This window comes from Microbacterium sp. ACRRU, assembly GCF_022346945.1.
Taxonomy (GTDB): Bacteria; Actinomycetota; Actinomycetes; order Actinomycetales; family Microbacteriaceae; genus Microbacterium; species Microbacterium mcarthurae.
On record NZ_JAKRNI010000002.1, the window covers coordinates 1 to 53,046 of the forward strand.

General features: G+C 68.3%; 69 protein-coding genes. 49 read left to right on the forward strand and 20 right to left on the reverse strand.

Annotated elements, in window-relative coordinates; genetic code table 11:
• The coding region (locus MHY30_RS01570) for a dTDP-4-dehydrorhamnose 3,5-epimerase family protein (RefSeq protein WP_239274768.1) at positions 1-922 on the reverse strand (922 nt) is incomplete at its 3' end.
• 5 nt (positions 923-927) lie between these two features.
• The gene (rfbB, locus tag MHY30_RS01575) at positions 928-1,923 is read right to left on the reverse strand and encodes a dTDP-glucose 4,6-dehydratase (RefSeq protein WP_239274769.1); all 996 of its coding nucleotides are present in this window, start codon (positions 1,921-1,923) and stop codon (positions 928-930) included.
• A gap of 130 nt (positions 1,924-2,053) precedes the next feature.
• Between rfbB and rfbA the strand changes: the two genes are divergently transcribed.
• From rfbA to MHY30_RS01745, 34 genes are all read left to right on the forward strand, one after another.
• Positions 2,054-2,914, forward strand: coding sequence for a glucose-1-phosphate thymidylyltransferase RfbA (rfbA, locus tag MHY30_RS01580; RefSeq protein ID WP_239274770.1), 861 nt, complete (start codon positions 2,054-2,056; stop codon positions 2,912-2,914).
• A gap of 167 nt (positions 2,915-3,081) precedes the next feature.
• On the forward strand, positions 3,082-3,297 hold the full coding sequence (locus tag MHY30_RS01585; RefSeq protein WP_239274771.1) for a hypothetical protein: 216 nt from the start codon (positions 3,082-3,084) through the stop codon (positions 3,295-3,297).
• Between the two features lie 437 nt (positions 3,298-3,734).
• Positions 3,735-4,043 carry a 30S ribosomal protein S10 gene (gene rpsJ / locus MHY30_RS01590; protein ID WP_013584016.1) on the forward strand — a complete coding sequence of 103 codons (309 nt, stop codon included), beginning with the start codon at positions 3,735-3,737 and terminating at the stop codon, positions 4,041-4,043.
• Between the two features lie 8 nt (positions 4,044-4,051).
• Positions 4,052-4,711, forward strand: a complete 660-nt coding sequence (rplC, locus tag MHY30_RS01595) for a 50S ribosomal protein L3 (protein ID WP_239274772.1) — start codon at positions 4,052-4,054, stop codon at positions 4,709-4,711.
• 4 nt (positions 4,712-4,715) lie between these two features.
• The gene (gene rplD, locus MHY30_RS01600) at positions 4,716-5,378 is read left to right on the forward strand and encodes a 50S ribosomal protein L4 (RefSeq protein ID WP_239274773.1); all 663 of its coding nucleotides are present in this window, start codon (positions 4,716-4,718) and stop codon (positions 5,376-5,378) included.
• Entirely contained in the window at positions 5,375-5,674 is a 300-nt protein-coding gene (gene rplW, locus MHY30_RS01605) for a 50S ribosomal protein L23 (RefSeq protein WP_022878259.1), read from the forward strand. Before rplD ends, rplW begins: the two co-directional genes overlap by 4 nt.
• A gap of 24 nt (positions 5,675-5,698) precedes the next feature.
• Complete coding sequence (gene rplB / locus MHY30_RS01610) at positions 5,699-6,538, forward strand: 50S ribosomal protein L2 (RefSeq protein ID WP_022878258.1); 840 nt, start codon at positions 5,699-5,701, stop codon at positions 6,536-6,538.
• A 12-nt stretch (positions 6,539-6,550) separates the two neighbouring features.
• A complete protein-coding gene (rpsS, locus tag MHY30_RS01615; protein WP_022878257.1) occupies positions 6,551-6,832 on the forward strand; it encodes a 30S ribosomal protein S19 in 282 nt (93 codons plus the stop codon).
• Between the two features lie 25 nt (positions 6,833-6,857).
• Positions 6,858-7,256, forward strand: a complete 399-nt coding sequence (gene rplV, locus MHY30_RS01620; RefSeq protein ID WP_058623970.1) for a 50S ribosomal protein L22 — start codon at positions 6,858-6,860, stop codon at positions 7,254-7,256.
• Positions 7,256-8,014, forward strand: coding sequence for a 30S ribosomal protein S3 (rpsC, locus tag MHY30_RS01625; RefSeq protein ID WP_058230882.1), 759 nt, complete (start codon positions 7,256-7,258; stop codon positions 8,012-8,014). Before rplV ends, rpsC begins: the two co-directional genes overlap by 1 nt.
• On the forward strand, positions 8,014-8,433 hold the full coding sequence (rplP, locus tag MHY30_RS01630) for a 50S ribosomal protein L16 (RefSeq protein ID WP_022877836.1): 420 nt from the start codon (positions 8,014-8,016) through the stop codon (positions 8,431-8,433). Before rpsC ends, rplP begins: the two co-directional genes overlap by 1 nt.
• Positions 8,433-8,744, forward strand: coding sequence for a 50S ribosomal protein L29 (rpmC, locus tag MHY30_RS15050; protein ID WP_013584007.1), 312 nt, complete (start codon positions 8,433-8,435; stop codon positions 8,742-8,744). The genes rplP and rpmC overlap by 1 nt, the downstream gene beginning before the upstream one ends.
• Positions 8,744-9,076 (forward strand): 30S ribosomal protein S17, encoded by a 333-nt coding sequence (rpsQ, locus tag MHY30_RS01640; protein ID WP_022877835.1) that lies wholly within the window; start codon positions 8,744-8,746, stop codon positions 9,074-9,076. Before rpmC ends, rpsQ begins: the two co-directional genes overlap by 1 nt.
• 34 nt (positions 9,077-9,110) lie before the next feature.
• Positions 9,111-9,479 carry a 50S ribosomal protein L14 gene (gene rplN, locus MHY30_RS01645; protein WP_013584005.1) on the forward strand — a complete coding sequence of 123 codons (369 nt, stop codon included), beginning with the start codon at positions 9,111-9,113 and terminating at the stop codon, positions 9,477-9,479.
• Positions 9,480-9,481: 2 nt separating this feature from the next.
• Complete coding sequence (gene rplX, locus MHY30_RS01650) at positions 9,482-9,841, forward strand: 50S ribosomal protein L24 (protein ID WP_063256603.1); 360 nt, start codon at positions 9,482-9,484, stop codon at positions 9,839-9,841.
• A gap of 2 nt (positions 9,842-9,843) precedes the next feature.
• A complete protein-coding gene (rplE, locus tag MHY30_RS01655) occupies positions 9,844-10,434 on the forward strand; it encodes a 50S ribosomal protein L5 (RefSeq protein ID WP_239274774.1) in 591 nt (196 codons plus the stop codon).
• A gap of 92 nt (positions 10,435-10,526) precedes the next feature.
• Positions 10,527-10,925: a 30S ribosomal protein S8 gene (gene rpsH, locus MHY30_RS01660; protein WP_239274775.1), complete on the forward strand. Its 399-nt coding sequence runs from the start codon at positions 10,527-10,529 to the stop codon at positions 10,923-10,925.
• A 6-nt stretch (positions 10,926-10,931) separates the two neighbouring features.
• Positions 10,932-11,468, forward strand: a complete 537-nt coding sequence (rplF, locus tag MHY30_RS01665) for a 50S ribosomal protein L6 (protein ID WP_228162598.1) — start codon at positions 10,932-10,934, stop codon at positions 11,466-11,468.
• Between the two features lie 2 nt (positions 11,469-11,470).
• Entirely contained in the window at positions 11,471-11,830 is a 360-nt protein-coding gene (gene rplR, locus MHY30_RS01670) for a 50S ribosomal protein L18 (protein ID WP_022877830.1), read from the forward strand.
• The gene (gene rpsE / locus MHY30_RS01675; RefSeq protein ID WP_022877829.1) at positions 11,827-12,507 is read left to right on the forward strand and encodes a 30S ribosomal protein S5; all 681 of its coding nucleotides are present in this window, start codon (positions 11,827-11,829) and stop codon (positions 12,505-12,507) included. Before rplR ends, rpsE begins: the two co-directional genes overlap by 4 nt.
• Entirely contained in the window at positions 12,507-12,692 is a 186-nt protein-coding gene (rpmD, locus tag MHY30_RS01680) for a 50S ribosomal protein L30 (RefSeq protein WP_013583998.1), read from the forward strand. The genes rpsE and rpmD overlap by 1 nt, the downstream gene beginning before the upstream one ends.
• Complete coding sequence (rplO, locus tag MHY30_RS01685) at positions 12,692-13,228, forward strand: 50S ribosomal protein L15 (protein WP_239274776.1); 537 nt, start codon at positions 12,692-12,694, stop codon at positions 13,226-13,228. The genes rpmD and rplO overlap by 1 nt, the downstream gene beginning before the upstream one ends.
• A gap of 109 nt (positions 13,229-13,337) precedes the next feature.
• Entirely contained in the window at positions 13,338-14,660 is a 1,323-nt protein-coding gene (gene secY / locus MHY30_RS01690) for a preprotein translocase subunit SecY (RefSeq protein WP_239274777.1), read from the forward strand.
• Positions 14,657-15,247, forward strand: a complete 591-nt coding sequence (locus MHY30_RS01695; RefSeq protein ID WP_239274778.1) for an adenylate kinase — start codon at positions 14,657-14,659, stop codon at positions 15,245-15,247. Before secY ends, MHY30_RS01695 begins: the two co-directional genes overlap by 4 nt.
• Position 15,248: 1 nt before the next feature.
• Entirely contained in the window at positions 15,249-16,094 is an 846-nt protein-coding gene (gene map, locus MHY30_RS01700; protein ID WP_239274779.1) for a type I methionyl aminopeptidase, read from the forward strand.
• The gene (locus tag MHY30_RS01705) at positions 16,091-16,792 is read left to right on the forward strand and encodes a thioredoxin domain-containing protein (protein WP_239274780.1); all 702 of its coding nucleotides are present in this window, start codon (positions 16,091-16,093) and stop codon (positions 16,790-16,792) included. The genes map and MHY30_RS01705 overlap by 4 nt, the downstream gene beginning before the upstream one ends.
• Before the next feature lie 136 nt (positions 16,793-16,928).
• Positions 16,929-17,150 (forward strand): translation initiation factor IF-1, encoded by a 222-nt coding sequence (infA, locus tag MHY30_RS01710; RefSeq protein ID WP_013583992.1) that lies wholly within the window; start codon positions 16,929-16,931, stop codon positions 17,148-17,150.
• 61 nt (positions 17,151-17,211) lie between these two features.
• Positions 17,212-17,328, forward strand: a complete 117-nt coding sequence (gene rpmJ, locus MHY30_RS01715; RefSeq protein WP_005050492.1) for a 50S ribosomal protein L36 — start codon at positions 17,212-17,214, stop codon at positions 17,326-17,328.
• 139 nt (positions 17,329-17,467) lie between these two features.
• On the forward strand, positions 17,468-17,842 hold the full coding sequence (gene rpsM, locus MHY30_RS01720; RefSeq protein WP_063256596.1) for a 30S ribosomal protein S13: 375 nt from the start codon (positions 17,468-17,470) through the stop codon (positions 17,840-17,842).
• A gap of 34 nt (positions 17,843-17,876) precedes the next feature.
• Complete coding sequence (gene rpsK, locus MHY30_RS01725; protein ID WP_013583990.1) at positions 17,877-18,275, forward strand: 30S ribosomal protein S11; 399 nt, start codon at positions 17,877-17,879, stop codon at positions 18,273-18,275.
• Between the two features lie 171 nt (positions 18,276-18,446).
• Entirely contained in the window at positions 18,447-19,436 is a 990-nt protein-coding gene (locus MHY30_RS01730) for a DNA-directed RNA polymerase subunit alpha (RefSeq protein ID WP_022879045.1), read from the forward strand.
• 42 nt (positions 19,437-19,478) lie between these two features.
• Positions 19,479-20,042: a 50S ribosomal protein L17 gene (rplQ, locus tag MHY30_RS01735; RefSeq protein ID WP_239274781.1), complete on the forward strand. Its 564-nt coding sequence runs from the start codon at positions 19,479-19,481 to the stop codon at positions 20,040-20,042.
• Between the two features lie 84 nt (positions 20,043-20,126).
• Complete coding sequence (gene truA / locus MHY30_RS01740) at positions 20,127-20,984, forward strand: tRNA pseudouridine(38-40) synthase TruA (protein WP_239274782.1); 858 nt, start codon at positions 20,127-20,129, stop codon at positions 20,982-20,984.
• A gap of 55 nt (positions 20,985-21,039) precedes the next feature.
• The gene (locus MHY30_RS01745; protein WP_239274783.1) at positions 21,040-21,732 is read left to right on the forward strand and encodes an endonuclease/exonuclease/phosphatase family protein; all 693 of its coding nucleotides are present in this window, start codon (positions 21,040-21,042) and stop codon (positions 21,730-21,732) included.
• A gap of 67 nt (positions 21,733-21,799) precedes the next feature.
• Here the strand turns inward: MHY30_RS01745 and MHY30_RS01750 are convergent, their stop codons facing one another.
• Positions 21,800-22,354, reverse strand: a complete 555-nt coding sequence (locus MHY30_RS01750; protein ID WP_239274784.1) for a hypothetical protein — start codon at positions 22,352-22,354, stop codon at positions 21,800-21,802.
• 204 nt (positions 22,355-22,558) lie between these two features.
• Positions 22,559-24,316, reverse strand: a complete 1,758-nt coding sequence (locus tag MHY30_RS01755; RefSeq protein WP_239274785.1) for a DUF4012 domain-containing protein — start codon at positions 24,314-24,316, stop codon at positions 22,559-22,561.
• A gap of 87 nt (positions 24,317-24,403) precedes the next feature.
• Here MHY30_RS01755 and MHY30_RS01760 point away from each other — a divergent pair, with 87 nt between their 5' ends.
• Positions 24,404-25,036, forward strand: coding sequence for a hypothetical protein (locus MHY30_RS01760; protein ID WP_239274786.1), 633 nt, complete (start codon positions 24,404-24,406; stop codon positions 25,034-25,036).
• On the opposite strand, the gene MHY30_RS01765 is transcribed toward MHY30_RS01760, so the two are convergent.
• Positions 25,037-26,155 carry a hypothetical protein gene (locus MHY30_RS01765; protein ID WP_239274787.1) on the reverse strand — a complete coding sequence of 373 codons (1,119 nt, stop codon included), beginning with the start codon at positions 26,153-26,155 and terminating at the stop codon, positions 25,037-25,039.
• Entirely contained in the window at positions 26,152-27,819 is a 1,668-nt protein-coding gene (locus tag MHY30_RS01770) for a cell wall metabolism sensor histidine kinase WalK (protein ID WP_239274788.1), read from the reverse strand. Before MHY30_RS01770 ends, MHY30_RS01765 begins: the two co-directional genes overlap by 4 nt.
• Positions 27,820-27,995: 176 nt before the next feature.
• Here MHY30_RS01770 and MHY30_RS01775 point away from each other — a divergent pair, with 176 nt between their 5' ends.
• The gene (locus MHY30_RS01775; protein WP_239274789.1) at positions 27,996-28,805 is read left to right on the forward strand and encodes a fructose 1,6-bisphosphatase; all 810 of its coding nucleotides are present in this window, start codon (positions 27,996-27,998) and stop codon (positions 28,803-28,805) included.
• 17 nt (positions 28,806-28,822) lie between these two features.
• Here the strand turns inward: MHY30_RS01775 and MHY30_RS01780 are convergent, their stop codons facing one another.
• Complete coding sequence (locus tag MHY30_RS01780) at positions 28,823-29,899, reverse strand: hypothetical protein (protein ID WP_239274790.1); 1,077 nt, start codon at positions 29,897-29,899, stop codon at positions 28,823-28,825.
• Between the two features lie 147 nt (positions 29,900-30,046).
• Between MHY30_RS01780 and MHY30_RS01785 the strand changes: the two genes are divergently transcribed.
• Positions 30,047-31,525: a glycosyltransferase gene (locus MHY30_RS01785; protein ID WP_239274791.1), complete on the forward strand. Its 1,479-nt coding sequence runs from the start codon at positions 30,047-30,049 to the stop codon at positions 31,523-31,525.
• An 83-nt stretch (positions 31,526-31,608) separates the two neighbouring features.
• Here the strand turns inward: MHY30_RS01785 and MHY30_RS01790 are convergent, their stop codons facing one another.
• Both MHY30_RS01790 and MHY30_RS01795 read right to left on the reverse strand, forming a co-directional pair.
• Complete coding sequence (locus MHY30_RS01790) at positions 31,609-32,589, reverse strand: response regulator transcription factor (protein WP_239274792.1); 981 nt, start codon at positions 32,587-32,589, stop codon at positions 31,609-31,611.
• Between the two features lie 133 nt (positions 32,590-32,722).
• A complete protein-coding gene (locus tag MHY30_RS01795) occupies positions 32,723-33,679 on the reverse strand; it encodes a glycoside hydrolase family 6 protein (protein ID WP_239274793.1) in 957 nt (318 codons plus the stop codon).
• Positions 33,680-33,887: 208 nt separating this feature from the next.
• On the opposite strand from MHY30_RS01795, the gene MHY30_RS01800 reads away from it, so the two are divergent.
• Positions 33,888-34,208, forward strand: coding sequence for an ATP-dependent DNA ligase (locus tag MHY30_RS01800; protein ID WP_239274794.1), 321 nt, complete (start codon positions 33,888-33,890; stop codon positions 34,206-34,208).
• A 6-nt stretch (positions 34,209-34,214) separates the two neighbouring features.
• Here the strand turns inward: MHY30_RS01800 and MHY30_RS01805 are convergent, their stop codons facing one another.
• Entirely contained in the window at positions 34,215-34,670 is a 456-nt protein-coding gene (locus MHY30_RS01805; protein ID WP_239274795.1) for a MarR family transcriptional regulator, read from the reverse strand.
• A gap of 200 nt (positions 34,671-34,870) precedes the next feature.
• Between MHY30_RS01805 and MHY30_RS01810 the strand changes: the two genes are divergently transcribed.
• The gene (locus tag MHY30_RS01810) at positions 34,871-35,209 is read left to right on the forward strand and encodes a hypothetical protein (RefSeq protein WP_239274796.1); all 339 of its coding nucleotides are present in this window, start codon (positions 34,871-34,873) and stop codon (positions 35,207-35,209) included.
• A gap of 37 nt (positions 35,210-35,246) precedes the next feature.
• Here the strand turns inward: MHY30_RS01810 and MHY30_RS01815 are convergent, their stop codons facing one another.
• Positions 35,247-35,540 (reverse strand): hypothetical protein, encoded by a 294-nt coding sequence (locus tag MHY30_RS01815; protein WP_239274797.1) that lies wholly within the window; start codon positions 35,538-35,540, stop codon positions 35,247-35,249.
• A gap of 169 nt (positions 35,541-35,709) precedes the next feature.
• On the opposite strand from MHY30_RS01815, the gene MHY30_RS01820 reads away from it, so the two are divergent.
• The 4 genes from MHY30_RS01820 to MHY30_RS01835 all read left to right on the forward strand — a co-directional run bounded on the left by MHY30_RS01820 (position 35,710) and on the right by MHY30_RS01835 (position 37,759).
• Positions 35,710-36,087 (forward strand): hypothetical protein, encoded by a 378-nt coding sequence (locus tag MHY30_RS01820; RefSeq protein WP_239274798.1) that lies wholly within the window; start codon positions 35,710-35,712, stop codon positions 36,085-36,087.
• 7 nt (positions 36,088-36,094) lie between these two features.
• Positions 36,095-36,637, forward strand: coding sequence for a 2'-5' RNA ligase family protein (locus MHY30_RS01825; RefSeq protein ID WP_239274799.1), 543 nt, complete (start codon positions 36,095-36,097; stop codon positions 36,635-36,637).
• On the forward strand, positions 36,631-37,008 hold the full coding sequence (locus tag MHY30_RS01830; RefSeq protein WP_308192641.1) for a PPOX class F420-dependent oxidoreductase: 378 nt from the start codon (positions 36,631-36,633) through the stop codon (positions 37,006-37,008). The genes MHY30_RS01825 and MHY30_RS01830 overlap by 7 nt, the downstream gene beginning before the upstream one ends.
• Positions 37,009-37,267: 259 nt before the next feature.
• Positions 37,268-37,759 (forward strand): FBP domain-containing protein, encoded by a 492-nt coding sequence (locus tag MHY30_RS01835; protein WP_239274801.1) that lies wholly within the window; start codon positions 37,268-37,270, stop codon positions 37,757-37,759.
• Positions 37,760-37,796: 37 nt separating this feature from the next.
• Here MHY30_RS01835 and MHY30_RS01840 read toward each other — a convergent pair whose 3' ends face one another.
• Positions 37,797-38,612 (reverse strand): endo alpha-1,4 polygalactosaminidase, encoded by an 816-nt coding sequence (locus MHY30_RS01840; RefSeq protein WP_239274802.1) that lies wholly within the window; start codon positions 38,610-38,612, stop codon positions 37,797-37,799.
• Positions 38,613-39,019: 407 nt separating this feature from the next.
• On the opposite strand from MHY30_RS01840, the gene MHY30_RS01845 reads away from it, so the two are divergent.
• Positions 39,020-39,874: a helix-turn-helix domain-containing protein gene (locus tag MHY30_RS01845; RefSeq protein ID WP_239274803.1), complete on the forward strand. Its 855-nt coding sequence runs from the start codon at positions 39,020-39,022 to the stop codon at positions 39,872-39,874.
• Between the two features lie 22 nt (positions 39,875-39,896).
• On the opposite strand, the gene MHY30_RS01850 is transcribed toward MHY30_RS01845, so the two are convergent.
• Together MHY30_RS01850 and MHY30_RS01855 are read right to left on the reverse strand one after the other, a co-directional pair.
• Positions 39,897-40,862 (reverse strand): LLM class F420-dependent oxidoreductase, encoded by a 966-nt coding sequence (locus MHY30_RS01850; protein ID WP_239274804.1) that lies wholly within the window; start codon positions 40,860-40,862, stop codon positions 39,897-39,899.
• 105 nt (positions 40,863-40,967) lie between these two features.
• The gene (locus tag MHY30_RS01855; protein WP_239274805.1) at positions 40,968-41,990 is read right to left on the reverse strand and encodes a TerC family protein; all 1,023 of its coding nucleotides are present in this window, start codon (positions 41,988-41,990) and stop codon (positions 40,968-40,970) included.
• Between the two features lie 285 nt (positions 41,991-42,275).
• Between MHY30_RS01855 and MHY30_RS01860 the strand changes: the two genes are divergently transcribed.
• Complete coding sequence (locus tag MHY30_RS01860; RefSeq protein WP_239274806.1) at positions 42,276-42,461, forward strand: hypothetical protein; 186 nt, start codon at positions 42,276-42,278, stop codon at positions 42,459-42,461.
• 144 nt (positions 42,462-42,605) lie between these two features.
• On the opposite strand, the gene MHY30_RS01865 is transcribed toward MHY30_RS01860, so the two are convergent.
• Entirely contained in the window at positions 42,606-44,042 is a 1,437-nt protein-coding gene (locus tag MHY30_RS01865) for a glycosyltransferase (RefSeq protein ID WP_239274807.1), read from the reverse strand.
• A 167-nt stretch (positions 44,043-44,209) separates the two neighbouring features.
• Here MHY30_RS01865 and MHY30_RS01870 point away from each other — a divergent pair, with 167 nt between their 5' ends.
• Positions 44,210-44,908 (forward strand): triacylglycerol lipase, encoded by a 699-nt coding sequence (locus MHY30_RS01870; protein ID WP_239274808.1) that lies wholly within the window; start codon positions 44,210-44,212, stop codon positions 44,906-44,908.
• A gap of 13 nt (positions 44,909-44,921) precedes the next feature.
• Here MHY30_RS01870 and MHY30_RS01875 read toward each other — a convergent pair whose 3' ends face one another.
• Complete coding sequence (locus tag MHY30_RS01875; protein ID WP_239274809.1) at positions 44,922-46,763, reverse strand: DUF2207 domain-containing protein; 1,842 nt, start codon at positions 46,761-46,763, stop codon at positions 44,922-44,924.
• A 78-nt stretch (positions 46,764-46,841) separates the two neighbouring features.
• Positions 46,842-47,402, reverse strand: a complete 561-nt coding sequence (locus MHY30_RS01880; RefSeq protein ID WP_239274810.1) for a MarR family winged helix-turn-helix transcriptional regulator — start codon at positions 47,400-47,402, stop codon at positions 46,842-46,844.
• A 93-nt stretch (positions 47,403-47,495) separates the two neighbouring features.
• On the opposite strand from MHY30_RS01880, the gene MHY30_RS01885 reads away from it, so the two are divergent.
• Positions 47,496-47,876: a hypothetical protein gene (locus MHY30_RS01885; protein WP_239274811.1), complete on the forward strand. Its 381-nt coding sequence runs from the start codon at positions 47,496-47,498 to the stop codon at positions 47,874-47,876.
• A 99-nt stretch (positions 47,877-47,975) separates the two neighbouring features.
• Here the strand turns inward: MHY30_RS01885 and MHY30_RS01890 are convergent, their stop codons facing one another.
• Together MHY30_RS01890 and MHY30_RS01895 are read right to left on the reverse strand one after the other, a co-directional pair.
• On the reverse strand, positions 47,976-48,203 hold the full coding sequence (locus MHY30_RS01890; RefSeq protein ID WP_239274812.1) for a hypothetical protein: 228 nt from the start codon (positions 48,201-48,203) through the stop codon (positions 47,976-47,978).
• A 27-nt stretch (positions 48,204-48,230) separates the two neighbouring features.
• The gene (locus MHY30_RS01895) at positions 48,231-49,166 is read right to left on the reverse strand and encodes an aldo/keto reductase family oxidoreductase (RefSeq protein ID WP_239274813.1); all 936 of its coding nucleotides are present in this window, start codon (positions 49,164-49,166) and stop codon (positions 48,231-48,233) included.
• A gap of 372 nt (positions 49,167-49,538) precedes the next feature.
• Here MHY30_RS01895 and MHY30_RS01900 point away from each other — a divergent pair, with 372 nt between their 5' ends.
• A complete protein-coding gene (locus tag MHY30_RS01900; RefSeq protein ID WP_239274814.1) occupies positions 49,539-50,201 on the forward strand; it encodes a DUF998 domain-containing protein in 663 nt (220 codons plus the stop codon).
• The gene (locus MHY30_RS01905; RefSeq protein WP_239274815.1) at positions 50,198-50,389 is read left to right on the forward strand and encodes a hypothetical protein; all 192 of its coding nucleotides are present in this window, start codon (positions 50,198-50,200) and stop codon (positions 50,387-50,389) included. The genes MHY30_RS01900 and MHY30_RS01905 overlap by 4 nt, the downstream gene beginning before the upstream one ends.
• A 16-nt stretch (positions 50,390-50,405) precedes the next feature.
• Here the strand turns inward: MHY30_RS01905 and MHY30_RS01910 are convergent, their stop codons facing one another.
• Positions 50,406-52,877: a LuxR C-terminal-related transcriptional regulator gene (locus tag MHY30_RS01910; RefSeq protein WP_239274816.1), complete on the reverse strand. Its 2,472-nt coding sequence runs from the start codon at positions 52,875-52,877 to the stop codon at positions 50,406-50,408.
• Positions 52,878-53,046 lie beyond the last annotated feature (169 nt).

The window sequence follows — 53,046 nt, forward strand, 5'->3', positions numbered from 1 at the left end:
CGGGGTCGGTGGGGGTGTAGGGGCCGTCTTTGGTGCCGTCGAAGACGTAGTCGCTGGAGATGTGGACGAGGGTGATGCCGTTTTCGGTGGCGATGCGGGCGAGGTGGGCGACGGCGGTGACGTTCGCGGCCCAGGCGTCGTGCCGGCCTTGGGGTGTTTCGGCGGTGTCGACTTTGGTGTAGGCGGCGGCGTTGATGATGGTGGCGTAGTCGCGCCAGCGGCGGGCGGTGGACAGGTCGGGGGAGGTCAGGTCGAGGGTGTCGCGGGTGGTGTATTCGATCCCGGGGTGTTCACCGAATTCTGCGCGGAGGGCGCGGCCGAGTTGTCCGTTCGCGCCGGTGACGAGGATCTTTTTCGGCGGCATGGGGACCACTTCGGCCAGGCGGGGGTGGTTCTTGTCCTTCTCGCTGATTTGGACGGTGTCGAGGGGGATGGGCCAGTTGATGGCGGCGGTTTCGTCGGCGAGGTTGAGGAAGGTGTAGGTCGCGGTGGGGGACCAGTGGTCGTTGACGAGGTAGGTGTAGGCGGTGTCGGGTTCGAGGGTTTGGTAGGAGTTGCCGACGCCGCGGGGCACGAAGATCGCGGTGGAGGGGTCGAGTTCGGTGGTGTAGACCGCGCCGAAGGTGTCGCCTTCGCGCAGGTCGACCCAGGCGCCGAAGATGCGGCCGGTGGCGACGGAGACGTATTTGTCCCAGGGTTCGGCGTGGATGCCGCGGGTGGTGCCGACGGCGTCGTTGAAGGAGATGTTGTTTTGCACCGGCCCGAAATCGGGTAGGTCGATCCCGGCCGCGGTCATCTTCTCCCGCTGCCAGTTCTCCTTGAACCAGCCGCGGGAATCCCCGTGCACGGGCAGGTCGAGCACGATCAGCCCCGGGATGGGGGTGGTGCGCACGGACAGGGGTTTACCGAATTCGGTGGACATGCCGGTCACTGTCCTTTGCTGGCGTAGAACGCTTCGACACCGTCTTTGGTGGGGGCCCACCACGCCTCGTTGTCCCGGTACCAGTCGATCGTCGCGGCAAGGCCGGACTCGAAGTCGCCGTAGGTGGGCGCCCACCCCAGTTCGGTGCGGAGCTTGGTGGAATCGATCGCGTAGCGCAGGTCGTGACCGGGACGGTCGGTGACCAGGTCGTACGCGTCGGTGGGCTGCCCGGTGAGCTGGAGGATCAGTTCGACGACGGTCTTGTTGTCTTTCTCGCCGTCCGCGCCGATGAGGTAGGTCTGCCCGATCTCCCCCTTGTCCAGGATGGTCAGCACGGCGGAGGAATGGTCGTCCGCGTGGATCCAGTCGCGGACGTTCTCCCCGGTGCCGTACAGCTTCGGGCGGATCCCGCGCAGGACGTTGGTGATCTGGCGGGGGATGAATTTCTCCACGTGCTGGTACGGGCCGTAGTTGTTCGAGCAGTTGCTGATCGTCGCGCGCACCCCGAACGAGCGCACCCATGCCCGCACCAACAGGTCCGACCCGGCCTTGGTCGACGAATACGGCGACGACGGGTTGTACGGGGTGGACTCGGTGAACCGGGCCGGGTCATCCAACTCCAAATCCCCGTACACCTCGTCGGTGGAGATGTGATGGAACCGCACATCATGCTTCCGCGCCGCTTCCAGCAGCGTGTACGTGCCGATGATGTTGGTGTCCAGGAACGGGCGCGGGTCATGCAACGAGTTGTCGTTGTGCGACTCCGCCGCGTAGTGCACCACCGCGTCCGCCTCGCCCACCAACGCGTCGACCACGCCCGCGTCCGCGATATCACCGACGACCAGACGCACCCGCTCCTCGGGCAGCCCCGCAAGCGATGCCCGGTTCCCCGCATACGTCAACTTGTCCAACACCGTCACCGAGTGATCAGTGTGCTCGACCACATGGTGCACGAAATTCGAACCGATGAACCCGGCACCGCCGGTCACAAGCAGACGCATGCCGCCAGACTATGGGGGGACATTACGGGCGTTCGAACACGAGGTTTCGCCGGGACGAAGTTTCCCGGGGATACTCGACGTTCACGCTTTTCGTTTGGGACTGTGGGTGCATATCGGTCAAGATGACCGCATGCGCGGAATCATCTTGGCGGGCGGCACTGGCTCCCGACTGCATCCCATCACCTTGGGGGTCTCGAAGCAGCTTGTCCCGGTGTACGACAAGCCGATGATCTACTACCCGCTGTCGACGCTGATCCTCGCCGGCATCCGCGACATCCTCATCATCACCACCCCGCAGGACTCCGAGCAGTTCCAACGCCTCCTCGGGGACGGATCCCGCTTCGGCATCTCCCTCACCTACAAGGTCCAACCCTCGCCCGACGGGCTCGCCCAAGCCTTCCTCCTCGGCGAAGAGCACATCGGCACCGACTCCGTCGCCCTCGTTCTCGGAGACAACATCTTCTACGGTCAGGGCATGGGCACCCGCCTGCGCCAGTACACCGACCTCGACGGCGGTGTCGTCTTCGGCTACCAGGTCGCCGACCCCACCGCGTACGGTGTCGTCGAGTTCGACGCCGACGGTCGCGTCATCTCCCTCGAAGAGAAGCCCGAACACCCCAAGAGCTCTTTCGCCGTCCCGGGCCTGTACTTCTACGACAACGACGTGATCGACATCGCCCGCTCCCTGAAACCATCCCCGCGCGGCGAACTGGAGATCACCGACGTCAACCGCACCTACCTCGAACAAGGTCGCCTCCGCGTCGAACTCCTCCCGCGTGGCACCGCGTGGCTGGACACCGGAACCTTCGACTCCCTCAGCGAAGCCACCGAATTCGTCCGCACCGTCGAGAAGCGCCAAGGCCTGTCCATCGGCTGCCCCGAAGAAGTCGCCTGGCGCATGGGCTTCCTCACCGATGATGAGCTCCGCCAACGCGCTGAGCCCCTCGTGAAGAGCGGGTACGGCAGGTACCTCCTCGGCTTGATCAGCTGAGGGCAGCCTCCGAGGAGCCGAAATGGCCGTGCGGGCGTCCGCATCAACGCAGGCGGCCGCACGAGTCCCAGCAAACACACCCCTCCCGCTCTTCCTCCGCCCCGTCGGACCCGGCCACAATGAACCCACGCCCGCCCCGGTCGGGCATGAGACGAAGGAGAACCGTCATGGGAGTCGACGACATCATCAACAAGGGCAAGCAGATGCTCGATCAGAACCGCGACAAGATCGAAGAGGCGCTCAAGAGCGAGAAGGCCGAGGAGGTCAGCGACAAGATCCTCAGCGGCGCGGCCGACGCCATCAAGAAGGTCGTCCCCGCCGAGCACCACGCCAAGGTCGACGAGGTGCGCGACAACGTCGACAAGAACATCGGCAACGCCTGATCCGTACTCGCTTCACGGCGCCGTCCCCGGGAATCGGGGGCGGCGCCGTCGTGTTGTGCGGGGGAGGGCTGAGGATATGCCGCACGCGACACGCCCGGGTTTGCGACACGCCCGAGCGGCCCGTAGACTATCCAGGTTCCACATTCCGGCGTGCGCTGAGCGCGCCAGGATCACTGCCAGGGCAGTGCACAGGCGGCGCGTGAGCGCAGGGTCCTGGGCCGCGGGCAGCAGAACACCACACCGAACCCCCTCATCCTTCACGGGAATCGCACGCGTGCGTGCAAGGGGCGGGCCGGATGCCATGGCATCCGGTTTGACAGCTGAACAGCGGTGCAGCATCTCTCGCGCAAGCGAGGGGAAGTGCCAGGGCGCGAGAGCGCCACCGTGCGTCCGATGCCCTTGGTCGGGTAAGACGCGAGAAAGAGAGTGAGCAGACAATGGCGGGACAGAAGATCCGCATTCGCCTGAAGTCGTACGACCACGCCGGACTGGACTCGTCCGCGCGCAAGATCGTCGACACCGTGACCCGTGCCGGCGCCACCGTGGTGGGCCCGGTTCCCCTCCCGACCGAGAAGAACGTCGTGTGCGTCATCCGGTCGCCCCACAAGTACAAGGACAGCCGCGAGCACTTCGAGATGCGCACCCACAAGCGCCTCATCGACATCATCGACCCGACGCCCAAGGCCGTCGACTCGCTGATGCGTCTCGACCTCCCGGCCGATGTCAACATCGAGATCAAGCTCTGAGGTTCGACATGGCTGACATCAACTCCAAGATCTCCAAGGGCCTCCTCGGCACCAAGCTCGGCATGACCCAGGTGTGGGACGAGAACGGCAAGCTCGTTCCCGTCACCGTCATCGAGGTCGCGCCCAACGTCGTGACCCAGCTCCGCTCGGTCGAGAAAGACGGCTACAACGCCGTTCAGATCGGCTACGGCCAGATCGACCCCCGCAAGGTGAACAAGCCCCTGTCGGCTCACTTCGAGGCCGCGGGCGTCACGCCGCGTCGTCACCTCACCGAGGTTCGCACCGCGGATGCCGCTGACTACTCACTCGGTCAGGAGCTCACCGTGGACGGCCTGTTCGAGGCCGGCCAGCTGGTCGACGTCGTCGGCACCAGCAAGGGCAAGGGCACCGCCGGTGTCATGAAGCGTCACAACTTCAAGGGTGTCTCCGCTTCGCACGGTGCGCACCGCAACCACCGCAAGCCCGGTTCGATCGGCGCCTCGTCGACCCCGAGCCGCGTCTTCAAGGGCATGCGCATGGCCGGCCGTATGGGTGGCGAGCGCGTGACCGTCCTCAACCTCACGGTGCACGCCGTCGACGCCGAGAAGGGTCTGCTGCTCGTCAAGGGCGCCGTCCCCGGCGCGCGCGGTCGCATCGTCTACGTCCGCAACGCAGTGAAGGGTGCCTGATCTCATGGCTGACTCGACTCTCGCGCTCGACGTTCGCAAGTCCGACGGCAAGAAGGCCGGCTCCGTGGAGCTGCCCGCCGCGATCTTCGACGTCAAGACGAACATCCCGCTGATCCACCAGGTCGTCGTCGCCCAGCGCGCCGCCGCCCGCCAGGGCACGCACTCGACCAAGCGTCGTGGCGAGGTCTCCGGTGCCGGCCGCAAGCCCTTCAAGCAGAAGGGCACGGGTAACGCCCGTCAGGGCTCGATCCGCGCGCCGCACATGACCGGCGGTGGCATCGTCCACGGGCCCAAGCCCCGTGACTACGGCCAGCGCACCCCCAAGAAGATGATCGCCGCCGCCCTGCTGGGTGCGCTGAGCGACCGCGTCCGCGGTGAGCGCCTCCACGTCGTGGAGTCGTTCGGCATCGAGGGCACCCCGTCCACCAAGGCCGCCGCCTCGGTGCTGTCGGGTCTGGGCGCCGTCAAGAACGTCCTGGTCGTCATCGACCGCGACGACGAGGTGACCGTCAAGAGCGTGCGCAACCTCGCGTACGTCCACGTGCTGACCTACGGCCAGCTGAACGCCTACGACGTGCTCGTCTCCGACGACATCGTCTTCACCAAGGCCGCCTACGACGCGTTCGTCGCGTCGAAGTCCGGCGCCACCGAGGAGGTCTCGGCATGACCGCCGTCAACAAGGACCCGCGCGACATCATCCTGAAGCCGGTCGTCTCCGAGAAGAGCTACTCGCTCATCGACGAGGGCAAGTACACGTTCCTCGTGGACCCCCGCGCCTCCAAGACCGAGATCAAGCTCGCGATCGAGAAGATCTTCGGCGTCAAGGTGGCCTCGGTCAACACGATCAACCGCGTGGGCAAGGCCCGTCGCACCCGCTTCGGCATCGGCAAGCGCAAGGACACCAAGCGCGCGATCGTCAGCCTCAAGTCGGGCACCATCGACATCTTCACGGCAGTCGGCTGACGGTCGGGATAGAGGACAAGAACAATGGCTATTCGCAAGTACAAGCCCACGACCCCCGGTCGCCGCGGCTCGTCGGTGGCCGACTTCGCCGAGATCACCCGATCGACGCCCGAGAAGTCGCTGCTGCGCCCGCTGTCGAAGACCGGTGGCCGCAACAACCAGGGCCGCATCACCACGCGTCACATCGGTGGCGGTCACAAGCGCCAGTACCGTCTGATCGACTTCCGTCGTAACGACAAGGACGGCATCGACGCCAAGGTCGCTCACATCGAGTACGACCCCAACCGCACCGCGCGCATCGCGCTCCTGCACTACAAGGACGGCGAGAAGCGGTACATCCTCGCCCCCAACAAGCTGCAGCAGGGCGACATCGTCGAGTCCGGTGCCGGCGCCGACATCAAGCCCGGCAACAACCTGCCGCTGCGCAACATCCCCACCGGTACCGTGATCCACGCGATCGAACTGCGTCCCGGCGGCGGAGCGAAGATGGCCCGTTCGGCCGGCGCCTCGGTGCGTCTGGTCGCCAAGGACGGCCCCTACGCGCAGCTGCGTCTGCCCTCGGGCGAGATCCGCAACGTCGACGTCCGCTGCCGCGCGACGATCGGCGAGGTCGGCAACGCCGAGCAGTCGAACATCAACTGGGGCAAGGCCGGCCGCAAGCGCTGGAAGGGCGTCCGCCCGACCGTCCGTGGTGTCGCCATGAACCCGGTCGACCACCCGCACGGTGGTGGTGAGGGCAAGACGTCCGGTGGTCGTCACCCCGTTTCGCCGTGGGGTAAGGCCGAAGGCCGCACCCGCCACGCGAACAAGGAAAGCGACAAGCTGATCGTCCGCCGTCGCACCGCCGGCAAGAAGCGCAAGTAGGAGTAGAGGAAGATGCCTCGCAGCCTTAAGAAGGGCCCCTTCGTCGACGAGCACCTGCTTCGCAAGGTCGTCTCGCAGAACGAAGCCGGCACCAAGAACGTCATCAAGACCTGGTCGCGCCGTTCGATGATCATCCCCGCCATGCTGGGACACACCATCGCCGTGCACGACGGTCGCAAGCACATCCCCGTGTTCGTGACCGAGACCATGGTCGGCCACAAGCTGGGCGAGTTCTCGCCCACCCGCACCTTCCGCGGCCACGTGAAGGACGACAAGAAGGGCCGCCGCCGCTGACGCGGGGGCGCAAGAGGAGAGAGAAATGGTGGAGTCCATCGCACGCGTGCGACACATCCGCGTGACCCCTCAGAAGGCTCGTCGTGTCGTCGCTCTCATCAAGGGCAAGCAGGCCGAAGAGGCCCTCGCGATCCTGAAGTTCGCGCCGCAGGGCGCGAGCGAGCCGATCTACAAGCTCGTCGCCTCGGCGATCGCGAACGCTCGCGTCACCGCCGACAAGACGAACGAGTACCTGGATGACGCCGACCTGTACGTGAAGAACGCGTACGTCGACGAGGGCACGACGCTCAAGCGTTTCCAGCCCCGCGCACAGGGTCGCGCCTTCCAGATCAAGAAGCGCACGAGCCACATCACGGTCGTGCTCGCGACGCCGGAAGACGCTGCTGCGGCCCCGGCTCGCGCCAACAAGAAGGCGAGCAAGTAATGGGACAGAAGGTCAACCCGTACGGCTTCCGCCTCGGCATCACCACCGACCACGTGTCGCGGTGGTTCTCCGACTCGACGAAGCCCGGACAGCGCTACGCCGACTACCTCGCCGAGGACATCAAGATCCGTCGCCTGCTGACCACCTCGCTCGACCGCGCGGGCGTCAGCAACATCGAGATCGAGCGCACGCGTGACCGCGTCCGCGTCGACATCCACACCGCCCGCCCGGGCATCGTGATCGGTCGCCGCGGCGCCGAGGCCGAGCGCATCCGTGCCGACCTCGAGAAGCTCACCGGCAAGCAGATCCAGCTGAACATCCTCGAGGTCAAGAACCCCGAGGCCGACGCTCAGCTGGTCGCCCAGGGTGTCGCCGAGCAGCTCTCCGCCCGTGTGGCCTTCCGCCGCGCGATGCGCAAGGGCCTGCAGGGCGCGCAGCGTGCCGGCGCCAAGGGTGTCCGCATCCAGGTGTCGGGCCGCCTCGGCGGCGCCGAGATGAGCCGCTCCGAGTTCTACCGCGAAGGCCGTGTGCCCCTGCACACCCTGCGCGCGAACATCGACTACGGCTTCTACGAGGCCAAGACGACCTTCGGCCGCATCGGCGTGAAGGTCTGGATCTACAAGGGCGACCTCACGAACAAGGAGCTCGCCCGCGAGCAGGCCAACGCCCCGAAGTCGCGCGGTCGTGACGACCGTGGCGGCGACCGTCGTCGTGGCCCTCGCAATGAGGCCCCCGTGGCAGAAGGAGCGTCGGCGTAATGCTCATCCCCCGCAAGGTCAAGTACCGCAAGCAGCACCACCCCGGCCGCTCGGGCCAGGCCACCGGTGGCACCCAGGTGTCGTTCGGTGAGTTCGGCATCCAGGCCCTCACCCCCGCCTACGTGACCAACCGTCAGATCGAGTCCGCTCGTATCGCCATGACGCGTCACATCAAGCGTGGTGGAAAGGTGTGGATCAACATCTACCCCGACCGTCCCCTCACCAAGAAGCCCGCCGAAACCCGCATGGGTTCCGGTAAGGGTTCCCCCGAGTGGTGGGTCGCAAACGTCAAGCCGGGTCGCGTCCTCTTCGAGGTCGCCGGTGTCAACGAGCAGCTCGCTCGTGAAGCACTGACCCGTGCCATCCACAAGCTGCCGCTCAAGGCACGCATCATCAAGCGCGAGGAGGGCGACGCGTAATGGCGATCGGCACCAAGCAGCTCGCCCCGAGCGAGCTCGACACGTTCGAAGACCAGCGCCTCGTCGAGGAGCTGCGCAAGGCCAAGGAAGAGCTGTTCAACCTGCGCTTCCAGTCGGCCACCGGCCAGCTCGAGAGCCACGGCCGCATCCGCGCCGTCAAGCGTGACATCGCGCGGCTGTACACCGTGATCCGCGAGCGCGAGCTCGGCATCCGCGCCACGCCGGCCCCGGTCGAGGCGACGAAGGCGAAGAAGAGCAAGGCGAAGAAGGCGGATGCCGCTGACGACGCCGCGAAGGAAGAGGCGGAGTAATGGCTACCGCGAAGAAGGCAGAGGCCGAGGCGCAGGTCGCCGGCCACGAGCACGCCGCCAACGACGTGCGCGACGAGAACGCCCGCGGTTACCGCAAGGCGCGTCGCGGCTACGTCGTCAGCGACAAGATGGACAAGACGATCGTCGTCGAGGTCGAAGACCGTGTGAAGCACCCGCTTTACGGCAAGGTCATCCGCCGCACGTCGAAGGTCAAGGCCCACGACGAGACGAACTCGGCCGGCATCGGCGACCTGGTCGTCATCAACGAGACCCGTCCGCTGAGCGCCACCAAGCGCTGGCGCCTGGTCGAGATCCTCGAGAAGGCCAAGTAAGCCTCGCGGCTGCTTGGAACCCAAGGAGTAACAAGTGATTCAGAACGAATCCCGGCTGAAGGTCGCCGACAACACCGGCGCCAAGGAGCTGCTGACCATCCGTGTCCTCGGCGGCTCCAACCGCCGGTACGCGGGCCTGGGCGACGTCATCGTCGCCACGGTCAAGGACGCCATCCCCGGTGGAAACGTCAAGAAGGGCGACGTGGTCAAGGCCGTCGTCGTCCGTGTGGTCAAGCAGACCCGTCGTCCCGACGGCTCGTACATCAAGTTCGACGAGAACGCCGCCGTGATCCTGAAGAACGACGGGGAGCCCCGCGGCACCCGTATCTTCGGGCCGGTCGGTCGTGAGCTTCGCGACAAGAAGTTCATGAAGATCGTCTCGCTCGCCCCGGAGGTCATCTGATCATGGCGAAGATCAAGAAGGGCGACCTGGTTCAGGTCATCTCGGGCGCCAAGCCCGAGCGCGGCGGAGACCGCGGCAAGCAGGGTAAGGTCCTCGAGGTCCTCACCGAGCAGAACCGCGTCATCGTCGAAGGCGTGAACTACGTCACCAAGCACAACCGCGTCGGCCAGTCCCAGCGCGGCACCAAGACCGGTGGCATCGAGACGTTCGAAGCCCCGATCCACATCTCCAACGTCGCGCTCGTCGACCCCTCGACCAAGAAGCCGACCCGCGTCGGCCACCGCGTCGAGGAGCAGGTCAAGGACGGCGTCAAGCGCACCGTCCGCGTGCGCTACGCGAAGAAGTCAGGCAAGGACCTCTGAATATGAGCACCGTGACTGCCGCGGAGGCTGGCAAGATCCAGCCCCGCCTGAAGCAGAAGTACAACACCGAGATCAAGAAGGCTCTGCAGGACGAGTTCGGCTACGCCAACGTCATGCAGATCCCCGGCCTGGTCAAGGTCGTCGTCAACACCGGTGTCGGCGAGGCTGCTCGCGACAGCAAGGTGATCGATGGTGCGGTCGACGACCTCACCAAGATCACCGGTCAGAAGCCCATCGTCACCAAGGCCCGCAAGTCCATCGCGCAGTTCAAGCTGCGTGAGGGCCAGGCCATCGGTGCGCACGTCACCCTCCGCGGCGACCGTGCGTGGGAGTTCATCGACCGCCTCGTCAACCTCGCTCTGCCCCGCATCCGCGACTTCCGCGGTCTGTCGGCCAAGCAGTTCGACGGCCACGGCAACTACACCTTCGGTCTCCAGGAGCAGTCCGTGTTCCACGAGATCGATCAGGACCGCATCGACCGCGTGCGTGGTTTCGACATCACGATCGTCACCACCGCCAAGACCGACGACGAAGGTCGCTCGCTGCTCCGCCAGCTCGGCTTCCCCTTCCAGTCGGGCGACGCTCAGGCCTGAGCCCCCGGGCCCCCGGGATCCCGGGGGCCTTTCATCGAAGGTCGCCTGTCGTGTAACGGCAGTCGAAACCTCATGATCGAAAGAAGCAACACATGACGATGACAGACCCGGTCGCAGACATGCTGACCCGTCTGCGCAACGCGAACTCGGCGCACCACGACTCCGTGTCGCTGCCGAGCTCGAAGCTCAAGACGCACATCGCCGAAATCCTCAAGCAGGAGGGTTACATCGCCGACTGGTCCGTTTCGGACGCCCGCGTCGGCCAGACCCTCACCATGACGCTGAAGTACGGCCCGAACCGCGAGCGGTCGATCGCCGGCATCAAGCGCGTCTCCAAGCCCGGCCTCCGCGTGTACGCGAAGTCCACCGAGGTCCCCACGGTCCTCGGCGGTCTGGGCGTGGCCATCCTGTCCACCTCCTCCGGTCTTCTCACCGACCGTCAGGCCGAGCAGAAGGGCGTCGGCGGGGAAGTCCTCGCCTACGTGTGGTGATCTGACATGTCGCGTATCGGACGTCTTCCCATCGACATCCCCGCCGGTGTCACCGTCACGGTGAACGGCCGGGAGGTCGCCGTCAAGGGCCCCAAGGGCGAGCTCACGCTCACCGTGGCATCCCCCCTCGAGGTGTCGGTCGAAGAGAACCAGGTTCTCGTCACCCGCCCCGACGACGAGCGCGAGTCGCGGTCGCTCCACGGCCTGACCCGCACGCTCATCAACAACAACATCATCGGTGTCACCCAGGGCTACTCCAAGGGCCTCGAGGTCGTCGGCACGGGTTACCGCGTGGCGCAGAAGGGCAGCTCGGTCGAGTTCGCCCTCGGCTTCTCGCACCCCGTCCTGATCGACCCGCCCGCGGGCATCACCCTCACGGTCGAAGGCAACAACAAGCTCACCGTGAGCGGCATCGACAAGCAGGCCGTCGGCGAGGCCGCCGCCAACATCCGCAAGATCCGCAAGCCCGAGCCCTACAAGGGCAAGGGTGTGCGGTACGCGGGTGAGGTTGTGCGCCGCAAGGCCGGAAAGAGTGGTAAGTAGCCATGGCTATCAAGACAAAGTCCGCCGCCCGCGCGCGTCGCCACGCTCGTCTGCGCAAGAAGGTCGTGGGTACGGAGCTCCGTCCCCGTCTCGTCGTGACGCGCTCGGCCCGCCACGTCTTCGTCCAGCTGGTCGACGACAGCAAGGGCCACACCGTGGCCTCGGCCTCGACCCTCGAGGTCGACCTGCGCTCGTTCGACGGTGACAAGACCGCCAAGGCCCGCAAGGTCGGCGAGCTCGTCGCCGAGCGTGCCAAGGCCGCCGGCTTCTCGGACGTCGTGTTCGACCGCGGCGGTAACCGTTACGCCGGTCGTGTCGCCGCGATCGCCGAAGGCGCCCGCGAAGGAGGGCTGAACCTGTGAGTGACAACAAGGAGACCGAAGTGACCGAGCAGACTGCACCGACCGAGGGTGCGGCTGGGTCCCAGGCGCCCGCCGAGCGTGAGCGCGAGCCGCGTCGCGGTGGTCGCGAGCGCAACGCCAACCAGCGCGACCGTGGTTCGCGCGACCGCAACGAGAGCCAGTTCCTCGAGCGCGTCGTGACGATCAACCGCGTCTCGAAGGTGGTCAAGGGTGGTCGTCGCTTCAGCTTCACGGCGCTCGTCGTCGTGGGTGACGGCAACGGTGTCGTGGGCGTCGGTTACGGCAAGGCCCGCGAGGTTCCCCTCGCCATCTCGAAGGGTGTCGAGGAAGCCAAGCGCAACTTCTTCCGCGTCCCCCGTTCCGGCTCGACCATCCCCCACCCCGTCCAGGGTGAGGCTGCCGCCGGTGTGGTGCTCCTGCGCCCCGCCGCCGCCGGTACCGGTGTTATCGCCGGTGGTCCCGTCCGCGCCGTCCTCGAGTGCGCCGGCATCCACGACGTCCTCTCGAAGTCGCTCGGTTCGTCGAACACGATCAACATCGTGCACGCGACCGTCGAGGCTCTGAAGTCGCTCGAGGAGCCCCGTGCCGTGGCCGCCCGCCGCGGTCTGGAGTTCGACCAGGTCGCCCCGGCCCGCCTCGTGCGCGCCGAGGCCGCCGCTCAGAAGGTAGGTGCCTGATGGCCGAGCGTCTGAAGGTCACGCAGATCAAGTCCAAGGTGAGCGAGAAGCAGAACCAGCGTGACACGCTGCGCTCGCTCGGTCTCAAGCGGATCGGCGACTCCGTCGTCCGTCCCGACGACGCGCAGACGCGCGGTTACGTCAAGACCGTCGCCCACCTCGTCAAGGTTGAGGAGATCGACTAATGGCTGACAAGAAGGACGAGACCGCCACGGTCGACGCCCCGAAGAAGGCTCCGGCCCGCAAGACGGCCGCCAAGAAGGATGCCGCTCCCGCGGCGCGCCCCGGCGTGCTGAAGGTGCACCACCTGCGTCCGGTCCCCGGCGCTCACACCGCGAAGACCCGCGTGGGTCGCGGTGAGGGCTCCAAGGGTAAGACCGCCGGTCGCGGTACCAAGGGAACCAAGGCCCGCTACCAGGTCAAGGTCGGCTTCGAGGGTGGGCAGATGCCGCTGCACATGCGCACCCCGAAGCTCCGCGGCTTCAAGAACCCGTTCCGGGTCGAGTACCAGGTCGTGAACCTGGACAAGCTCGCCGAGCTCTACCCGCAGGGCGGCGACGTGACCGTCGTCGACCTCGTGGCCAAGGGCGCCGTGCGCAAGAACGAGAAGGTCAAGGTGCTCGGCACCGGCGACATCTCGGTCGCGCTCAACGTCACGGTCGACAAGGTCTCCGGCTCCGCTGAGCAGAAGATCGTCGCCGCCGGCGGCACCGTCAACTGACATCGCACCCGGGAAGGGGCCGACGGCCGTGTGGCCGTCGGCCCCTTCTGCGTTAGTCTGAATCGGTGTGCGCCTCGTCGCGCGCCGAGATCGTTCTGGAGGACCTCCCTTGTTCAGCGCCATCGCGCGGGTTTTTCGCACGCCTGACCTGAGGCGGAAGATCGCCTTCACGCTGGGCATCATCGCCATTTACCGGCTAGGTGCCCACGTGCCGACGCCCTTCGTCGATTTCCCGAACGTTCAGCGCTGTCTCGCGCAGTCCGGGAGCACCGAGGGCCTGCTGTCGCTCGTCAACCTGTTCTCGGGTGGCGCGCTCCTCCAGCTGTCGATCTTCGCCCTGGGCGTCATGCCCTACATCACCGCGACGATCATCGTGCAGCTGCTGCGCGTGGTCATCCCGCACTTCGAGACGCTGTACAAGGAAGGCCAGGCCGGCCAGGCCAAGCTGACTCAGTACACGCGCTACCTCACGATCGCGCTGGCGCTGCTGCAGTCGACCACCCTCGTCACGGTGGCCCGCTCCGGCCAGCTCTTCGGCACCGGCGGTGCCCCCGAGTGCCAGCAGCTGCTCACCAACGACATCTGGTGGGCCCAGCTCCTCATGATCATCACCATGACCGCCGGCACGGGCCTGGTCATGTGGTTCGCCGAGCTCGTCACCGAGCGTGGCGTCGGCAACGGCATGTCGATCCTCATCTTCACCTCCATCGCCGCGACCTTCCCCGGGGCGATGCTCGCGATCCTGAACTCACGCGGCGTGGAGATCTTCCTCCTCGTTCTCGCCGTCGGCATCCTGGTCGTCGGACTCGTCGTCTTCGTCGAGCAGTCGCAGCGCCGCATCCCCGTGCAGTACGCCAAGCGCATGGTCGGACGCCGCACCTACGGCGGCACCAACACCTACATCCCGATCAAGGTGAACATGGCCGGTGTCGTGCCGGTGATCTTCGCGTCGTCGCTGCTGTACATCCCTGCCCTCATCGCGCAGTTCAACCAGCCGCAGGTGGGTCAGGAGCCGGCGGCGTGGGTGACCTGGATCTCGCAGTACCTCACGCGCGGCGACCACCCGCTGTACATGCTCGTGTACTTCCTGCTGATCGTCGGCTTCACGTACTTCTACGTCGCGATCACCTTCAACCCGGTCGACGTCGCCGACAACATGAAGAAGTACGGCGGCTTCATCCCGGGCATCCGCGCCGGCCGCCCGACCGCCGAGTACCTCGACTACGTGCTGACGCGGATCACGCTGCCCGGATCCATCTACCTCGGCCTGGTCGCGCTGCTTCCGCTCGTGGCGCTCGCGACGGTCGGTGCCAACCAGAACTTCCCGTTCGGCGGCGCGTCGATCCTCATCATCGTCGGCGTGGGACTCGAGACGGTGAAGCAGATCGACGCGCAACTCCAGCAGCGTCACTACGAGGGGCTTCTGCGATGAGCGCGCGTCTTCTGATCGTCGGACCGCAGGGCTCCGGTAAGGGAACGCAGGGCGTCCGCGTCGGCGAAGCGTGGGGGATCCCCGTGGTGTCGACCGGTGACGTCTTCCGCGCCAACGTGGCCGAGGGCACCGAGCTGGGACTGCAGGTCAAGTCGATCATCGACGCCGGCAGCCTCGTGCCCGACGAGCTCACCAGCGCGGTCGTCCGCGACCGCCTCGCCCAGGCGGATGCCGCCGAAGGATTCCTCCTCGACGGCTACCCCCGCAACGTCGCTCAGGTGATGCACCTCGACGAGTTCCTCGAAGGGCGCGACGAACAGCTCGACGCGGTCATCGCCCTCGTCGTCCCGCGTGAGGAATCGCTGTCGCGACTCACCGCCCGCGCTGCGGAGCAGGGCCGCGCCGACGACACCGAAGAAGCGATCGCCACGCGCCTGGAGATCTACGAGCGCGAGACGGCTCCGATCCTCGACGTGTACCGCACTCGCGGCATCGTCGACGAGATCGACGGCGTCGGCGCGCTCGACGACATCACCGCACGCATCTTCGCCGCGCTCGAGGCGCGGGGGCTGCGACCGGCGCACTGACGTGGTGCTGCGCTCCTCGATCTACAAGAAGCCCGCGCACCTGCGCGCGATGGTCGAACCGGGGCTCATCACGGCCGCGGCCCTGGACGCCGTTCGCGCGCTGATCGCTCCCGGAGTCACGACCCTCGAGCTGGATGCCGCGGCCTCCCGTGTCATCACCGCGCGCGGCGCGAAGTCGAACTTCCAGATGGTGCGCGGCTACCGCCACACGATCTGCGCGTCCGTGAACGAGCAGGTGGTGCACGGCATCCCGAACGACCGTCCGCTCGTGGCCGGCGACCTGCTCTCCATCGACGCCGGCGCGGAGTACGCCGGCTGGAACGGGGACTCCGCGTTCACCGTCGTCGTGCCGGGCGACGCACCCGAAGAGCTCGTCGCCCCGCGCCGGCGACTCTCCGAGGTCACCGAGGGCTCGCTGTGGGCCGGCATCGCGGCCCTGAGCCGCGCGTCGCACCTCGGCGAAGTGGGCGCGGCGATCGAGGACTACATCGAGGCCAACGCCCCCGAGGGCGGTTACGGCATCCTGCGCGACTACGTCGGTCACGGGATCGGCCGCAAGATGCACGAATCTCCGAGCATCTTCAACTATCGGGTGCCGGAGCGCGGCGCCGAGGTGCGGCCGGGACTCGCCGTCGCGATCGAACCGATGGTCGTCATCGGCGACCAGGAGACCCTCGTCGAGGACGACGGATGGACCGTCTCGACGGTCGACGGCACAGCCGGCTCTCACTGGGAACATAGCGTCGCGGTGCACGATGGGGGCATCTGGGTCCTCACCGCTCCCGACGGCGGTGCGGAGAAGCTGGCACCCTTCGGCGTGGTGCCGAAGGAGATCGACGGAAGATGATGTCTGCGGTGCGCAAGTCCACGAACTGGTTCGCTCTCGGAGTGACGGCGGCCGCGGTGGTCATCGTCCTGGTCATCGGGGGAGTGGTCTGGTTCGCCAACAGCCAGGCGAACTCGCCGGGCACCGTTCCCGAATCCTCGGCGGTCGACCCCGACACCGGTGCCATCGCCGTCGGATCGGGTGAGCAGACGGTCGATACGTACGTCGACTTCATGTGCCCGGTGTGCAACTCGTTCGAGCAGGCCTACGGTCCGACGCTGCAGCAGCTCGCCGACGACGGCACCATCACCCTCAACATCCACCCGATCGCCATCCTCGACCGGCAGTCGCAGGGCACCGCGTTCTCGACCCGCGCCGCCAACGCCGCGTATTGCGTCGCCGTCGACGACCCCGCCAACGTGACCGCGTTCGTCAAGGCGATGTACGCCCAGCAGCCCAGCGAAGGAACCGCGGGTCTGGACGATGCCGCCATCGCCACGATCGCGAAGAATGCCGGGGCCTCGGATGCCGTCACATCCTGCATCAGCGACGGCACGTACTCCCGGTTCGTCGCTGCGGTCACCGAGAAGACGCCCCTTCAGGCGGATGTGAGCTCGATCTCCACGCCGACGATCGCGATCAACGGCACCGTGCTCGCCAATCGCACGGACCTCACCGGCGACCCGCAGAAAGACATCGTCGAGCGTCTGAACGGCTGACCGAGAGCGGCAAGTTGCCGCATCGCGCTCTACCACGTATGCTTGATCTTTGGTGCGTTGCGCCTTTATTGGCGTGTCGTTGCACCACCCCCATCCACCGCAGACCGGCCGGTCTGCAATGAGCGTGAGCGAGTTTATGGCGAAGAAAGACGGTGTCATCGAGATCGAGGGCACGGTGTCCGAGGCACTGCCCAATGCGATGTTCCGTGTCGAACTGACCAACGGTCACAAGGTGCTCGCCACCATCTCGGGAAAGATGCGACAGAACTACATCCGCATCATCCCCGAGGACCGCGTCGTCGTCGAGCTGAGCCCCTACGACCTCACGCGCGGTCGCATCGTCTACCGCTACCGCTGAGCCGGCCGAGAAGTAACGAACCGCGCGAGCGGATCGAAGACAGCGAACAGGAATCACCCCCATGAAGGTCAACCCCTCCGTCAAGCCCATCTGCGACCACTGCAAGGTGATCCGTCGCCACGGGCGCGTCATGGTGATCTGCAAGAGCAACCCGCGTCACAAGCAGCGCCAGGGCTGAGTCCGTACGGGCTCGACGACCGACTTCCAACTGAATACACAACGGCAGGATCAGAACCCGCACGGCGGGGGACACCTCGGGGCGGAGGCCCGGGCACCGATCCTGCTCCACACCTCCACGACACTCTGAGGAGAGCCGCATGGCACGTCTAGCCGGCGTCGACATCCCGCGCGACAAGCGCGTGGTGATCGCACTTACCTACATCTACGGCGTGGGCCGTACCCGCTCCACCGAGATCCTCACCGCGACCGGCATCAGCCCGGACGTCCGCGTCAAGGACCTCACCGACGACCAGCTGGTCGCGCTCCGCGACCACATCGAGGGCACCTACAAGGTGGAGGGTGACCTCCGTCGCGAGGTGGCCGCCGACATCCGCCGCAAGGTCGAGATCGGTTCCTACGAGGGCCTGCGCCACCGCCGCGGCCTCCCGGTGCGCGGTCAGCGCACGAAGACGAACGCGCGTACCCGCAAGGGACCCAAGCGCACCGTCGCCGGCAAGAAGAAGGCGCGCTAGGCCTCCGCCGGCGCAGGATCCAGGAGAACCGCACATGGCACAGGCCAAGTCCGCCGCGCGCAAGCCGCGCCGCAAGGAGAAGAAGAACATCGCCGTGGGTCAGGCCCACATCAAGTCGACGTTCAACAACACCATCGTTTCGATCACCGACCCGTCCGGGGCCGTCATCAGCTGGGCCTCGTCCGGCGGAGTCGGCTTCAAGGGCTCGCGCAAGTCGACGCCGTACGCCGCCGGCATGGCCGCGGAGTCCGCTGCCCGCCAGGCGCAGGAGCACGGCGTCAAGAAGGTCGACGTCTTCGTGAAGGGTCCGGGTTCGGGCCGCGAGACCGCGATCCGCTCGCTGACGGCTGCCGGCCTCGAGGTCGGCTCGATCCAGGACGTGACGCCGCAGGCGCACAACGGCTGCCGTCCGCCGAAGCGCCGCCGCGTCTGACGCATCGTTCCCGGGGAGTGCTCGTCGCTCCCCGGGAACGCTCGCGCTTTCGCGCACCCAGGCATTGCGGATGCCACGGCCCCCGGGCGCGTGGCATCCGGCGAGTACAACTCAACACCTCACCCCATTACACGTGTCATATAGCGGGCACGTGATCGAAAGGAACACATAGTGCTCATCGCACAGCGTCCCACTCTGACCGAGGAGAAGATCGGGGAGTTCCGCAGCCGTTTCGTCATCGAGCCGCTCGAGCCCGGCTTCGGTTACACGATCGGCAACGCGCTGCGTCGCAGCCTCCTCTCGTCGATCCCCGGCGCGGCCGTCACGAGCATCCGCATCGATGGCGTCCTGCACGAGTTCAGCACCATCCCGGGCGTGAAGGAAGACGTCACCGAGATCATCCTGAACATCAAGCAGCTCGTGGTCTCGAGCGAGCGCGACGAGCCCATCACCGCGTACCTGCGCAAGACGGGTGCCGGCGAGGTCACGGCGGCCGACATCTCCGCTCCCGCGGGCGTCGAGGTGCACAACCCCGAGCTGGTCATCGCCACGCTCAACGACACCGCGAAGTTCGAGCTCGAGCTCACCATCGAGCGTGGCCGTGGCTACGTGTCGGCGACCCAGAACCGCAACGAGTACGCCGAGGCGGGCCAGATCCCGATCGACTCGATCTACTCGCCCGTGCTCAAGGTCAGCTACCGCGTCGACGCGACCCGCGCCGGTGAGCGCACCGACTTCGACAAGCTCGTCCTGGACGTCGAGTCGAAGCCGTCGATCGCTCCCCGCGACGCCGTGGCCTCGGCCGGCCGCACGCTCACCGAGCTGTTCGGTCTCGCCCGCGAGCTGAACGTCGAGGCCGAGGGTATCGAGATCGGCCCCGCCCCGGTCGAGACCGTCCTCTCGAACGAGCTGTCGATGCCGATCGAAGACCTCGACCTCTCGGTCCGCTCGTACAACTGCCTCAAGCGCGAGGGCATCAACACCGTCTCCGAGCTGGTCGCCCTCTCCGAGACGCAGCTGATGAACATCCGCAACTTCGGTCAGAAGTCGGTCGACGAGGTGCGCGACAAGCTCACCTCCCTCGGCCTGTCGCTCAAGGACTCGGTGCCCGGCTTCGACGGCGCTCAGTTCTTCGGCGGCTACGACGACGAGACCGTCTGACCCGTCGGACCCGACCGAACCTTCCCACTGGAGTAACACGACATGCCCAAGCCCACGAAGGGTCCCCGCCTCGGCGGCGGCCCGGCCCACGAGCGCCTGCTTCTCGCGAACCTCGCCGCGGCCCTGTACACCCACAAGTCGATCAAGACGACCGAGACGAAGGCCAAGCGCCTCCGTCCGCTCGCTGAGCGCCTCATCACGTTCGCGAAGCGGGGTGACCTCCACGCCCGCCGCCGCGTCCTCTCGGTGATCGGTGACAAGGAGGTCGTGCACACCCTCTTCACGGAGATCGCTCCGCTGGTCGCGGACCGCGACGGTGGCTACACCCGCATCACCAAGGTCGGAAACCGCAAGGGTGACAACGCCCCCATGGCCGTGATCGAGCTCGTCCTCGAGCCCGTCAGCAAGAAGCCGTCCGCCTCGAAGGCTGCCGCCGCACCCGCTGCCGCGGCTCCCGCCGAGGACGAGGCTCCCGCCGAAGAGACCGCCGCTGAGGAGACCCCGGCCACCGACGAGACCGCCGACGCCGGCGCCGAGTCGCCCGAGGAGGGCGCGGCCGCTGAGGCTGCCGCCGCCGACGCGGTCGAGGACGACGCGAAGGCGTAACTCCTCTCCCTCTCGCACCGAGGCCCTCTCCCAGCCGGGAGGGGGCCTCGGTCGTTGCGGCGCCCGGGCGATTAGGCTGAGTGGGTGCGTATCCGCCTCGACATCGCCTACGACGGCACGCACTTCCGCGGGTGGGCACGTCAACCGGGCTTACGTACCGTGCAGGGCACCCTCGAAGACGCGCTCACGCGAATCCTCGGCGGTGAACCGCGTCTCGTGGTGGCGGGACGAACGGATGCCGGTGTGCACGCCTCGGGGCAAGTGGCGCACGTCGATCTCGACGACGCACAGACGGCACGTCTTCCGCGTCGGCGACGCGACGGCGACGAAGTCGACGCGGTGGCGGCGCTCGCGGGTCGCGTGAGGGGTGTCCTGGGCGCCTACCCCGATGTCACCGTCACCCGTACCGTCGAAGCCCCGGACGGCTTCGACGCCCGCTTCTCGGCCACATGGCGCCGTTACGTCTACCGCATCGCCGATCTGACGACCGGCTACGACCCCCTCGAGCGCGCCCGCACCACGACGGTCAAGGCGCACCTCGACGTGGAGGCGATGGATGCCGCTGCCCGCAGCCTCATCGGCCTCCATGACTTCGCGGCCTACTGCAAGGCCCGGGAAGAGGCGACGACCATCCGGACGCTGCTCGAGTTCGACTGGCATCGGGACGCGGCGGGCGCGGTGATCGCCCACGTCCGCGCCGACGCCTTCTGCCACAGCATGGTGCGTGCGCTGGTCGGGGCGTGTGTGGCCGTGGGGGAGGGGAGGATTCCTCCGCTCGCGGTCGTGGACATCCGCGACGCGGGGCTCCGCACACCGGACACGAAGGTGTTGGCCGCTCGTGGGCTCGTGCTCGCCGAGGTCGGCTACCCCGTCGACGAGCTTCTGGCATCCCGTGCCGAACAGACGCGGAATCGGCGCGACGCGGACGACATCGGTTCCTGAGCGTTTGGCAACCCTCGCGGGGCGGGGGGATCCGTCGCCTTAGGCTGGCGGAGTCATGAAGGTCATCTCGTACAACCTGCGCAAGCATCGCGCGGCGGGGGAGCTCGCCGCCCTCGTCGACGCCCACGCGGCCGACGTCCTCTGTCTTCAGGAGTACGACACCCGCGAGATCCCCGCAGAGATCTCGGGGCTGCGGCTGGCGGAGGCGACCCAGCGCAATCGACTGGGTCTTGCGGTGTACTACCGCGAGAACACCTTCCGCGCGGTCGACGTGCGCTCCATCTCGCTGAAGAAATCGCTGCACGACTACGTGCTCAAGCCCGCCGAGGAACGCATGCTCGGCGTTCGTCTGCGGGACATCGACGACGGCCACGAGATCATCGTGGCGTCGTTCCACGCCGCGCCGCTCACGGCGCTGAACTCGCTCCGGCGACATCAGATCCGCGCTGCTTTGAGCGAGCTGCAGAACCTCGGACCGGGACTGCCCACGCTCATGGTCGGCGACTACAACTACCCGGTCTTCAAGGAGAACCTCGGGCAGGCCGTCCGCGACCAGGGCTACGAGCTCACTCTGAGCGACTCCCGCACCTACACCCGGTACCGCTTCTTCCGCGGCCACTACGACTTCGCCACGTCGATCGGTTTCGACATCGCACACATCCGAACCCTCCCCCAGGGGCTCAGCGACCACCTCCCGATCCTCATCACCGCGGACGTCGCGGGAGGTCGGCTCGCCGCGACGTCCTGAGCCGGGCGGGAACGGCGGAAGCGAGGGCCGTCGTCAGACGACCCTCGCTTCCGAGGTACCGATGCGGTCAGGCGGCGGTACGACGACGGCGCACGGCGGCTCCCACGCCCACCGCTGCTCCGGCGACGACAAGAGCGCCACCGGCGATCCACAGCCCCGCGGCGCTGTCGGAGTTGAAGCCCGTGACCGCGAGACCGGCCTTCGACGGCGGCTTCGTTCCCGCGGGGGTCACCGTGATGCTCGTTCGCAGGACGACACCGCTGGTGACGCCCGTGAACGTGAGGTCGTACTTGCCGCTGGCGTTCTGCGGGAAGAGGATCGGCACGTTGAGCTTGCCCTGCACGGCACGCGTGGTCAGCATGGTGTTCGTCTCGATGGCCGTCTTGATGAAGGCGAGCCTCGCGCCGTTGGCGTTCTCGCCCGTGATTGTGATGCGGATGTCTTCAGAGGCGTTGAACGGTGCGCGGTCGGTGGTGAACGTGCTCGTGTTGTTCGGGGCGATGGTCGCGGGAGTCGCGATGACCACTGCAGGGTCGGGGTAGGCGTGTGCGGCCGTGGGGGCCATCAGCGCGACGGCCACCAGCGAGAGAGCTGCAGCGGCACGGAGGATCGAGTTCTTCATGGGGTCCCCATATCGATGGCGGGTTGGGCCGGGTCAAGGAAGCGCGAACGTCTCGCGGGAAACGGCGCGTGCGTGAACAGTCTTTCGGCGCCCCGCCGAGTGGTCCTTTTCCGCCGGGGCCCTTTCATGCCTGAGGCGGCAAGAAATCACCTGTCTCTCCGTGCGACACTGCGGCCGAGAGAGCGAGCGAGGCGCGTGACGGTGCTAGCCCGCGTCCGCGCACGAGGGCGCCTCGGTGGCAGCCGCGACCGCGGGTAGCATGGGGGTCGTCACCGTCTCCAGCCTCGGCGTCCGAGGCGTGGCGACGGTGAGGTCGAGCGTCGCGGATTGGCCGGGCGCCACCCGCACCGACCACTTGAGCACCTCATGGCCGCGGTCCTGAGCACGGACGAAACCCGAGGGGTCCGCGTCCCCGGTGACGGTGTTGTCCTGAAGCAGGGCGCCCGTCGGTAGGTAGACGTAGACGCCGGTGAGCGTGTGGCCCGGGGGCACGCCATACGCGCCCCCGCCGGTGACGTACTCCGGCAGGGTGGCCGGGTCGGGAGCGTCATTGCGCAGCGTGACGCGGAGCATTGCGGTGCCATCCGAGCACCACGTCGTCGCGGTCCCGAGCCGCATGTAGTAGTCCATCTTCGAGCCGGTGCCGTCGTTCACGTAGACGCCGAGCGTCGTGGCGCCGTCGCCCGAACCAGGGAGGCCCCCCTGCAGCGTCGAGCCGTCGAGGACCGCCTGCTCCTGCGAGTCCGCACTCCAGACGAGGAGGCGCCGCTCTCGGCCCGAACGGTCCAGCGCCTCGACCAGGGCGCGAGGCTCGAGGTCTCCGGCAGCCAGCGCCCCGAAGACGGCGCTCGTCGCCGACTGGAAGAAGGCATCCTGCTGCTTCGGGTCGGAGTAGCGGCGATACACCTCGTCCAGGAGCAGCGGCACAGTGTTCTCGCTCGTGAGTACATCACCCGAGGGCAGGCTCACCGGTCCCGTCGTCGTGAGCAGATACGACAGCGCGACGGGGTCGACGGCGATCACACCGTCGACCTCGGTCCCGTGCTGCTGACGCCACATCTCCCGTGCCAACGGTGCCCCGGCGGCGAAGTCGGGCAGCTGCGTCACGTTCTGGACGTACCGCGCCGGTCGCTCATCGAACAGTGGGCGTAGGCCTTCGGGCACATCGGCGACCGGTTCACCGCCGGCATCGCGGAAATCCGTCGACGAGGCCTGTGCGGTGAGCGTGATCCTGCCCTGATCCGTGTTGAGCTGCGCGACGGCTCCGACCACTCCGCCGAGCGACCGCCACTCGGCGCTGTTCTGGAACAGCACCAGGTAGGACCGCGGTCCGTCGGCGCCGAGCATGGCGGGAAGCAGGCGGGTCGTCCGATGCAGCGCGTCGGCGTCGGCGCGCGCCCGTGCGAACAGCTCATGAGCGCGCGTGACCTGATCGGCGAGCGCGGGGAGGACGTCGCGGAGCTCGACCGCGGACAGCCGGGACGTCGCATCCGTCAGGGCCACTGTCGCCCTGTCAGCCGCGGGCTCCCACGAGGCGAGCAGCTCGACGTCGTAGCCGCCGTCGCTCGTGCGCAGCGACCCGGAGGAGAGGGCGGATGCCGCCGCGCCCACCGGCTCGAGAGCCGCGAGGGCCCCGTCGGCGGCGCCGGCGAGCTCGGCGATCGCCGTCAGCTGTGGTCCCGCCCAGGGGAGCGAGCCGGCGGCGGCCCATACGGGGTCGCTCGTCAGGGCGCGCGCGGCGGCCATGTCGTCTCGGGCGGCGGCGAGGTCGTCGGCCCACACGGTCGGGTCGTTGTCCGAAGAGCCCACCCCCACGAGAACATCGCGCGCAGCGTCGAGATGCTGGTACGCCATCGCGCCGCGCACCGCGATCCACGCGGCTCCCGCAGCGCCGATGAGGAGCAGCACCGTCGTGAGTGTCAGCAGCGCGCGCTCGGCGCCACGACGTGAACGATTTTTCACGCGAGCACAATAACGTCTCGAAGATCCCCGGCCAGGGCCCGTGAGTTCCCGTCCGCCTAGACTCGACGAAGAACCACAGGAGGATGCATGGGGGAGCGGATGCTGCGACGACGCCGCGCCGTGGGCGCGATGGGCGCAGGAATGATGGCGCTCGCGCTCGCCGGATGCGGTGCGCCGCCGTGGGCGCAGGGCGGGGGCCAGGCTTCCCCCTCCCCGACCCGGTCGGCGTCCATCGTGCCCGTACCCGTTCCCGTGGCGAACGACCTCTCCAGCGGCTCCACCGAGCGCCAGGTCAACGCCGGGGCGATCTCGGCGACCATCGACTACTGGTCCACGCTCGCCATGGACCGCTGGACCGCGACCGCGCTCAAGCCCGTCAGTATCTCGATGGCCACCACCGTCACCCCGAACGACGGCCAGAAGGTCTACCTGCAGAGGGCGACGATGACCGCGGTCCCGGGCAACGAGACACAGTCGTTCGCACCCCTGGCCCCACAGGTCGATCAGTCCAACCCGCCGGGTTATCTCGTGCTGGCTCCCTACAGCTACTCGCAGACGTTCAACGTCGGCGAGGTGCCGGCAGAAGCGACCTTCGTGACCCTGCAGTTCACGTACGAATACCTCCTGCAGACCACCCCCACCTCGAACGAATTCGCCAAGCAGACCGCCAGCGATTCGATCACCGTCGCCATCGCCCGGGAAGCGACGCCCTCGGGCTGATCAGGCGCGCAGCCGCTCCCAGCGGTCCCCACCGAGTCCGCTGGCCGTCTCGGCGGCGTCCTCAGCGAGCCGGACGAGCTCGGTCAGATCGTAGTCGGCGGCCTCTGCGGGCACCCACCCGATACTCGCCGAGAAGTGCACGTCGACCCAGTCGGCGGCATCCACCTCCGTCACGCGCCGCAACAGCTGCCGGACGTGCTCGCGCAGCACCGGCCCGGGGCGGCATACGACCGCCACGAGCCGTCCACGGGCGGGTCGTCCCAGATCCGCCTCTGCCGGAAGCGCTCGGGCGACGACGGTCTCGAAGGTCGACACGATGCGATTCCATCCGCTCTCGCCGATCGTGCTGCGAATCTGTTCGGGGTCATCGAGGCGAATGGCCAGCACCGCCCACGAGGTCTCTCGTGATCGTCGCGCGCGAGCCAGCCGGTCGGTCGCTGTCACCGTGAACTGCGGCCACGAAATCGCCGAGCTGGTGCCCACCGGTGACACCGACGTGAGATACAGGACGCTGACCGTGGCGCAGACGAGGTACACCAGCATCGCCAGGCTGTTCAGGATGCGGGGCAAGTACAGGTCGCCGACGTTCGAGGGAAGGGCGAGTCCGGCGACGACGATGCCGCCCGCGAGGGCGACGAACCCCGCCGAGACGATCGTGAGGGGGAGGACGAGTCGCTCCATGCGGTCGGCGGCGCGTCGGGTCTCGGCGATCGTGAGCCCCGCGAACACCGCCGCTCCGAGGAACGCCACGCGGAATGTCATCCCGTAGGCGCGCGGTTCCGTGGCCGCGACGAACGCCGCGGCGGTCGCCACCGACTGCGCGACCGCGATCCAGGGCAGAGCACGCGCGTCGCGCCGCGCGCGGAAGCCCGACCAGATGAGAGCGGGGGCACCGAGCATGAGCCCCAGCCCGGCGCGTCGAACGGCCTCCTCGCCCATCACCGAACCGGCCACCGATACCCACGTGCTGGCCATGGCGAGCACGAACGCGAGCGACCAGAGCAGTGCGGCGCGGGAGGGGCGGTGCAGAAAGCCCAGGCCGACCACCATCACGGTGGCCAGAGTGGCGACGGTCGCCTGAGCGAGCCCCAGGTTGGCCAGGGTCTCCTGCGGTGTCATGCGTCCGGGGCTCCCGTCCGGGCGGGCAGACGCACCGTGACGGTGGTGCCGCTGCCGACTTCGCTTTCGAGTTCGAGCGAGCCGCCCTGCTCTTGAATGATGCTGCGCACGATCCCCATCCCCAGTCCGGTTCCCGGCGTCGGGCTTTCGCGGGCGGCGCGGGCGCGGAAGTACGGGTCGAAGATGCGCGGCAGGTCTTCGGGATGGATGCCAATTCCGGTGTCGGTGAAGGTCAGCTCCACCTGATCGGCCGAGATCGTCCCCGAGATGCGCACGCTGCCACCGCCCGGTGTGTACTTGATGGCGTTGCTGAGGATGTTGTCGAACGCCTGACGCAGGCGGAAACCGTCGCCCACGACCTCGGCGGAGGGGGGCAGCTCGTCGATGACACTCACTCGTCGTGCGGCCGCGGCCGGGCGGAACGACTCCAGAGACGAGGCGATGATGCGGCTGGCATCCGCTGTCGTCGCCGTCTTCTCCTCGCGGAACATGCCGCGCGAGTTGGCGAGGATCTCCGAGATTAGCGTCTGCATCCGCTCACCGGCCCCCGCGATGACCTCCAGCTGCTCTCGCACCTTGGGCGACAGATCGGGAGCGTCGAGGGCGAGGTCCGCGTGGCCGATGATGGCCGTTAGCGGGTTGCGCAACTCGTGAGAGACCGTGGCGGCGAGGCGTTCGCGCGCGCGCTCGGCCTCGATGAGCGCCGTGACGTCGTGGACGATGAGCAGCGTGCTCTCGGGCTCGTCCGAGGACACCAGCCGCCGAGTGGATGCCGAGAGCGCGTGCCAGTCGCCCTGCGCGTCGAACAACCACACGCGCTCGTCTTCGAACTGCTCGCCCCGCGCGGCGCGGGCGAACGGCCGCTCCGAGTCCGGCAGCGGCTCGCCGCGGAGAGTCGCGTACTCCACCGCGCCCCCCGGACGCGACGGCTCATCGCGTTCGATTCCATACAGGTTGACGTAGGTGTCGTTCAGCGCGAGCACCTCGCCGTCGGCGGAGAGCCGCGCGATGCCGGTGTCCAGTCCGTTGAGCATCTGCGACACTCGACGCTCTTGCCCGGTGACGCGCTGCAGTGTGCCTTGCAGCCTGCTGGCCTGCCGCCGTAGGAGCTGCTTGAAGGCCCGGGTCTGGCGCGATGACAGGTAGGCCGTGATCGCGATGAACGTCAGCGACAGCATCACGACGATGAGCCGCAGAGCGGTCTCGGGTCCGACGCCGGTGATCGAGGCATCCGCGACGATGATGACCCCGACGGTCGCCAAGGAGGCGATCATCAAGCTGAGGACGAAGTGCGTGGCGATCCACGTGATGGGGAACACCCAGAAGAAGCTGAAGCGCAGGTCGGTGCCGAAGCTCAACAGGCCGATGCCGACGATGTCCCCGAAGGGGATGAGTGCCACCGTGTTCCGGGGCAAGCGGTGCCACGGGACCATGATCGACACCGCGGTGAGGGCGATGACGATTCCGACGCCGGTCGAGAACGTCCAGACGGCGAACAACGACGGCGAGAGCGCCTGCACGAGCAGCACCGTGATGACGACGCTCGCGCCCAGAACCAGCTGGAGAAGCCACACCGAACGCGTGCGACTGCTCGGCCCGCTGGTGTCGTCGGCGTCGGAGAGCCCCGGCGAGATCGCCGACGGGACGCTCCTCACGGCTGCCATGTGATCGAGTGTATAGACCATGGTGTAGTCTTCTGCGCGCCATCCTGTCTCTGCTCGCCCTTCGCTTCCACCCGGTCGCGTTGTTCGGTCAGACTCCCCCTGAGGCCTGCATCCCGCAGTGTGATGGTCGTTTCGTCGACCTTGCGTACCAGCGCCCTCAGAACCTGGAGAGAACAGTGGACACCTCCTCTCGCCGCCGGACCCTTCGCGCTCTCGCGCTCGCGTCGGTCATCGCCCTCGGGGGCCCGCTCACCCTGACGGGCTGCTCCCAGATCATCGACGCGTTCAACGCACTCCAGGCCCAGACCTCGGGTCAGAGTCAGTCCGTCGTGGTGTCTACGCCCGAGCCGCAGTCGACCGCCGATGTCATGCCCTTCGACTCCCGCTTCACCTACGACGGATCGGTGTCGCTCTCGTCCGAGGTGGCCGACGGCCTCGAGCTCCGCCTCGATGTGTGGGCGGTCGACCCCAAGCGCACGATGGAGTGGACGTCGACGAACGAGAAGCAGTTCGGCTTCGCCCTCAACGTCTACGACCACCGAGTCGACGAGAAGGCCGTGCTCGCACAGAAGCGGCGCGTCTACGTGTCGTCGGTCTCGATCACGTCGCAGACCGCGCAGACCGGGGGACAGGTGTCCAACCCGTTCCAGTTCAGCGCCGACCCTCGCACCCTCGTCCCGTCGGACACCCTGCGCTCCGACCGCGGGCTGCTGCTGAACAGTTTCCAGGGCGGGCTGCTGGTGCCCTCGACCTCGATCCGCCAGCTGCCGAACGACACCTATGGCATCACGCTGGAGTTCGCGTTGAGCATCGCCGTTGAGGGGACGGCCAACTCCGAGGCGTCCTTCGGTCAGCAGACCGTGTACCAGTACTTGCCGATCGCGATTTTCGAGTCCGACGCGTCGTCGGCCGCTGAGCAGCCCACGGACTCGGGCGAGAGCACGGACCGCGCGCCCGGGTGGGGGCAGGGGAACGACCAGGGCTGACCGCCCGGACGGCCCGATCAGGGGTGGGGTACGGCGCCGAGACCGGGTCGTAACCTTCGACTCTCCATGAGCAGCGAGAGCGCCTGCACGTCGGCCACCCGATGGTGCTCGAAGGCGAGATCGGGTGTGTCGCCGTAGCTGATCCGCGGCATGCGCGCGGCGAACGCGCGGCGCACGTGCGCTTCGACGTCGGCCGGCGCAACCGATGCGGCGACGACGAACACGGTGTCGCGAGCCGGAACGCCCGCGCGCGCTCCCGGGAGCGCCTCGTGCGCGGCATCCACCAGCATCGCCACCACTTCGTCGGCGCGCGCCGCGCTGTGAGCCGCGCGGATCAAGGCGATCTCGGGGATGCGCACGACGAGCGTCTCGACCTCTGCACGGGATCGGAGCAGCTCTTCGGCGGTGCGTCGGAGGACTCCGCGTTCGTGAGCGCGCGTGCCGGGCGCGGGGTCGTCATCGAGCTCGCGCCCCAGTCGAACGGAGCCGAGGCCCATTCCGACGATCGCCAGGGCGCTGACGATCGTGGTGATCTCCGTCGAGGCGGTGTGCTGCCACAGCGGCGAGCCCATTCCCGCGAGCCCGGCGACGACGAGACGGTGGAGGTTGTAAGCGGCGTACGCGATCAGCGTCACCGTCAGGGCTCCGACACCCGCGAGCTCGCTCACCGGGCGCCGCCGGAGCTCGACCGCGGCGAGGACGGCGAAGACCGCCAGGGCGCCCGTCTTGAGCAGGGTCGCGTCGTCGAGTGCCATCACGAAAGTCAGCCCGAGCATCAGGATGCCGCCGGCCCCCACCGTGGCGGCTCCGATCGCCGGCCGTGCGTTCAGACGTCGTGCGCCGGCCCAGGCCAAGCCCACGGTCACCACGTTCGTCGCGTTGCCGACGGCCGCCGCGAAGGTGCCGCCGCCGGACATCTCGGCCACGTTCGCGAGCGAGCATGCCATGGCGGCGACGGCCGCGACGCCCATGTATCGCACGAGCTCGGCGCGTGGACCGCCGCGGTCGTCTCCGTGACGCCCGTGCGCCAGGTAGAGCGCGGAACCCGCGACCGAGGCTGCGGCGATGGCGACGAGGAAGTTGAGGAAGACCATCGTCGAAGCTCTCCCTGGTGACGCGCCCCGGGCCCAATCTTGAGGAAACCTTGCGGGGACGGTGGTCATGTGCGGCGTTGGCCTTGCGGTGAACATAGCAGAGTGAAGCCAGATCGACCGCTCCCCCCGCGACAGGAAGACGCCGCCATGACTGACCAGCGAAGCTTCGCTCACCAGAACCGGGCCCTCGCCTACCCCGCGGGCAACGCCGGCGGTCCGTCCATTGTCGAGGAGCACGCCTTCCCGGACGACTTCGCGTCGGTGCTGGAGCACTCCACGGTGCACCGCTCGACCATCGGGTGCATCATCCCCGCCTACAACGAGGAGGAGTCGATCGCGCAGGTGATCGAGGCCCTGCTCGGGCAGACGCGCGTGCCCGATGTCATCCATGTGGTGGTCAACAACACCTCGGATGCCACCGTGAAGATTGCGTCCGAGTACAGCGGGCCGCACGAGATCACGACCGAACTCGGCGAGCAGTTCACCGAGGTGTTCGTCCACGACATCGGCAAGAACCCCGACAAGAAGGTCGGAGCGCTCAACTACGGGTACTCCCTCGTCGAGGGATACGACTACCTGCTGGGCGTCGACGGCGACACGATCGCCGACAGCAAGGCCGTGGAGTACCTCGAGACCGAGGCCGTGTCGGACTCCCGGATCGGTGGCATCTCCGCGATCTACACGATCGATGACAAGCCCATCAAGGGGCTCATAGCACGCTTCCTCACCGCCGGTCAGCGCACGCAGTTCGCGGCGTTCAACCTGCAGAACCTCCTGCGCGGACGCAACATGGCGGTGCTCGGTGGGCAGTTCTCGATCTTCTCGACGAACGCCCTGCGAGAGGCGATGAAGCAGAACCATCAGGTGACTCCGTGGGTGAAAGACTCCGAGGTCGAGGACTCGCTGCTCTCGCTGCAGATCAAGAGCGCCGGCTACCTGACGAAGATCAGCCCCTTCGCTCGCGCGAACGTCGGCGGCATGACGACGCTCTCCGGCTACGACGCGCAACAAGTCAAGTGGACCTACGGCGCGATCGAGCTCATGTGGCCGGGACAGCGGGGAGACACCAAGGGTCAGCCGTTCCACCCGAACCTGCGTCTGCGGTGGTTCGAGAACTTCGGCATGCTCACGAACCTCTTCGTTCGCGTGGCGTTCCTCACGCTGCTGGCGGGTTCGCTCTCGATCAACGCGTTCGTCTTCTCGCCGCTGTGGCTCATCCCGCCGCTGGTGGCCATGCTCCTGAACCTGCGCATCGCGCGCACCATGGCGTCCTGCGACCGGTCCGATGTGCTCTTCGCCGTGCTGTTCTTCCCGGCGGAGATCTTCATGTGGATCCGCATCAGCCACTTCGTGCGCTCGTGGACCCGCTTCCTCTCGCGCAAGAAGGTCGACAACTGGGCCATGCAGGCCAAGGCGGAGCGCGGCGGCGGCCTCGGACACTGGGCCCCGATGGTGGTGCTCATCGCCGTCGCGATCGCCCTCGCCGTCATCTGGGTTCTGGTGGGTCCGATGGTGCAGTCGTCGATCCTGTGGATCGGGTGGCCCATCGTCGGTGTCGTCACCGTCCTGCAGACCCTCTTGATGTTCTCCAAGCTCGTCCGTCGTCACCACGGATACAAGGTCTGACCGCGACCCGAACGCGGCAGAGAAAGACGGATGCCTCGGCCCTGGGGAGGGTCGAGGCATCCGTTATGTACGCGAGGGGGCGATCAGGGCGCGGCCATCATCTCCGAGGTCAAGCGGTAGCCGACTCCCCGCACCGTCTCGATGTAGCGGGGGTTCGCGGGGTTGTCGCCGAGTTTCCGGCGCAGGTTCGTCATGTGCGCCTCGATGGCGCGCTTGTCGGCCTCGCCCACGAAGTAACTGGTCACGTAGGACTCGCCCCGGAGGACGAGGGTCAGGTCCGCCTTGCTCCGTACGCGCCGCTTGGACTCCATGAGGGTGGCGAGGAGGTCGAACTCGGTGCGCGTGAGGTCGAGCTCGAGTCCGTCCACGAGCACGATGCGACTGTCCGGATCCAGCTGCAGGTCGCGGTGCACGATCCAGGGGGAACCGGTGGGCGTGAGGTCTCCGTGAGCGCGCGGGGCCACCTCGTTGCCCGGACGGGTGGCGACTTCGTTCCGCGGTGCCGACGCCCACGGGGCGGGGCCCTGCGAGGACGGGACGACCACGGGCGCGCTCGGCGGCTGCGGCGCTGCCGGGGGCGGGGTCGGCTCGACGTGGGCGATCGGCTCCGGGGTCGGCCGGGCGCCGGGGAAGGACGGACCCACGCTGTCCTGCCGGGGTGCGGTGACGGCGGGGGCGCCGGCACGGGGCCGTCGCAGAAGCGCCTCGATGCGCGCGCGCAGCTCGCGGGGGCGGAAGGGTTTGACCACATACTCATCGGCGCCGGCGCCCAGGCCCAGCACGACGTCGGCCTCTTCTTCGAGTCCGGTCAGCATGATGATGTACGTGTCGCTCTGCTGCCGGATGCGACGAGCCGCCTCGAATCCGTCGATTCCGGGCATGTTCACGTCGAGCGTCGTGATGAGCGGTTGGTAGGCGATGACGGCGCGGACGCCGTCGATGCCGTTGCCGACGGAGACCGTGGAGGATCCGGCGGACTCGAGCACCTCGACGAGAAGGTGACGAATATCCGGATCGTCCTCGACGATCACGGCCGTCTTCAGCATCTCTGTGCTGTCGCTCATCCCACCACTCTTCCGGATCTGCACGCGCGCCGTGCCCCCTGCACTCCGCGAGACACGGAGCCCGCATCATAACCGAGCGCCATCTTTACACACTTCGACGATCGAGCGGTCAGCCGTGGCGCACCGTCCGGCTTCAGCGACTCTCGCGGGTCAGTTCGATTGAGGCATCCGGCCACCACGTCCCGGCCTCCGGGCCGCCGTTGCATTCGCCATCGCTTTCGCCCGGCGGCTTGATCCACAGGGTGGTGTCGACGACGTCGTCGCCGAACGCGCCGCTCGGGGCGCCCACGAGTCGCCCACGAGGATTGCACCACTCCGAGCCCGCGGGGCCGGCGCCGTTGCGCGAGGTGTCGATGATCGCGTGGATGCCGCCGAGAAGATCGGACAGGCGGTGCGCATAAGCGAACTCATTGGCCGTGTCCTGATAGTTCGACACGTTGAGAGCGACGCCGCGGACATCGTTCAGAAGTCCTGTCGATCGAAGGAGGTCGGCCATTTCGTTCGCGGGATGCCACGCCGAGTGACCCCCGTCCAGGTAGATCCAGGTGTCCACGCCGCGAATGTTGTCCACCGCGGTGCGCAGGTAGCCGGCGCGCTCCTGCATCGACCCGCACGACGGGCCGAGCGCGATGCTGTCCGGTTCCAGGACGACGATCTTGCGCACATCGGACGCGTTCCTCAACGCGTCGCCGATTCGGGCCGTCCATTCTCGATACGCATCCGGGTCGAGCCCACCCGCGGAATGGTTCCCGCAGTCTCGATCCGGCAGGCCGTAGACGGCGATCGCGAGGGTGGCGTCCTGGTCGCGCGCTTCCGCCGAGAGGTGAGCGACCCGGTCCCACACCTCATCGAGGGGATCGATCTCGGGAGTGAGCCAGTAGGTGGTGGGCTGGGCGGCCAGCCATGCGGCGGCTTCGGCTTCGGCTGAACCCGCATCGGCTTGCTGGGCGGCCTTCGCGGCCTTGGATTCGTCTGGCACGACGATGCGGGTGTCGACAGCGGGAGGGCGTGCCGACAGGGTCTGGAACAGGCTGCTGACCAGCGAACCCACGACGGCGATCCCGGCGATGAGCGCGACGACGACGACCACGGCCCCGCCCACCAGCAGCGGCCGCGGAATTCGTCTCCGTCCACCCGGACGGCGCCTTCTCCCCACGGTGAGACTTTAGTCGAGCGCGACGGTCCCGAGGCTTACGTCCGTTTCCCTCGATGCTCATCATGAAGTTTATGGACGCAATCCGATAACGCATGGATCGTCCTGGCGGTGGCTAGGGTGAAGGACCGGATAGCCTCTCCCTGTGGGAAAACTGGTTTACAACGCGTTGGGTCACTCTTTCGATATCGAGGACCGCACGCTCGCCCACCTCCGCCTGGTGTTCATGAACAAGCTGCGCCGGGGCGAGCCCTTCATGTTCCACTTTCCGGTCGGCGACGGGAGCGGAACGCGGAGCCTGTGGATCCACCCGTCGATTCCGTTGGTGTTCCACTTCTACGGCAGTCGTGCTCCGCATGTGAACCGCCGGTGGGTGGATGACCTCATGCACGAGGCGAGTTCGCCCAACGGCCTCAGCGTCGTGGCCGAGCCCGACCCGGATGCCGTGGAGAAGACGATCGCCTGAGGCGGGTCAGCGGCACTCGGCGTCGACGACCTCTCGGACGCGGTCGAGGAACTCGACGACATGGTCGGCGGCTCCCTCGGGCAGGTCGAGGGCGAACTCGCGAATGCGCGCCGTGACCGGATCGACGGCGTCGGCATCGGAGGTGCGGTCGAAGGGTACGACGAACTTGCTGCGACGATCTGCGGGATTGGCGACGAACCCGATGAGCCCGCCCGCGTGCAGGCGGTCGAGCATGCCCGTCACCGACGCGGTCGAGACGCCCAAGGCCTGCGCGATCTCGGTAGGGGTGACGGTCGCGCCTTCGTCGGCGCGTTCCAGGATCAAACGCATCGCGGCGCGCGCGTTTTCGCTGGGGCCGCAGTCGGTCTGGCGCCGCCGGGCCAGTCGGGCCTCGGCCAGGCGCAGCCGTTCGACGGCGCGGGCGGCGACCCTCGAGGATTCCTCTTCTGTCACGATCGTCATGGCTCTCCTGTACGGTCCGGCCGCCCGATGCGACAGTCTAGTTAGGCAAACGAGATTCTTCAGGTGCGACCGCTCCGGCGAAGAGGATGGATCCCTCAGGACAGGAGGAAGATCCGAGAAATTCGTCGCGGATTCACTTTGCGATAGTTAGGTAACCTAGTAAAATATCGAGAGCCGACACACTCCGGAAGGAGACGCTCATGGGCCACCTGTTCTACGGCTCTTCCGAGCGCCCGATCCGGATCCCGGACCGCACGCTCGCTCACGTCAAGGTCGTCATCGCGACCAAGCTTCGTCGGGGAGAGAGCTTCACGATGTCGTGGCGTCATCCCGAGGATGAAGACGGCGGTCGCAGCACCATCTGGATCCAGCCGTCCATCCCGCTGCGGTTCGTCTTCGGATCGGTCGAACCCGAAACCCTCGATCCCGCCCTGCTGCAGTCGTATGCGACGTCGGCGAACTCGTCCAGCGGTCTGACGATCGACATCGACGCACCCGTCCGTGCGGAGCAGGGGGAGGCGTCGGCGCGTTCGGTGTGAGCGCCGGCATGGGCGCATCTCGACGAAAGCGCCCACGTCAGGGCCGACCCGCCGCGTGGCGGTGCGCGATGACGGACATCCACTCCATCCCCGGGCAGGGGGGAGCGGACCGGCCGCGGAGGCGTTCCCACGCCTCCGCGTAGATCCCCTCGAGAAGCGACGAAGCGGAGTCCGCGCTCGGTGTCAGCGTCAGCAGAACGGCGTACACGCGCGGCGAGGTGACGTCGTAGAACTCGAGGAAGGCGTCGCAATCGCCCGCCGCAGCTCGCATCAGGAGGGCGTCGACGTCGGCACCCCCGACGTCGGGTCGAGCCCCGTCCGTGAGCGTCATGGGCACCTCCTTCGCCGACGTGAACCCAGTCAAGCGTTCCGTTCGTGTCCCGGCCGGGGGTTGCGCTCGCCGGGCTCTTCGCGTAGCCGCCTTTCGGGCGGCATCCACGCCCTTCCCCTGGTTTCGTCAAGCCCGGGCCGCTGAAGTGACGCAGCTCTACCGTGGAGGCATGAAAACGTTCGTCCGCTGGGCTTTGGCCCTGGCCATGACCTTCGCGGGCGTGGCGCATCTGACCTTCGCGCGCCGGGACTTCCAGGCCCAGGTCCCCGACGCGGTCGTCGAGCACGGTCCGCTCGACCGCGACGCCGTCGTGGTGGCATCCGGCGTCGTCGAGATCGCCTTCGGTGTGGCCCTCGTCGCCCTGCCGCGCGAGCGACGTCGTATCGGCGCCGCGCTCGCGGCGTTCTACGTCGCGATCTTCCCCGGCAACGTTGATCAATGGCGCAAGAAGCGTTCGGCTTTCGGGCTCGATACCGACCAGCGTCGCTTCGGACGCCTGTTCTTCCAGCCCGTACTGGTGGCCGCCGCCTGGTGGTCGACGCGCTGACGCGGGCATGAGTGCCGTCGTCAGTCTCGAGCTCGTCTTCGACGAGGAGGCGGAGTCCGCGATCCGCCGCGAATGGAAGCTTCTGCACGACGCGGGACTGCCCAGTCAGGCCCAGCACACGGGAGCGAGCAACCGCCCCCACATCACCCTGCTCGTTCGGACGGCCCTGCCCGAGATCGATGCCGAACGACTCGACCGCGTCCTCCCGGTGGCGGTGACCCTCGGGGCGCCGGTGCTCTTCGGGGTGTCCCGCACCCGCGTGCTGGCGCGATCGGTCGTGCCCAGCGGCGAGCTCCTCGCCCTCCACGCCGCCGTGCACGGGCTCGCGGGACCGGGGGACGATGCCCCCCATACGATGCCGGGGGAGTGGACGCCGCACGTGACGCTCGCGCGTCGTGTGCCCGTCGGCAGGATCGGTGAGGCGGTCGACGCCCTGGGCGCGGGGGGCGGCGAGCCGATCAGGGCGTGGGCGCTCGGCATCCGTCGATGGGATGCCGAGACGCGAACGGTCTCGCCCATCGCGGGACGTGGCACGCTGGAATCGTGCTGACCGACGACGCGCTCGCCTTCGTGGCCGAGTATCACCTGGCGACCCTCTCCACCATCGGCCGAACGGGGCGGATCCACGCCGTTCCGGTGGGGTTCACGTACCGGGACGGGGTCGTGCGGGTCATCGGCTCGCGGGGGACGCAGAAATTCGTCAACGCCGAACGCAGCGGACGTGCCTCGATCTGCTCGGTGGACGGTGGTCGCTGGATCAGCTTCGAAGGTCCCGCGCGGGTCACCGACGATCCCGAGAAGGTCGCGCTCGCGGTCGACCTCTACGCCCAGCGTTACCGTCAGCCCCGCGTGAATCCGGAACGGGTCGTGATGGAGATGAGCGTCGAGCGAGTGCTGGGATCGGCTCCCTTCCGCGCGTGACGGGCGTACCCTCGATGTATGCCTTTGCTCACCCCGCTGCTGCCCGTCGGGCGTGAGGGGGTCGTCGGCGCGCGCAGCGCCGGCGGCAGAGGCGCGATCGGATCCGTGCTCCACGCCGCGTGAGCGGCGTCGCCGTGCGACCCTCCGGGTCGCCGCGCCCACGCCTGCGCCGACCCGTTCGGCGCGCATCCACCGCTTGCCCGTGCTCGACGCGGGTGCGCACGGCCGGACACGCTCCGGCCCGTCCTGGGGAACGCCCATGATCGCTCTGACCGAATCCACCATCCGATCCAGCTTCGTCAACGTCTCGCTCCGCGAACGGAAGGCGATCGTCGTCCCTGACGATCTCGCCGACCGGGAATGGGAGCGCCTCGATTACTTCGGCTGGCGTGACCCGAAGTCGCCGCTTCTCGGCTTCGTCGTCGCCGAGCTCGACGGCGCCGCCGTCGGGCTGCAGCTCCGCCAGGCCGAGCAACCGACCCGCTCGCGTCCGCAATGCTCGTGGTGCGCGGACGTCACCCTGCCCAACGACGTCGTCTTCTTCGCCGCACGTCGGGCCGGCCGCGCGGGCAAAGCCGGAAACACCGTCGGGACGCTGCTGTGCGCCCATTTCGAGTGCTCCGCGAACGTTCGGCGTCTCGATCCGCCGGCGTACCTGGGCCATGACGCCGAGGCCGCACGCGATCGCCGAATCGTCGGACTGCAGACGCGGGTCGAGAGCTTCTTCCGAGACCTCCTGTCCGGAGCGTGAGCGTCAGCGCGCCGGCGGCGGGGTTCCGGCAAAGCACTCAGCCCGGCGTGCAGGTCTCGAAGGCGTACTCCGCTGCCCCGGGGGCGGACAGTCCGCGGTCCCGCAGCACGGTGACCGCGGGCGTGTCCTCGTCGGCGCACAGGCTCGTAAAGGGTCGGGGCAGGCGGTCGGTGTACTCGATGTCGATCACCTGCGTGCCGTAGACCTCGGTGTAGGTCGCGCACTCGCCGTAGGCCGCGCACTCTTCCGCGACGGCGAAGTCGAATCCCGCCGCGTCGCGGAGATCGGCGGCGAACTCGGCGGCGTTCTTCTGCCCGGCGGCGAGACCCGCTCCGTGGGCCACGACGACGAGCGCCTCGGCGACGGCGAGGTTGTCCTCGATGGTGAGCGCACCATCGGTGCGGGTGAAGGTGTCGAGATTGTCGAACTCGACGGCGCGGAACCCGGATGCCGCGCACCCGCGGATCCACGCGGAGACGAGCCGCACGATCTGCCGACGGTTCTCGTCGGTGGACGTGTCGACGATGCGTTCGTCTGGCCAGTCCGGGTCGATGACCGGCTCGCCGTCCCGCTCGAGGAGGGTGCCTTCCGGCCACTGATCGCTCTCGCCCGGTTGGGTCTGGAAGGCGTTGACGTAGCAGATCGAGTAGAGGCCGTCGGCGGGCGCGGCGGTGCGATCGCGCACGACGATGCCCACACCGTCGGCGGGCGGGTAGGGCTGGCCGAGCTGATAGTCCACCAGCGTCCCGGCGGGAAGGGGAGGCGGATCTTCCACCGGGGCTCCGGTCGGCGCGCACGCGGACAGGACGGCGCTCAGCACGACGATGCCGACGATGACCCCGACGCGCGACATACGACCACCCTAGGAGTGTCCCCGACGCGCCACGACACGGGGCGGCCGTCGGGTCTCCGTGGGGGCGGGGACGCGCTAACCTGCTGTGGCCTCCCCGGGACCGCAATTCTGAGCATGCGCCGCGCGGAACGGAGGAAACGGGTGAGCCAGGGGGCATTCGGCGAGCACCGGGCCTGGCCCTATGCCTGCGGTGATGCCGATGGTGCGCCGCGACGGTGTCGATCGCCACGTCCGCATCGCTCTGTCTCTGCTGGCACGGGAGTCGACGTCGTGGCGGGCGCTCGCGTCCGTCTTGACCAATGGTTCCTCCGCCCTGTTCGTCGCGCTCCCGCTCCGGTGGCCTCGTCGGAGGCTGCCACAGTGGGGCGACAAGGGGCAGCGATCTCGGACGAGACAGGAGGAGCACCGTGAGCGAAGACCCGGAGGCACAGCGACGGGATGTGGTCTTACGCCGCCTGGGCGAACGCGTGCGGGCCATGCGACGCGCACGCGGGATGTCGATCGCGTCGCTGGCGCTGACGACGACCCTGTCGGAAGAGGAGATCCGCACGCTCGAAGCAGGGCAGGTCGCGGCGCCCATGGATGTGCTGATCACGCTCGCCGATGCCTTCGCGGTCGGCGTCGCGGACCTGTTCGGTGACAGTGCCGTCGCGCTCGCCGATTCGCACGCCACTGACGCCGCGCGGTCGAGCCCGCACGTGATCCCGAGCCCGGTCCTGTGGGGCGGTGATCTTCCGCCGGCGCCGTGGCTGGACGAACCTGCCGAGAGTGGTCGTGATGCGCAGGCGCCGCCCGTCGCGCCCGCGCCGACCGCGGGAGCCGATGCCGACGTCGCCGCTGTCGGAGACGGCGACCCCGCCGCGGAACGAACGCCTCCTGCGTCGGGGCAGGGGAGCAGCGACGCGACTCCCGCATCCGCGCCCGAACCCGCGGTCCCGACTCCACCGGATCACGGCGCGCCCCCGCACGTGCCGGTTGCCTCGGTGGCGCCGCGGGTACACCGACGCGCTGCGGAGCGCGGGATGCACGAAGAGACGCCCTATGTGTTCGTCGCTCCCGATGCTCCCCCCGCGCACGGGCCGCGAACCTTCGCGGATCTCCGCACGGGGAGCCTGGCGGGTCGCACTTTCGGCTCGATGCGGGAGTTCGCCGTGGCATCCGTGCGGGAGGGCAATCACGCCCTTCCCGACGTGGCCCGCGTGTTCCGGGTGCCGGTGTGGCGGCTCGAACAGTGGGTTCGCGAGTCCGGCCACGCGGACTGAGCCCGCGTGGCCGGCGCGGACGTCACAGGGCGCGCAGCTTCTCCAGCAGCGGTGCGGCGATCTCGTCGACGAAGCGCTGCTGCTCGGCGTCTCCGACCTGCACGATCGCGATATCGGTGAACCCCGCGTCGATGAAAGGGCGCACGCTCTCGGCCAATTCGTCCAGGTCGGGGCCGCACGCGATGGAGTCCGCGACGTCCTCGGGGCGCACGAACTGCGAGGCGCCGGCAAAACCGGCCGGGGTGGGCAAGTCGGAGTTGACCGCCCAACCGCCGGCGAACCACCGGAACTGGTCGTGCGCGCGCGCGATGGCGGTCTCCTTGTCGGGATCCCAGCTGATCGGGATCTGACCGATCTTGCGCGATTCGCCTTCGTGATGCTCGTCCCACCCGCGGATGAGCTCGGCCTCGGGCTCGGTGGTGATGAGGTGGTCGCCGAGGGGCGCGAACCGTTCGATGGAGTGTTCGCCGGAGACGGCGACGCCGATCGGAACCCCACCCTCGGGCGCGTCCCACACGCGGGCGGAGTCCACGCGGAAGTACTCGCCGTCGTAGGTGATGAGGTCGCCGGTGTGAAGGGCGCGGATGATCTCGATCGCCTCCACGAGCATGTCCTGCCGCGCGTGCACGGCCGGCCAGCCCTCACCGACGACGTGCTCGTTGAGGTTCTCGCCGGAGCCCAAGCCGAGCGTGAACCGCCCGTCCGAGAGCAGCTGCAGGGTCGCGGCCTTCTGCGCGACGACGGCCGGGTGATACCTAATCGTGGGGCAGGTGACGTAGGTCATCAATTCGACATCGGTCGTCGCCTGCGCGACGGCGCCGAGCACGGTCCACGCGTACGGGGCATGTCCTTGCGACGTCAGCCACGGTGAGTAGTGGTCGCTCGACACGAGGAAGTCGTATCCGGCGCGTTCGGCGCCGACGGCGTAGTCCACGAGCTCACGGGGACCGCTCTGCTCGGTCATGAGGGTGTATCCGAAACGAGTCATGACGGTCACGGTAGGCGCGACGGGTGAGCCCCGCCGCGGGGTTGCGCTCGCCGATCGGATACGGCAACGGGCCCACGGCGTGTGCCGTGGGCCCGTCGCAGTGCGTCAGTCCTCGGGGGCGTGGATGACCTTGCGACCCTCGAACTCGTCGCGCCGCTTCTTCTCGGCATCCTTGCGGGTCTTGGCCAAGCTCGCCACCGTCGCCACCGCCACGGTCGCCGCGATGAACAACAGCGAGAACCAGATCGGGATCTCGGGCACCCAGAGCAGCGGCTCGCCGCCGTTGATGAAGGGCAGCTCGTTGACGTGCAGCGCGTGGAAGACGAGCTTCACACCGATGAACGCCAGGATCACCGCGAGCCCCTGCGAGAGGTAGACCAGGCGCTCGAGCAGACCACCGATGAGGAAGTACAGCTGCCGCAGGCCCATGAGCGCGAAAGCGTTCGCCGTGAAGACGATGTACGCCTCGTTCGTGAGTCCGTAGATCGCAGGGATGGAATCGACCGCGAACACCAGGTCGATGAATCCGATCGCGATGATCACCAGCAGCATCGGCGTGACGAAGCGCTTGCCGTCGCGATTCACCGTGAGCTTGTCCTCGTGGTACTCCTCGGTGACGGGGAGGACGCGCCGGACGAAGCGCATGAACTTGCCGTTCGCGGGGTCGCTCTCGCCGTGCGCGAAGGCCTGGCGGTAGGCCAGGAACAGCAGCAGCGCGCCGAAGATGTAGAAGATCCACGAGAAGTTCTCGATCAGCGCCGCACCGATGGCGATGAAGGCTCCCCGCATGATCAGCGCGATCACGATGCCGATCATCAGCACCTTCTGCTGGTACTTCTTCGGCACCGCGAACCCGGTCATGATGATGAGGAACACGAACAGGTTGTCGATCGAGAGCGCCTTCTCGGTCAGGTAACCCGCGAAGTACTCGCCCCCGTAGGTCCACCCCGAGACGACGCCGATGCCGACCCCGAACAGCAGGGCGAGGCCGATGTAGAACGCCGACCACCGGGCGGACTCGCCGATGGACGGTTCGTGCGCCTTGCGCACGTGGGCGAAGAATTCGAAGACGAAGAATGCGATCGTGACCGCGATCGTGATGATCCAGATGAGCGGGGTGACACCCACGCGAGCCTCCAGGGGATTCTGGTGTACAGCAAAACACCAAGGTCTCCTCCATCCGCGACGCGGACCGACGACCCGGGTCCACGATGGCGTGGACCGTACTGACGGATTCGTCGCGTGGGAGTACTCCCCTTGCTCCGGTCGATTGTACGGCACCCATTCCCCGCGCGGCTGTGCGGCGGCCCCTGGGCTGCCTGCTCAGCATGCGTCCCGCGAGCGCGCAACCCCTCGCCGCGGCCGCCCCCGTCGTCCGACGATGGCAGGACGACGTCGAAGGAAAGGACGAAAATGGACGACCGCGACGAGACGCAGGACGCCCCCATCATGGACGGGGCCACCGAGGCCGCGCCGGAGGAGAAGAAGGCCGGCGCGAAGGAACAGCGAGCGGCGGATGCCGCGGTCGGCAACGCCGCGGCCGACGAGGACCTCCACGACGACGTGCGCAGCATCCGCGCCTACGGCGAAGACAGGTAAGGCGACGGACCCCGTCCGGAGCCGCGTGGGGGAGTGGCTCGACGGACGGGGTCGTCGCACGCCGCTGAGGGCGTCATCCGCACCGGCAATGCCGGGGCTGGGGGAAACGACGCTACGCCTGATCGCGGGAGACAGGGTCCGCTCTCAGCGGATCCGAAGGCGACGGCGGAGCGCGTCACGCACACGCCAGGTCTGACGACGTGCGGCGTGCCTCCGCTGGGCCCGGCGCAGAACGCGACCCCAGCGATCCAGAACGGTGCGCTCGTCGAGTGCGCGGGTGCGGACCACGGCATCCTGTCGCATCCGCTCGAGCACGGGCCCTTCGGTGGCAAGGGCTCGCACCAGCGCATCCGTCAGCGCCGACACATCGCCGGGAGGAACGAGCCAGCCCGTACGCCCATGCCGGATGAGTTCGCGCGGTCCGTACGGAACGTCGTACGAGATCGGAAGGCAGCCGGCGGCCATCGCCTCCGCGATGACGAGGGAGAACGCCTCGGACCGGCTTGTCAACAACAGCACCGACGCCGAACTCAGCGCCTCTCGGGCCGACGGGGTGAAGCCGTGGAACCGCACGACCTCTCCGGAGCCCGCCATCTCCTGCAACCGATCACGTTCCGGCCCGTCGCCATAGACGTCGAGCGTGAGGCCGGGGACACGATCCGCGGCGCGCACCGCCGCCTCGACGGCGTGCTCCACACGCTTGATCGGCTCGAGCCGGGCCAGAACGACCGCCCCGCGACGTTCTGCAGCCGACACCCCCACGGGGGCGACGGGGTGGGGGACGACGGCGAGCAGCGGGAGGGGGCCGACGCGGCGCCGGACGTCCCGGGCCTGACGCGTCGTGCAGAAGACCACCGCGTCGAACGCGCCCAGCCGAGCGAAGACCTCGGCTCGCGACGGGCGCAGTGCCGAGCCGTCGTCGGTGAGATGGGATCCGTGGACGATGTGCGCCACGACGACGTGCGGGCGGCGGTATCCGGCGGCGAACCGCGCCATCGCCTTGCTGTCGACGAGCACGAAGGACCGCTCGCCCGCGGTGAGACGATCGAGCCATGCAGCGTAGAGCGCGCGGACACCGCGCCACGCGGCACGCGGTGCGCCCGTCGCGTCGCACGTCACGATGATGCGCCGCACGCCCCCGCCGGTATGCGGGACATCCCGCCGGTCGCTCGCTGCGAGGGTGCCGTCCGGCCGGAGGTGGTCGATCTGGAGGACCCTGCCCCCGGCGTCGGTGCGGATGCGCCGCACGACGGCCTCGCCCGCGCGTTCCTCGGCGGCTCCGGTCGCGAGAGGAGCGAAACCGGAGGCCCCGGTCACCGGCTTTCCCCGCAGGTCGTTCTCGCCGAGCCACTCCCACAGGTTGCGAACGCGCACGCGGGGCGACAGGGCGTCCCGTTCCGCGAGCTCGGTCGCCGTTGCTCGCACGTCGGCACGATCGTCACAGGTGAGCACGTCGACGGCGACGCCGCCGAGGCGGTCGAACAGGCGGGAGCGCTGCAGCAGAGCGGCCGTCAAGCCGCCGTAGTCGCGGGGGATGCCCCAGGTCAGAACGAACTGCCGCCCGTGCGGCAACGCGGTCACCGTGCGCCCCCGTATCCGGTGAGGGGCCCGGGGTGTGCGGCCCGGTCGGTGTGGGCGGGCCGCGGCGCCGAGGGGAGAAAGCGCATGAGGCGACTCTACGGGAGCCGTCCGCCCGCGCTCTGGCAACCCCGGGGCGTTCGGCGCCGGTCGCCGTCGAAGATGGGGGGATGACGACGGATGCCGTGTCCCCCGTGCCCGGGTGGCGCACCCTCGCGCGGGATGCCGTGTGGTGGGCTCAGGACTACGCCTACGCCGCGGCGGCGCAGGTGCGTGCCGTCGGCCCGGGGCACCCGGACGACTTCGCCTCGGGGCAGGGTCGCCCGCTCGTCCTCCTCCCCGGCATCTACGAGACGTGGCGCTTCCTCGAACCGCTCGCGCGCGTGCTGCACGATCGCGGCCATCCGATCCACGTGGTGACCGGGCTCGGATCCAACCGTCGCCCCATCGTCGAGTCCGCCGCCGTCGCCGCCGCCCTGCTCCGAGAGCGCGACCTGCACGACGTCGTTCTCGTGGCGCACAGCAAGGGCGGCCTGGTCGGTAAACACCTCATGGCCTTCGATCCGGTCGGAACCCGCGTGCGGGCGATGGTCGCGGTCGCGACGCCGTTCGGGGGGTCGCGCTACAGCCGGCTCATGCCGACGCCGTCGTTGCGCGCCTTCCGATCCGGGGATGCCACGATGCGCGCGCTCGCCGCCTCGGCCGATGTGAACTCGCGCATCGTGTCGGTCTTCGGTGCCTTCGATCCGCACATTCCCGAGGGCAGTGAGCTCGCCGGCGCGCGCAACGTCCGGTTGGATGGCGGGGGCCATTTCCGGGTGCTCGCTGACCCGCGCGTGATCGCCGAGGTCATCCGCGCTGCGGAGTGACCCGCCGCCTCGGTCAGCGTCCCCCGCCGCCGCCTCCGCCCATCCCGCCGCCGGAGAAACCACCGCCGAAGGACCCTCCCGAGAAGCTGCCCGACCCGCTGACCTGCGGGGCGGGGCTGCTGCCCTTCTGCATCGTCGCCAGAGAAGAGGCGAACGCCGCGCTCGAGAAGCCGTTCGGTCCGATGTACCAGCCGAGATCGGCGCCGTCGGCACGCGCCCGCGTGGCCAGAACGTCCGCCCATTCGCGTTCCACGCCCCACACCACCGCCCAGGGCAGGAGCTTCTCGTAGAGGTGGAGGACGTCAGCAGGTCCATCGGGCGCGACGGATCGACGTTCCGCACCCTCGGGGCTTTGCAGGATGCGCAGCCGATCGGCCTCGGCCAGCGTCAGATACTCGCGGAGGCCGCGCAGATGATCTCGCGCGCGAGCCCCGGCATCCGTCACCCGGTCCGAGTAACGGATGAGCGCGAACGTCAGGATGCCGGCCACCACCGTCGCCGGGATCGCCGCGATCTGCCACCCGGTGGGGGTGGCGCCGACCGCGGTGAGAAGCACGGCGCCGACCGAGACGGCGAAGGCAACGACCGCGATCACGCCGGCGACCACCGCAACGCCCATACGCGGCCGTCCCATCCACCCGCGGCTTCGCAGCTCCGAGGTCGCCGTGGCGGTCAGGGCGCGCAGACGCTCGCCGACGTCGCTTCCCGGCGTGTCGAGCGCGACGCGCGCACCGGGCGCCGGTGCGCGGCCGAACACGGCAGTCAGAACGCCCGCGCGCATCGGCGTGGCGCCGGTGCCGTCGACGTACTCCAGAACCAGGTCGTCGTCGGCGGCCGGATCCTCCACGATCCGGAGGTGACCGGCGACGGCCGTGTCGAGGATGGCTGCTTGTATCGCGGCGCGGGGGCGGCGGACGAGGTGAGCACCCTCGAGCACGTCGGTGTCGGCGGGTGGTGCGTACTCGGCCACGATGATCCCGCGCCCGGGGGCGTCACGATTGCGCCGACGCGACACGGCGGCGGTGCCGAGCGCGACGGCACCGACCCCCACCGTGCCGATAGAGATCCCCGTCAGCGTGGGTGCGGCATCCACCGAGAACTGCTCCGCCGGGGTGCGGACGACCTCACCGGGCACGAACGTCCCGCGGGCGAATCCGACGGCGATCGTGAGGTTCTCGCCCGGACCGAGGTCGTCGGACGACGCGGTGAAGGTCGCGGAACCGTCTGCGTCGTCCGCACGGGCGATGTCGCATCGATCGGTGGACCCCTCTGCGCCGCGGTAGCAGGCGGCGGCGCCGTCGAGGGCGACGCGCGCGAGGTCGTCGTCGACGGACAGCTCGACGCGCACGCGCCCGAAGGGCTGCTCCCACTGTGTCCCGTTGATGTCGCGGTAGAACTCGTCCGCGTTCGTATCCGCGAACGCGCGGATGGTGTCGCGCTGCGTGTAGGAGATGACGTAGGTCTGCTCGCCTCGCACGTAGGCGTCGTCTCCGGTGAGGACTCGCACCTCGCGGCGATCGGTCTCGACCTCGTAGGGAATCGTCTCGCCGTCCGGGCCCGTCACCCCCGTGATCGTCGTCTGCAGGGGAACACCGTCGTAGTCGTTCGGGATCGCGCGGATGATCCCGCGGTTCTGATCCTCGTCGGGGAAGAGCGCCACGAGCGTCTCCGTCACCGCGAGTTCGGCGTGGCCGTCGTCGGCCCGGGACAGCGTCATCTGCGCATCGAACGACGCGAAGGTGAAGTCATCGACGTCCGCTCGCGCGGGGAGGGGGAGAGCCAGGCCGATGACGACGAGGGCGAGTGCGGCCGCGGCGGCCAGGAGGGGGCGTACCCGGGTGGCGGAAGCGTCCATGCCTCGACGGTACCGAGGTGGGCTGCGGACCGACTCCCTCGCAGGGGGGATCAATGGATGCCGTGCCCCACGCCACGCCTACGGCATCCGCGCGGCATCCTGGTCCGTGCCGGTCGACGTCGCGATCCGGCAGCACGAATCTCCGGTGGCCGCGCAGCGTCCCCCGACCGCGCATCTCATGCGGTTCAGAAACGCGGTCACGGCGTCCGCGTCGGTCTCGCTCATTCCGCGAGTCGCCGCCATCATTCGTGCGTGGAGCGTGCCGAGCGTGTCGCGCATCTCGTCCTCGGTCTGTGCGGTGCGACGCACCAGGACCTTGCGCCGATCGGTGGGGTGGCGCTCGCGGCGCACGTGGTCGGAGCGCTCGAGTCGATCCAGCAATGCGGTGATGGACGCGGTCGACACCCCCAGATGGCGGGCCAGGTCCGCAGGGGTCACGTCCGCACCTGCCGACGAGGCCCGCGTGAGGAACCGCAGAACGACGAGCTCGTTCTCGCTCATCGCCATCGTGTCCTGGGTGCGGCGCCGCATGGCCATCTCGGCAGCGCGGTAAGCCCGCAGCGATTCCATCACGCGAGCGCCGCGACGATCGTCCATGTCCTCGCCGTACCAGTAGGGCGGCGGAGAGATGGCATCCATGAGACTCCCTTCGACCGGTTCCTTATATCTCGCTTGCCTATTCGCTAGTCTATTTAGTAAGTTTGCGAACAAGCAAAGACGGAAGGGAACACCATGGCGAAGCTGTTCTACGGAACGACCCCCGAGCCCATCACGATCGACGATCGGATGCTCGCCCACGTCAAGGTCGTCGTGGCCACGAAGCTGCGCCGAGGAGAGAGCTTCACGCTCTCGTGGACGCACGGCCCGGACGAGCCCGTCGGTCGCTCGACCGTATGGCTGCAGCCGGCAATTCCCCTCCGCTTCGTGTTCGACTCCGAGCAGCCGGAATCTCTGGACCAGGATCTGCTCAAGCGGATGGCGAACGACGCCAACTCGTCGCGCGGGCTCAGCCTGGACATCGAGGATGCCGCCGTCGCAGCGCCTGCAGCTCCGGCACGTCGGACGTCGGCGCGTTCGGCGAGCTCGACGCGCTCCCTGGCGCGCGCCGCATGACCGCCCTGGCCCCCGACGGCACCGCCGCGCGACCTGCGGCGTGGGACGTGCCCACTCAGCCGATCACGGTGATCACCCCCGCGATGACGGTCGCCGCCGCTACGGCGTGACGTCGTCTTCGGCGTCCTGCGGCTGCCCCCCTCGTGACCCCGACTCAGCACGCGTGGCCACGATGGCCGTCGCCAGCAATACGGATCCGACGACGATGAAGACGAGCTTCGGTCCGACCGGGCTATCGGCGGGCAGGACGAGCGTCGGCGCTGCGAAGACGGCAGCCGCGATCATTGAGATCACGGCGCCCCAGGGGCGCACTTTCGTGCTCTTCACCAGCTGACCCTCTCCCTCACTGCGAACTCACGGCACGGTATAGCCGGCCGCACGCACCAGGGCGTACCACTCCGCGCGGTCGAGCACGATGTCGGCGCCCGCGGCGGCTTCCGTGACCCGGCTCGGTGTCGTCGTCCCGAGGACCGTTTGGATCCCCGCGGGATGCCGCGCGATCCAGGCGACCGCGATCGCGAGCGGGGTCACCCCGTAGCGGTCCGCCACGCGATCGATGACCGAATTCAGCTCCGAGTACGCGGGATCGCCGAGGAACACCCCCTCGCTTCGCGTTCCCTGCAGGGGCGACCACGCCTGCAGGGTGATGCCCTCGAGTCGGCAGTAGTCGATGAGTCCGCCGCCGTCGAGAACCGTTGCCTGCGCTGCGGTCTCCATGTTCATCGCCAGCCCCTGCGCGACGGTCGGCGCGTGGGCGACGGAGAGCTGCACCTGATTGGCGACGATCGGCTGGCGGACGGCGGTCTTGAGCAGATCGATCTGTCGAGGAGTGTGGTTCGAGACGCCGAACGCGCGCACCTTGCCTGCGGACTCGAGAGCGTCGAACGCTCGAGCCACCTCCTCGGGCTCGACAAGGGCGTCGGGTCGATGGAGGAGCAGGACGTCGACGTAATCGGTCTGCAGTGCTCGCAGCGACTCGTCGACGGACGACACGATGTGGTCGAAGGAGAAGTCGAAGAAGGGCCCCTCCCGCACGATGCCCGTCTTCGTCTGCAGTCGGATCTCGGCGCGTTCGGAGGGCGTGAGACGCAGCGCCTCCGCGAATCGGCGTTCGGCGCCGTGCACCTCTCGGCCATAGATGTCGGCATGGTCGAAGAAGTCGATGTCCGCGGCCCGTGCCGCGGAGTACAACGAGCGCACCTCGTCGTCGGTCTTGCCGTCGATACGCATCATTCCCGCGACGACGGCGGGAACAGCGGGGCCGGAGGGTCCGAGAGGAACGGTGCGCATCGCTCCACGTTAGCCCGGAGAAGGGGATGCGCGGTCTCGAACCGGGTGCCGTGGTCACGAGACCGCGCATCCAAGTGGAGTGATCGTCATCGAGTGAGGAACTTTTGGGGGAGAACCACTCGGGATCACTCGCAGACGACGATGCCATTGCCGGGGCCTCTCCCACCGCCGATCCTCGAAATCCTCACCCACCGAATCGCCTATCGGGCACCCGGCTTCCGACCGCTTCGTCCTCAGCGTCGCTCGCGACGCCTGCCGAACACCGGTCGCGCGGTACTGTAGCCGGGCCCCTCGACGCCACCGGAGACGCCCATGTCACAGACGATCATCGGGTCCCCCCGAAGGGAGCTTCGGCCAGGGAGCCGCCGTGTCGTGGCCCTCGCTACCGTGGGCGGCACCGCTGCCTTCCTCAGCGCAGCACTCATCTGGGTGAGTCGCCTGTGGGATCCGAGCGTCCATTACGTCAGTCAGCTCGGTGCGACGGGGATGCCGACGGCTCCCGTCTTCAACTTCTCTCTTCTGCTGCTCGGTATCGCGGCCGTGCTCGTCGACCGGGCTCTGCTCCATCGCCCACTCGTTTACGTCGCGGGGTGGCCCATCGCGGGCACTCTCGTCGTCTGCGGTGCCTGCTTTGCCCTGGCATCCGTCGTCACCTGCTCGCCGGGATGTCCCGTTCCTTTCACTCCGAACGCGCTCCCGCAGGATCTCATTCACATCAGTGCGGCCGTGCTGGGGTTCGTTCTCGCGATCGTCGCGATGGCCCAGGTGTCCTTCCTCCGTCGTCGCCCATGGATGCGCGCGGCCAGTCTCGCCACGCTCGTCGCCGTCGGCGTGACCTCGCTCACCGGTGCGATGCTCGCGCTGTTCCGCGGCGACACCGTCCTCGGCGGGAACCTCGAGTTCACGGCGGCGACGCTGGCGATCGCCTGGTTCGGGGTCTTCGGGTTCCAGGTCGCGCGGGACGAGGGCACCCTGACGCTGCCCGCCCGGCCGGCGTCGAGCATCCCGTCCAGCGCGAGTACCGTTGCACCATGACCCGTCGACGTCTGGCTCGGATCCTCGGCGTCGTCGCGCCGCTCGCGGCGATCGTCGTGGTCCTCGTCGTGCTCCACGGAGCGGGTGTCCCCTTGACTCTCCCCGGAATCATCATCGCCGTCCTCGTGCTCATCGTGGGGCGGTTGATCGGCGTGTACGCACGACGGCGGCGGACCGAGCGGCGCTGACCAGCGCCGCCCCGGCTCACACCTCGTTGTCCACCTCGATGAGTCCCCACGCGTGCGCCGCACGAATCGCGCTCGCCCGGTCGGAGACCTCGAGCTTGCGGTAAAGGCTCTGCAGCTGCGTCTTCACCGTGTTCGGCGAGACGACGAGCGCTCGCGCGATGTCGGCGATCGTCGACGTCGGGGTGAGCTGGGCGAGGACCACCTGCTCGCGCTTGGTGAGATGCGGCACGCTCACGGATGACGCGAAGAAGGAGGCGCGCGCGGCCACTCGGTCGCGGGCCGCCGGCGACAGCAAGCGCAGGACGAGCCCGCGGTCCTCGGGCGCCACGGCGCTCCACGGGCTCCACAGGTCGTGCCGCATGCTGAGAGCTTCGGCCCGCTGAGCGGTCGAGCGGTGCGCGCCCGCGCCGTTGAGGCGGATGTCAGCGACCATGCTCACGACCAAGCTCTCCAGGGCAGCCCGCGGGGACGAGTCCTGGTGGATACCCCATTTGACGCTCATGACGTAGGCCTCGTGGGCGCGTCCCGCATAGAGCTGGGAAAGAGCGATCGCGGGCGCCGTCGCTGCGGAGAGACCGAACGGACCCTCGAACAGCGCCATGGCCTTGCGTGCTTGGCGGAGCGCGATCAGCACCTTGGCTCGAGCGGTCAGGAGGTGGACCGACTGGAAGTGGGACGGGGGCGTGCTCCGCGTCCGCGACATCCAGGAGCGGAGCATCCCGAGCGCATCCGGAGCCGAACCGGAGAGCAGGAACGCGATGGCCTGCGTCACCGCCGCGAACGGCCAGAGCTCCCGGGCGCCGCCCGTCGCCGTCAGGGTGTCGAGGCTCTCCCGGGCCGCGGACGCGTCGCCCCGCTCGAGATGCAGCCACGCGTCGGCGAGACGGGTGCCCTCACCCCACGGGGACGAGATCCAGCTGTCGTCGCGGTCCGTGTCGCACAAGATCCCGGCCGCGCGAACGTCGCCCTCGAGGAGGGCGACGATCGCGAGCACTCCCCGAGCTCGCAGTCGACGCGCCGGCGGTGCCAGCCGCTCGACCTGCCCCAGTGCCAGGGCGGCGTCGCGCAGTCGTCCCATGGCCAGGTGCGTCATCCCGACCTGGTACCAGCCCTCGGCGATGGCCTCATCGGCAAGCGCGGGACGCCGGCGAAGGGTATCCATGAGCAAGGATGCCGATTCCGACGCCAGGGCGAAACGCCCAGCCGCGCGCAGCAGACTCACGCGCAACACCAAGGCCTCGACGTTCTGCTGAGCGGCGGCCTTCGCCTCGGGGAGGCGGCCGAGCGCCCCGACGACGAGCGCGGGGGTCTCTGCGGACAGAGCCGTCTCGCGGTCGATGGCAAGCAACGCGTCGACGGAGATGGGGTCGAAACCGACGTGCGCTCGGATCTCCCGGACGAGCGCGTCGAAGGCGGCGGCATCCCGCGCCCAGATCTCCGGCCCGGCCGAGCGCAGAATCGCTCCCAGGGTCGTCCACTGTGCCGCATCCGCGGCGAGCTGCGCCGCTCGGAGCGGCTCGCCCGCGGCGACGAGGTGATCGAGGAGCCGCAGACGGGCGTGCTCGACGAGCTCGGGTGCGGCCGCGGTGATCTCGCTGAGCCACTGGGTGCGAACCGGCTCGGCGAGCACGAGTCGAGTGGTGCTCGGCCACACGAAACCGGCATCCTGCAGCTGCGTCAACAGCTCACTGGTGGTCTCGCTCGTGGAGTCGATGCCGATGGCGTTGGCGAGCTCCACGTTGATGTACGGAGCGACCGCGAGAAGGCGGACGTCGTCCGTGACCGGCGTGCCCAGGTGAGCCTCCATGTCCGCGGTGAGGGCACGGCCGGCGTAGTCCGCGATCGCGTCGGCTTCGTCACGCGTGCGCAGGGGAAGGCTCTCCAGGCGGAGCCGCGAGCTGGCCAGCTGCGCAAGAGCGGGCCACCCGTGCGTGCGCTGCATCAGCACGTCGACCGCGACATCCGTGGTTTCGATGCCGTTGAGTTCGAGAACCAGGGAGAGCTCGTCGCGCGCCATGAGCAGATCGGCCGGTGCGAGCACGTGCACGTCGAACTCGAGCGCGACGAGCGGGCTTTCCAGTTGGGTCACGTGTCGGGTCGCGACGACGACGCGCAGCTCCGGGTCGGAACGCAGCAGGCCGAGGATTGCCGCGGAATCGATGCCGGGCTTGTCGACGAGATTGTCGACCAGCAGCACGTGCTGCGGGGGGCCGTCGCGAAACGCGGCCGCGACGCGATCCAGCGTCTCGGCGCTCGCGCTGTCGGCATCCAGCAGCTGGATGCCGATTCCGGGGTCGTCCTCGAGGGCGCCGGCGAACTGGCGGAGGAGCGCGCTCTTTCCCACGCCCGCCGGGCCGCGGAGGAGGACGACATCACTGTCGAGTGCCTCACGCAGTTTGGCCATGGTGGCGTTGCGGGGGGTCCAGAAGCGACTGGATCGTCGCGCAGTGCGCGCGGAGGTCGGCGCAAGATCTATGTCGATGATCATCGTTCTCTCCAACTCTCGAGCAAGGTGTGGGGTGCGCCCGGCTCGGGTGACGGGCGACGAGGAGGCGCACGAAAGCGATGCGCTTCACCCGATCATTGGGCGATGATCGCCCGGATGTGAGTCGAAGGGAGCGGTTTCATACCCGCAGTAATCCCGCCTTCACCCTGCG

What these genes read in the sequence shown, in the direction of transcription:
- rplC (WP_239274772.1), top strand. Translation starts at nt 4,052, where the DNA reads ATGGCTGACATCAACTCCAAGATCTCCAAGGGCCTCCTCGGCACCAAG.
- MHY30_RS01785 (WP_239274791.1), top strand. Translation starts at nt 30,047, where the DNA reads ATGACTGACCAGCGAAGCTTCGCTCACCAGAACCGGGCCCTCGCCTAC.
- MHY30_RS01860 (WP_239274806.1), top strand. Translation starts at nt 42,276, where the DNA reads ATGGACGACCGCGACGAGACGCAGGACGCCCCCATCATGGACGGGGCC.
- MHY30_RS01585 (WP_239274771.1), top strand. Translation starts at nt 3,082, where the DNA reads ATGGGAGTCGACGACATCATCAACAAGGGCAAGCAGATGCTCGATCAG.
- rpmD (WP_013583998.1), top strand. Translation starts at nt 12,507, where the DNA reads ATGGCCGAGCGTCTGAAGGTCACGCAGATCAAGTCCAAGGTGAGCGAG.
- MHY30_RS01705 (WP_239274780.1), top strand. Translation starts at nt 16,091, where the DNA reads ATGATGTCTGCGGTGCGCAAGTCCACGAACTGGTTCGCTCTCGGAGTG.
- MHY30_RS01790 (WP_239274792.1), bottom strand. Translation starts at nt 32,589, where the DNA reads ATGAGCGACAGCACAGAGATGCTGAAGACGGCCGTGATCGTCGAGGAC.
- MHY30_RS01695 (WP_239274778.1), top strand. Translation starts at nt 14,657, where the DNA reads ATGAGCGCGCGTCTTCTGATCGTCGGACCGCAGGGCTCCGGTAAGGGA.
- MHY30_RS01840 (WP_239274802.1), bottom strand. Translation starts at nt 38,612, where the DNA reads ATGTCGCGCGTCGGGGTCATCGTCGGCATCGTCGTGCTGAGCGCCGTC.
- rplR (WP_022877830.1), top strand. Translation starts at nt 11,471, where the DNA reads ATGGCTATCAAGACAAAGTCCGCCGCCCGCGCGCGTCGCCACGCTCGT.
- rplB (WP_022878258.1), top strand. Translation starts at nt 5,699, where the DNA reads ATGGCTATTCGCAAGTACAAGCCCACGACCCCCGGTCGCCGCGGCTCG.
- rpmC (WP_013584007.1), top strand. Translation starts at nt 8,433, where the DNA reads ATGGCGATCGGCACCAAGCAGCTCGCCCCGAGCGAGCTCGACACGTTC.
- rfbA (WP_239274770.1), top strand. Translation starts at nt 2,054, where the DNA reads ATGCGCGGAATCATCTTGGCGGGCGGCACTGGCTCCCGACTGCATCCC.
- rplQ (WP_239274781.1), top strand. Translation starts at nt 19,479, where the DNA reads ATGCCCAAGCCCACGAAGGGTCCCCGCCTCGGCGGCGGCCCGGCCCAC.
- rplD (WP_239274773.1), top strand. Translation starts at nt 4,716, where the DNA reads ATGGCTGACTCGACTCTCGCGCTCGACGTTCGCAAGTCCGACGGCAAG.
- MHY30_RS01910 (WP_239274816.1), bottom strand. Translation starts at nt 52,877, where the DNA reads ATGATCATCGACATAGATCTTGCGCCGACCTCCGCGCGCACTGCGCGA.
- MHY30_RS01810 (WP_239274796.1), top strand. Translation starts at nt 34,871, where the DNA reads ATGGGCCACCTGTTCTACGGCTCTTCCGAGCGCCCGATCCGGATCCCG.
- MHY30_RS01875 (WP_239274809.1), bottom strand. Translation starts at nt 46,763, where the DNA reads ATGGACGCTTCCGCCACCCGGGTACGCCCCCTCCTGGCCGCCGCGGCC.
- MHY30_RS01905 (WP_239274815.1), top strand. Translation starts at nt 50,198, where the DNA reads ATGACCCGTCGACGTCTGGCTCGGATCCTCGGCGTCGTCGCGCCGCTC.
- rpsM (WP_063256596.1), top strand. Translation starts at nt 17,468, where the DNA reads ATGGCACGTCTAGCCGGCGTCGACATCCCGCGCGACAAGCGCGTGGTG.
- rpsC (WP_058230882.1), top strand. Translation starts at nt 7,256, where the DNA reads ATGGGACAGAAGGTCAACCCGTACGGCTTCCGCCTCGGCATCACCACC.
- MHY30_RS01895 (WP_239274813.1), bottom strand. Translation starts at nt 49,166, where the DNA reads ATGCGCACCGTTCCTCTCGGACCCTCCGGCCCCGCTGTTCCCGCCGTC.
- MHY30_RS01870 (WP_239274808.1), top strand. Translation starts at nt 44,210, where the DNA reads ATGACGACGGATGCCGTGTCCCCCGTGCCCGGGTGGCGCACCCTCGCG.
- MHY30_RS01835 (WP_239274801.1), top strand. Translation starts at nt 37,268, where the DNA reads ATGATCGCTCTGACCGAATCCACCATCCGATCCAGCTTCGTCAACGTC.
- rfbB (WP_239274769.1), bottom strand. Translation starts at nt 1,923, where the DNA reads ATGCGTCTGCTTGTGACCGGCGGTGCCGGGTTCATCGGTTCGAATTTC.
- MHY30_RS01750 (WP_239274784.1), bottom strand. Translation starts at nt 22,354, where the DNA reads ATGAAGAACTCGATCCTCCGTGCCGCTGCAGCTCTCTCGCTGGTGGCC.
- rplE (WP_239274774.1), top strand. Translation starts at nt 9,844, where the DNA reads ATGAGCACCGTGACTGCCGCGGAGGCTGGCAAGATCCAGCCCCGCCTG.
- MHY30_RS01885 (WP_239274811.1), top strand. Translation starts at nt 47,496, where the DNA reads ATGGCGAAGCTGTTCTACGGAACGACCCCCGAGCCCATCACGATCGAC.
- rpsK (WP_013583990.1), top strand. Translation starts at nt 17,877, where the DNA reads ATGGCACAGGCCAAGTCCGCCGCGCGCAAGCCGCGCCGCAAGGAGAAG.
- rpsQ (WP_022877835.1), top strand. Translation starts at nt 8,744, where the DNA reads ATGGCTACCGCGAAGAAGGCAGAGGCCGAGGCGCAGGTCGCCGGCCAC.
- MHY30_RS01815 (WP_239274797.1), bottom strand. Translation starts at nt 35,540, where the DNA reads ATGACGCTCACGGACGGGGCTCGACCCGACGTCGGGGGTGCCGACGTC.
- rpsJ (WP_013584016.1), top strand. Translation starts at nt 3,735, where the DNA reads ATGGCGGGACAGAAGATCCGCATTCGCCTGAAGTCGTACGACCACGCC.
- rplP (WP_022877836.1), top strand. Translation starts at nt 8,014, where the DNA reads ATGCTCATCCCCCGCAAGGTCAAGTACCGCAAGCAGCACCACCCCGGC.
- rplW (WP_022878259.1), top strand. Translation starts at nt 5,375, where the DNA reads ATGACCGCCGTCAACAAGGACCCGCGCGACATCATCCTGAAGCCGGTC.
- MHY30_RS01805 (WP_239274795.1), bottom strand. Translation starts at nt 34,670, where the DNA reads ATGACGATCGTGACAGAAGAGGAATCCTCGAGGGTCGCCGCCCGCGCC.
- MHY30_RS01820 (WP_239274798.1), top strand. Translation starts at nt 35,710, where the DNA reads ATGAAAACGTTCGTCCGCTGGGCTTTGGCCCTGGCCATGACCTTCGCG.
- rpsH (WP_239274775.1), top strand. Translation starts at nt 10,527, where the DNA reads ATGACGATGACAGACCCGGTCGCAGACATGCTGACCCGTCTGCGCAAC.
- MHY30_RS01880 (WP_239274810.1), bottom strand. Translation starts at nt 47,402, where the DNA reads ATGGATGCCATCTCTCCGCCGCCCTACTGGTACGGCGAGGACATGGAC.
- MHY30_RS01765 (WP_239274787.1), bottom strand. Translation starts at nt 26,155, where the DNA reads ATGACACCGCAGGAGACCCTGGCCAACCTGGGGCTCGCTCAGGCGACC.
- MHY30_RS01760 (WP_239274786.1), top strand. Translation starts at nt 24,404, where the DNA reads ATGGGGGAGCGGATGCTGCGACGACGCCGCGCCGTGGGCGCGATGGGC.
- rpmJ (WP_005050492.1), top strand. Translation starts at nt 17,212, where the DNA reads ATGAAGGTCAACCCCTCCGTCAAGCCCATCTGCGACCACTGCAAGGTG.
- MHY30_RS01850 (WP_239274804.1), bottom strand. Translation starts at nt 40,862, where the DNA reads ATGACTCGTTTCGGATACACCCTCATGACCGAGCAGAGCGGTCCCCGT.
- rplF (WP_228162598.1), top strand. Translation starts at nt 10,932, where the DNA reads ATGTCGCGTATCGGACGTCTTCCCATCGACATCCCCGCCGGTGTCACC.
- rplV (WP_058623970.1), top strand. Translation starts at nt 6,858, where the DNA reads ATGGTGGAGTCCATCGCACGCGTGCGACACATCCGCGTGACCCCTCAG.
- MHY30_RS01780 (WP_239274790.1), bottom strand. Translation starts at nt 29,899, where the DNA reads ATGGTCTTCCTCAACTTCCTCGTCGCCATCGCCGCAGCCTCGGTCGCG.
- MHY30_RS01770 (WP_239274788.1), bottom strand. Translation starts at nt 27,819, where the DNA reads ATGGCAGCCGTGAGGAGCGTCCCGTCGGCGATCTCGCCGGGGCTCTCC.
- rplO (WP_239274776.1), top strand. Translation starts at nt 12,692, where the DNA reads ATGGCTGACAAGAAGGACGAGACCGCCACGGTCGACGCCCCGAAGAAG.
- MHY30_RS01825 (WP_239274799.1), top strand. Translation starts at nt 36,095, where the DNA reads ATGAGTGCCGTCGTCAGTCTCGAGCTCGTCTTCGACGAGGAGGCGGAG.
- MHY30_RS01745 (WP_239274783.1), top strand. Translation starts at nt 21,040, where the DNA reads ATGAAGGTCATCTCGTACAACCTGCGCAAGCATCGCGCGGCGGGGGAG.
- rplX (WP_063256603.1), top strand. Translation starts at nt 9,482, where the DNA reads ATGGCGAAGATCAAGAAGGGCGACCTGGTTCAGGTCATCTCGGGCGCC.
- infA (WP_013583992.1), top strand. Translation starts at nt 16,929, where the DNA reads ATGGCGAAGAAAGACGGTGTCATCGAGATCGAGGGCACGGTGTCCGAG.
- rpsS (WP_022878257.1), top strand. Translation starts at nt 6,551, where the DNA reads ATGCCTCGCAGCCTTAAGAAGGGCCCCTTCGTCGACGAGCACCTGCTT.